We start from the raw sequence: 57671 nt of genomic DNA, 5'->3' as shown, positions 1-57671 counted from the left end.
CGAACGGCTCGACCCAGCCGCCGTCCGATCCCAGCCGCGGCCACGACGCACCCCCGAGCGCGAACACGACCACGTCGGCGGCGACGTCGGTCGAGACTCCGTCGGCATCGGAGAAGCGGAGCGAGCCGTCGTCGGCCCATCCGGTCCATCGCTGCCGTCGGTGCAGGGTCACGCCCAGTTCGCCGAGGCGGCCCAACCAGGCCCGGACCAGCGGCGTCGCACGGAAGGACTGCGGGAAGACCCGCCCGCTGGACCCGACGAACGTCGGCTCGCCGAGATCGGCGCACCATGCTCGCAATTCACTCGAGGTGAATACTGAGAGCGCCGGCGCGAGCCGGTCCGCCGACGACCCGTAGCGGGCGAGGAAGGGCGCGAGGTCCTCGCTGTGCGTGATGTTCATGCCGCCGTGGCCGGCCAGGAGGAACTTGCGCGGGACCGACGGCATGCGGTCGTAGACCGTCACCGTCACACCCGCCCGCGCGAGCACCTCGGCCGCGATCAGCCCGGCAGGCCCGCCACCGACGACAGTCGCCGTGCTCATCGGATTTGCTCGCGAGGCCCGGCGACATTCATCAGCATCGAGCGAACGTAACGGACGGTTGGCGAGTCGCGGAACCGGGCGACCTTTCCGTGATTGACCCGTGCATCAGTGCCACATACCGTGGATGCGCGGCGTGCACTAGCCCGTCGAAGTGAGCCCGGCAGCCCTCCGGACGGTGGGTGAGCCGGGCATCGCGCTGTCTACGACCGTGCAGTGTCGACCTCGCGCACCACCGTGCCCGCGACCGCCAGTCGCCACCGTCCTCCGCGGCGCCACGCCCAGGCCACCGCGTCGGGAATCCAGAGCAACGGATCGCCATGGCGGTGCTGGTGCTCGTACCGAACGCCCGCAGGGCCGAGCTCTTGGAAGAGCCAGCGGCGGTCGTGCACGAGCAGCGAGTCGTCCTGGTCGAAGACCATCAGGCGCGCATCAGCACGCCGCGCATCGCGAGCGGCGGCCCTGACGCAGACCTCACGAGCGCCCAGCTCGTCGCGCAGGATCGGCGCCCGGTACACGGTCGCGGCCACCTGTGAGCGAGTGATCGTGGCAATCACCGCTGCCCGGGTGATATCCGACTCCTTGGCGAAGTGGATGCTCCGCTGGCCGGACCGCAGGTGCGAACGCATCGCTCTGCGCAGTGCTGCGACATCGCGGGACAGCACCGATGCCGCGACCAGGAGGTAGTCGCGGCCTTTCGACTCGTCGAGAAAGACGTGGCTCGTCATGAGATCGCGTCCACCGCGCCAGCCTGGCATCTCGAGCCGCGTGACCACTCGAGCGATCCACAGCAGAGCCGATCACACCTCGAACACGTACCCCATCCCGGGCTGCGTGATGATGTGCCGCGGGTGCGCGGGGTCGGCCTCGAGCTTGCGGCGCAGCAGCGCGGAGTAGACCCGCAGGTAGTGCGTCTCGTCGGAGTACCCCGGTCCCCACACCTCCTGCAGCAGCTGGCGTCGGCCCACCAGGCGCCCGCGATTGCGCACGAGCACCTCGAGCATCGACCACTCGGTCGGGCTGAGCCGCACCTCGACGCCGTCGCGCAGGACCCGGCGGCGGGCCAGGTCCACGGAGAGGTCGCCGGCCTCGACGACGGCCTCGTCGACCTCGGCGGGGACGGCGGCGCGGCGGACGGCCGCGCGTAGGCGCGCGAGCAGCTCGTTCATCGCGAACGGCTTGGTCACGTAGTCGTCGGCGCCCGCGTCGAGCGCGTCGACCTTGTCCTCGCCGTGCTGCCGCGCGGACAGCACGACGATGGGCACGCGGGTCCAGCCGCGCAGGGCGGTGATGACGTCGAGGCCGCTCATGTCGGGCAGGCCCAGGTCGAGGAGCACGACGTCGGGCAGGCGGGACGCGGCCGACGAGAGCGCGGAGGCGCCGTCGGCCGCGGTCGCCACGTCCCACCCCGAGGCCCGCAACGTGATGGCCAGCGCGTGCGCGAGCCCGGGTTCGTCGTCGACCACGAGGATCCGGTTGCCGGGCACCCCCGTCATGACGCCGCCAGCGGGACGGTGACGAGCATGGTCAGGCCGCCGCCCGGGGTGTCCTCGGCCGCGACCTCGGCGCCGACGGCCGTCGCGAGGCCCTCCGCCACCGCGAGGCCGAGCCCGAGCCCGTTGCCCGTGGTGTCGCCGAGACGCTGGAACGCGTCGAACATGTGCCCCTTGAGCTCGTCCGGGATGCCGGGACCGTCGTCGACCACGCGCACGACGATCCCACGCCCGACGACCGCCGCGCTGACCACCACGGGACGCCCGGCCGGCGCGTGCCGCACGGCGTTGGACACGAGGTTGGCCAGGACCCGCTCGAGCAGGCCGGGGTCGGTCAGCACGAGCGGCAGGTCCTCCGGCACGTCGAGCACGACGAGCGGGTAGCCCTCCACCGCGAACGGCACGACCTCCTCGAGGCTCGTCGCGCGCAGCACGGGCCGGACGCTGCCGGTCTGCAGGCGGGACAGGTCGAGCAGGTTGTCGATGAGCCGCTCGAGCCGGGCGGTGGAGTCCGCGAGCGTGCCGACGAGCACGGCGCGGTCGGACTCCGAGAGGTCGAGGCCCAGCCCGTCGACCGACGCGCGGATCGTGGCCAGCGGCGTGCGCAGGTCGTGCGAGACCGCGGCGAGCAGGGCCGTGCGCGTCGCGTCGGCCTCGCCGAGGATGCGCGCCTGCTCGGCCTGTGCGCGCAGCCGGTCGTGCTCGAGCACCACGCCGAGCTGCGACGCGAAGGCCTCGAGCACGCGCCGATCGCTGGCGGGGAGCACCCGACCGGTCAGTGCGAGCACGCGGTCGTCGTCGACGACCAGCACGGCCTGCGCGCCGTCGGGCGTCACGGCGGGGTCGTTGCCGTCGGCCGCCAGGACGTCCCACGACGAGCCTCGTCGGGCCAGCAGGGCGACGGCCTCGAGCGTGAACGTCTCGCGCAGCCGCGCGACGAGCGCCGCGGCGGTGTCCTCGCCCGAGAGCACCGAGCGCGACGCGGCCGCGAGCGCGGAGGCCTCGGCGCGGGCCCGGAACGCCTCGGCCGTTCGTCGGGCGGCGAGGTCGACGACCGACGCGACGCCTGCCGCCACCAGGACGAACACCGTCAGGGCCAGCGCGTTCTCCGGCTCGGCGATGGTCAGGTGGCCCGTCGGGATCGTGAAGAACCAGTTGAGCAAGACGAACCCGATCACGGCGCTGACGATCGCGGGCCACAGCCCGCCGATGAGTGCGACCAGCACGGTCAGGGCGAGGAAGAGCATGAGCTCGGTCGGCAGGCTGACCACGTCGCGCATCGCGCTGAGCACGAGCGTCAGCAGCACGGGCCCGACGAGCGCCGCGACCCATCCGCCCAGGCGGCGCGGACCCGAGAGCGCCGAGCCGCGTCCCGGAAGCGCACGGCCCGACCGCGCCCGCTCGTGGGTGACGAGGTGGACGTCGATGACCCCCGCGAGCCGGGCGATCTCGGTGCCGTTGCTCTCGCGCAGCGCCTCGCGCCAGCGGCTGCGGCGGGACACCCCGACGACGATCATCGTGGCGTTGACCCCGCGCGCGAAGTCGACCACCCCGCTCGCGACGTCCTCCCCGACGACCGTGTGGAACGTCCCCCCGAGCGACTCGACGAGTCGGCGCTGCTCGGCGATCCGGGCAGGCGGCGCGCTCGGCAGCCCGTCGGTGGCCAGGACGTGCACCGCCACCAGCTCGGACCCGGCGGCCCGCTGCGCGATGCGGGCGCCGCGGCGCAGCAGGGTGTCGCCCTCGGGCCCGCCCGTGACGGCCACGACGACGCGCTCGCGGGCCGGCCACGGCGAGGAGATGCTGTGGTCGCGGCGGTAGCTCGCGAGCGCGTCGTCGACCCGGTCCGCGAGCCATAGCAGCGCGAGCTCGCGCAGCGCGGTGAGGTTCCCGACGCGGAAGTACTGCGTCAGCGAGGCGTCGATCTGCTCGGCCCGGTAGACGTTGCCGTGCGCGAGCCGGCGGCGCAGCGCCTCGGGCGGCAGGTCGACGAGCTGGATCTGGTCGGCGTCGCGCACCACGTGGTCCGGGACCGTCTCGCGCTGCTTGACGCCCGTGATGGCCTCGACGTCGTCGTTGAGCGACTCGAGGTGCTGGACGTTGACCGTGGTGACGACGTCGATGCCCGCATCGAGCAGGTCGTGCACGTCCTGCCAGCGCTTGGCGTGCCGGCTCCCGGGGACGTTGGTGTGCGCGAGCTCGTCGACCATCACGACCTGCGGCGACCGGGCCAGGACCGCCTCGACGTCGAGCTCGGTGAACTCGGAGTCGCGGTGCACGAGCACGCGCCGGGGCAGCACCTCGAGGCCCTCGAGCTGCGCGGCGGTGGCGAGCCGCCCGTGCGACTCGACGAGCCCCACCACCACGTCCGTTCCGCGGGACAGGCGGCGGTGGGCCTCGTCGAGCATCGCGTACGTCTTGCCGACGCCGGGCGCGGCACCGAGGTAGACCGTGAGGCGACCTCGGCGCGGGGTGCTCTCGTCGGGCGTCACGAGTCCAGTGTCTGCAGTGCGAGGTTCAGTCGCAGCACATCGACCCGCGGCTCGCCGAGGACACCGAGATCCCGGCCCAGCGTGAGGTTCTCGACGAGGGCCGCCACATCGAGGGCGGGGACCCCGCGCTCGCGGGCCACGCGCGCCACCTGCAGCTGCGCGTACGCGGGCGAGATGTCGGGGTCGAGCCCGGAGCCCGACGCGGTGACCGCGTCGACCGGTACCGCCGAGGGGTCCACGCCCTCGGCCGCGGCCACGTCCGCGCGCCGCTGCGTCACGGTCGCGAGCAGGTCCGCGTTGAGCGGGCCGAGGTTGGAGCCCGCCGATGCGAGCGTGTCGTAGCCGTCGCCCGCCGCGGACGGCCGCGGGTGGAACCACTGCGGCCCGTCGAACTGCTGCCCGATGAGCACCGACCCGATGGCCTCGTCGGCGCTCGTCACGCGCTCGCCGCTCGAGGAGACCAGCGAGCCGTTCGCCTGCCAGCGCATGGTCAGCTGGGCGACGCCCGTGACGGCCAGCGGGTAGACGACGCCGAGCAGGACGGTGAGCACGAGCAGCACGCGCAGCCCGGCCCAGGAGTGACGGGCGAAGGAGAGGGTGTCGGCACCGGGGGTGCGGCGGTCGGTCATCAGGAGATCCCTAGGGCAGTGACGATGAGGTCGATGAGCTTGATCCCGACGAACGGCGCGATCACGCCGCCCAGCCCGTAGACCAGCAGGTTGCGGCGCAGCAGGGCCGAGGCCGACGACGGCCGGTACCGGACCCCCCGCAGCGCCAGGGGCAGCAGCCCGACGATGACCAGCGCGTTGAAGACGACGGCCGAGAGGATCGCCGACTCGGGGCTGGTCAGGTGCATGACGTTGAGGACGCCCAGCTGCGGGAACGCCACGACGAACATGGCCGGCAGGATCGCGAAATACTTCGCGACGTCGTTCGCGACCGAGAAGGTGGTCAGCGCCCCGCGCGTGATGAGCAGCTGCTTGCCGATCTCGACGATCTCGAGCAGCTTCGTCGGGTTCGAGTCGAGGTCGACCATGTTGCCGGCCTCCTTCGCGGCCGTCGTCCCGGTGTTCATCGCGACGCCGACGTCCGCCTGCGCGAGCGCGGGCGCGTCGTTGGTGCCGTCGCCGGCCATCGCGACCAGCCGGCCGCCCTCCTGCTCGCGGCGGATCAGGGCGAGCTTGTCCTCGGGCGTGGCCTCGGCGAGCACGTCGTCGACCCCGGCCTCCGCGCCGATCGCGCGGGCCGTCAGGGGGTTGTCGCCCGTGACCATGACCGTGCGGATGCCCATCGCCCGCAGCGCGTCGAACCGCTCGCGCATGCCGTCCTTGACGACGTCCTTGAGGTGGATGACCCCCAGCACGCGGGCCGGCTCGTCGCCGAGCTGCTCGGCCACGACCAGCGGCGTGCCACCGGAGGCCGAGATCGCGTCGACCGTCGCGGCGACGTCGTCGCCCGCGTGGCCGCCGGTCGAGCGCACCCACTGGGTCACGGCCGCGGCCGCGCCCTTGCGCACGATCCTGGTGGGATGCCCACCGGGCGCCGGCAGGTCGACCCCGCTCATCCGCGTCCGGGCCGCGAACGGCACGAGCTCCGCGCCGACCAGGTCGTGCCGCTCGCGCAGCGCGAACCGCTCCTTGACGAGCACGAGCACCGACCGGCCCTCGGGCGTCTCGTCGGCCATCGAGGACAGCTGCGCGGCATCCGCGAGCGCCTCCGCGTCGACGCCGGCCGCGGGCAGCAGGTCGGCCGCCTGGCGGTTGCCGAGCGTGATCGTGCCCGTCTTGTCGAGCAGCAGCACGTCTACGTCGCCGGCGGCCTCGACCGCACGGCCGGACATCGCCAGGACGTTGCGCCGCACCAGGCGGTCCATGCCGGCGATGCCGATCGCAGACAGCAGCGCGTCGATCGTCGTCGGGATCAGGCACACCAGCAGCGCCACGAGCACGACCAGCGTCTGGGGCGCCCCGGAGTAGACCGCGAACGGCTGCAGGGTCACCACGGCCAGCAGGAACACGATGGTCAGCGACGTGAGCAGCACGTTCAGCGCGACCTCGTTGGGCGTCTTCTGCCGCTCGGACCCCTCGACGAGCGCGATCATCCGGTCGACGAACGTGTGCCCGGCCGGCGCGGTGATCCGCACGACGATCCGGTCGCTGAGCACGACCGTGCCGCCCGTGACCGCCGAGCGGTCGCCGCCGGACTCACGGATGACCGGCGCGGACTCGCCCGTGATCGCGGACTCGTCGACGCTCGCGACGCCCTCGATCACGTCGCCGTCGCCCGGGATGGTCTCCCCCGCGACGACGATGACGACGTCGCCGACGGCCAGCGTCGAGGATGCGACCTGCACGGTGTCGTCGCCGCCGACGACCTTGCGCGCGGTCGTCTCGCGCTGGGTCGCCCGCAGCGACGCGGCCTGCGCCTTGCCGCGGCCTTCGGCCACCGACTCGGCGAGCGTCGCGAACACGACGGTCAGCCACAGCCAGACGGTGATCGACCACGCGAAGGCGCTCGGAGCGGCGACCGCGAGGACCGTGGTGAACGCGGCCCCGACCTCGACGACGAACATGACGGGCGAGTCCCACAGCGCTCGCGGGTCGAGCCCGCGCAGCGCACCGGGCACAGCCGCGGCCAGCTGCCGGACGGACAGGGTGGTGGGTGCGGCCTCGACGACGTGCGGCTGGACGGCGGGCGGCTTGACGAGCGTGCTCATGACAGGGACTCCACGACGGGACCGAGGGACAGGACCGGCACGAAGGTGAGGCCGACGACCACGAGGGTCACGGTCACCAGCAGGCCGACGAACAGCGGGGTGTGGGTGGGCAGGGTGCCGGCACCCTCGGGCACGCGCTTCTGGCTCGCGAACCGGCCGGCCAGGGCCAGCACGAGCGCGATGGGGACGAACCGGCCGACGAGCATCGCCAGGCCGAGCAGCGTGTTGTAGAACGGCGTCCCCGAGGTCAGCCCGCCGAACGCGGAGCCGTTGTTGTTCCCCGCCGAGGCGAACGCGTAGACGATCTCGGTCAGGCCGTGCGGACCGCCCTGCAGCTGGCCGGCCAGGCCCGCGGGCGTGACGACGGCGATCGCCGAGCCGATCAGCACGACGGCCGGCATGGTCAGCACGGCGAGGGCGACGAGCGTGATCTCGCGCTGCCCGATCTTCTTGCCCAGGTACTCGGGAGTGCGCCCCACCATGAGCCCGGCGAGGAACACCGCGACGACGATCAGCACGACCATCCCGTACAGCCCGCTGCCGACGCCGCCGGGCGAGACCTCGCCGAGCAGCATCCCGACGAGAGCCACGCCGCCGCCCTGGGCGGTCAGCGAGTCGTGCATCGAGTTCACGGCCCCGGTCGAGGTCATCGTCGTCGACGCCGCGAACAGTGCCGACGCGGCCTCCCCGAACCGCACCTCCTTGCCCTCCATCGCGCCTCCCGCGGCCGTGGGGACCAGGCCCGGCCCGGCCATCTCGGCCCAGGTCAGCAGGCCGACGGCCGCGATCCACAGCGTCGACATCGCGGCGAGGATCGACCAGCCCTGGCGGCGGTCGCCGACCATCTGGCCGAACATGCGCGGCATGCTGAACGGGATCACCAGCAGCAGGACCACCTCGAGCGCGTTGGTCCACGGCGTCGGGTTCTCGAACGGGTGCGCGGAGTTCGCGTTGAAGAACCCGCCACCGTTGGTGCCGAGCTCCTTGATCGCCTCCTGCGAGGCCACCGGCCCGCCGAGGACCGACTGCGTCTGACCCGCGAGCGTGGTGATCTCGGTGTGCGCGTGCAGGTTCTGGATGACCCCACCGGCGACGAGCACGACGGCGACGACGAACGCGAGCGGCAGCAGCACGCGCACGGTCGAGCGGACCAGGTCCGCCCAGAAGTTGCCGACCCGACCATCGGTCCCGGACCGCGAGACCCCCCGGGCCAGCGCGGACACGACGGCGATCCCGACGGCCGCCGAGAGGAAGTTCTGCACCGCGAAGCCGGCCATCTGCAGCAGGTGGCCCGCGGCCGCCTCGCCGGAGAACCACTGCCAGTTGGTGTTCGTGACGAACGAGACGGCAGCGTTCCACGAGCCCGCGGGGTCCATGGGCGACATCCCGATGTCGAGCGGCAGCTTGTCCTGCAGCCGCGCGAGGCCGAACAGCACGAGCACCGACGCGAGCGAGAAGCCCAGCACCGAGAGCAGGTAGGTGCTCCAGCGCTGCTCGGCGTCGGGGTCGACGCGCATCGCCCGGTAGCCCAGGCGCTCGACGCGCAGGTGCTTCGTCGCGGTCATCGTCCGGAACAGGTGGTCACCCAGGGGCTTGTGCGCGGCGGCGAGGACCAGGACGACGATCCCGATCTGCCCCACCGCGATCCACGTCGCGCTCATCGGACCTTGTCCGAGCGCAGGAGCTGGGCCACGAGGTAGACGAGCAGCGCGCCGGCGATCACGAGGCCGGCCCAGTCGAAGCCGGTCATGAGCGGTCCGCCCGACGGGCGAGCAGCGCGAGGGCGGTGAAGAACACCACGGTCAGCGCGAGGAAGGCCAGATCGGCCATGAGGGTCACAGCGCTTTCGACGACGGGCGGGGCGGACCCCGGCGGCCGCTGAGCTCGTGGCCGCAGTCGCAGGTCTACGCCGCGGATCGGGCCGCTTTGGCCGCGTTGACGGGACCTTGACGGTGCCGCGGCCGGTCTTGCCGGAACCTTGTCGCTCCCGGGCGGGTACACGGCGCCGCGTCGCGGTGCTCCTGGCGGACCAGGTGTGCCCGGCGCTCAGCGCGTCGTCGACGTCGTCCCGCTCATCCACGTGACGACGTCGACGACGCGCAGATCGGTGACGAGCTCGGACAGGCCTGCCGCGGCCCGCAGTTCGGTCGCGCGATGCGCGAGTGCCCGGTCATCGGCCCGGAGCGCACCGCGCATCGCGTGCCAGTACCCGCGGGCATCCTTCAGCCCGAACTCCTTCTTCACCACGGAGTCGTAGATCGGGACGAGCCGAGGGCGCTTGCGCGCGATGAGCTTGCTCGCCTTCGTCGGCCCCATGCCGGGCAGCTCTCGCAGCAGGTTCCACAGCCTGACCGTGGCAGATCCAGGGCCGATCAGGTCGTCGTCAGCATCAACGAGGTCGCGTTCGGCGGGGATGTCGCTGAGAAGCGCACGAATCTCCGGCGCGAGCTCCCCGAGGATCGCGATCGAGGCCTTCGCGGGCACGTCGACCGAGAGCGTCGAGACGGCCACGATGTCCACGGCGTCGACCCTGTCGAGAGTCTCGGGCGTGCTCCACGGGCGCCCGAGGTCCTCGAACGACGCCCCGGTGTAGGGCGTCTCGAAGTACGTCGTGAGCAGCCCCACTGCCTCGACCTCGCGCCCCGGGCCGAGCACGGGAGGGAGCACCAGCACGGGGAGTCTCTTCGCCATGGTCGTCACGATCGCAGGCTGTGCCACGTCGCCGCGGCGAAACAGGGAGAGATCACCCGTGGTGCCACAACGCGAGCTCCAGGATGCTCGCGTCCGCCGGTGTCCGCAGCCGACCGACGACGAACGTCCCACCGTCCCGCAGGTTCACCACGATCGGCGAGAAGGACAGCGCAGCGATCTCGGCGCACCCCTCGCCGACGAGCACCGAGGGCTCTCCCTCGTGCAGCCGGGCGATCCGGGCGGTCGTGACGACGGCGAACAGGTCGCCCCGCGTCGTCTCGTCGGCCAGCATGGCGAGGCCCAAGACTTCCTCGCCGCCGGCCAGATGCGGCTCGCATGCATCGAGCAAGGACTGAACGCGCGCGAACTCGATCCCAGCGCCCACCGCAACCGGGGGAACACCGGAGGGTGGTGGCCACAGGTCCACAGCGGGCGCCGTCAGCGCGAGTCCTCGGATGCTGGCATCGAGGCGGTCCATGGCCCGACCTTTCCCTACGGCACCCACACCTCGGCGTTCGCGAGAATCACTACAGCAGGCGTTCGCTGATCAGCATGTTCAGCCCCCGCACGTCGACACCGGAGGCGAAGTTGAACTTGACCCGCCCGAGCCCGCTGAACCAGAGCTCGAGCTCGGAGTCGCGGTCCCAGGTTCCCGCCGTCTCGACCGAGAAGGCCTGGATCTTGGAGTACGGGAGCGAGCTGTAGTCCTTCTTCTTCCCGGTGAGGCCCTGCACGTTGAGGGCGACGATGCGCCGGGTCGTGAACGACACCGAGTCGCGGATGCCCTTGAAGGCGAGCAGCACCTGCTCGTCCGGGAGCAGGATGCCCGTCAGCTCGGTGTACGCCTCCTGGACGTCCCAGGGGGACAGCTTGGTGAACGAGGCGGTGTCGAAGTCGATCATGTGTTCCTCCGAGCGGTAGTCGTCGGGACGAGCCTGTCAGGCCGGCGAGGCACAAGCGACCTTCTGAGGCAGCGTTCAGACGGGTCGTGCGGCGGCATGCGCCAGACACGTCGTCGCGGTCGGACGCGCTTCGAGGCGTGCCTCGTCGATGGGCTCGCCCCCGACCGCGCAGATGCCGTACGTGCCCGCCGCGAGCCGCCCCTCGGCCGCGTCGATCTCGGCGAACCGCTTGGCGACGTCGGCCGCGAGCGCGTCGACCTGCGCGCGCTCGAACGCGATCGTGGCCCCCTCGGGGTCGTGCTCGTCGTCGACGTTGGAGTCGCGGGCCGCGTCGACGAGGTCAGTCTTGCTGGCCCGGAGCCCGGCCAACCGCTCCAGCGCCTCTGCGCGCAGCTCCCCGAGCCGCGCTCGCGGGTCCACGCTCAGCCGCGCGCGAGCGCGAGCACGGTCTCGATCGTGTCCGCCTCGGCCGCCGACTTGTCGTCGCGGTAGCGCAGCACGCGCGCGAACCGCAGGGCCACGCCGCCCGGATAGCGCGTCGAGCGCTGCAGCCCGTCGAACGCGACCTCCACCACCTGCTCTGGCCGCAGCCGCGCCTCCCACTCCGTGCGCGAGACCTCGAGCTCGAGGAACCGCTCGGTCTGCCACGCGAGCATCTCGTCGGTCATCCCCTTGAACGTCTTCCGGGCACCGCGATCACGAACGCTCGTCACGGTCGCGCCGCTTCCTCTACCAGGCGCAGGAGACCGATCGCATGGCTCAAGGCATGCCACGCAGGACCGGCGGAGTTCTCGATGAGAAAGCCTCGAGCCTCTGCAAGGTCGTCGCTGATCTGTCCGACCGTGAGGTCGCCCGGCTCTTGCGAGAGGTCGAATGACGCCTCGACCGGAAGGTGCCAGTAGTGGTCATGTTCGACCACCACGTCGGGTCCGTGCTCGGCTTCGAAAGCATCGAGGGCGAGTCCAAGCACTGCCCGAAGTTCTGCGATCCCTAGAGCGTCGTATGGCACCTGCCGAGCCTCGCAGGCCTCGTCACGTTCCGGCCGACAACGCGCGGACCGTGTCGATCGTGTCCGCCTGGGCCGCGGTCTTGTCGTCGCGGTAGCGCAGCACGCGCGCGAAGCGGAGTGCCACGCCGCCCGGGTAGCGCGAGGAGCGCTGCAGGCCGTCGAACGCGATCTCGACGACCTGCTCGGGGTGCAGCTGCACGACGTAGCCGTCGGTCGGCCCCGCGGCGAGTTCGGTGAACCGCTCGGTCTGCCACGCGAGCATCTCGTCGGTCATGCCCTTGAAGGTCTTGCCGAGCATCACGAAACCGTCGGCCGACCGCGCACCGAGGTGGATGTTCGACAAGAAGCCGCGCCGCCTCCCCGAGCCCCACTCGACCGCGAGGACGACCAGGTCGAGCGTGTGCCGGGGCTTGACCTTGACCCACGCGGCGCCGCGCCGCCCGGCCTCGTAGGGGGCGTCGACCGCCTTGACGACGACGCCCTCCTGGCCGGCGCCGACGACCTCGTCGAACCGGGCCCGCGCCGCGGTGGGGTCGGCCGTGACGAGCCGCTCGACGGCATAGGCTCCCGCGACGGCGTCGAGCGCCTCGAGCCGCTCGAGCAGGGGTGCGTCGAGCAGGTCGCGACCGTCGACGTGCAGGCAGTCGAAGAAGAACGGGGTCAGGACGACGGCCGCGTCGGCCTCGCGGGTCGCGGTCCGGGACGCCGTCTCCTGGAACGGTCGCGGCCGGCCGTCGGCGCCGACCGCGAGCGCCTCGCCGTCGAGCACCAGGTCGGTCGCGGCGAACCCGCGCGTGATCGCGACGATCTCCGGCACTCGCGCGGTGATGTCGTCGAGGCTGCGCGTGTAGACGTGCACGTCGTCGCCGCGGCGGTGGACCTGGATCCGGATGCCGTCGAGCTTGGTGTCGACGACGACCTGCCCGGAGCCGAGCTGCTCGAGCGCGGCGGGGACATCGGGGGCCGACGAGGCGAGCATCGGCCGCACCGGCCTCCCGACGACGAGGCCGAACCCCGCGAGCGCCTCGGCGGCGGCCTCGGGGGACGCCGCACCCAGCGCGGCCACAGCCACCGGCTCGGTCGCGCCCGCGAGCATCGCGGCCCGCCGCACCGCCGGCGCCGGCACGCCCGAGGCCTCGGCGACCGCGTCGAGCAGCAGCGCGTCGAGCGCCCCCTGCCGCAGCTCGCCGGTCACCAGTCCACGCAGCAGCTGCTGCTCGTCAGCGGTCGCTGCCGCGAACAGCGTGGCCGCCGCGGCGGACCGGGCCGTCGATGACCCCGGTCCCTCGAGGTCGGCCATGCGCTCGAACACGGCATCGACCTCCGCGACGGTGAGCGAGGCCTCGGCCGCGGGTGATGGCAGCGTGGCGAGCGACCGCCACCCCAGGCCGGTGCGCCGCTGCCTCAGCTCCCCACCGAGGTAGCGCGCGACGACCTCGACGTCAGCGGGATCGGTGCGGCGCAGCAGGTCGACGAGCAGCGCTCGCTTGGCCAGCCGCGACCTGGTGGCAGCGAGCGCGGTGGAGGTGGCGGCGACGTCGGCGAGGAGCACCCCCGCATCGTCGCGCGCCCCACCCACACGCGCCCGCCGGCGGATCGCTCACCGAGCGCGGGTAGCGCGGCGCGAGCGCGCGTCGCGTGCGGCCCGCGCCGGCGCCGCGCGACGCGCGCTCGGCGAGATGGGGTCGAGGCCGAGGGCGGTGAGGACGCGGTCCCGCGCATCCGCGCGGTCGCGCACGGCGAGGTCCAGCACGACGCGTCCCGGGCGCTCGCTCATCACCAGCACGCGGTCCGCGAGCAGCAGCGCCTCGTCCACGTCGTGCGTCACGAGGACCACGGCGCCCGACGGGCCCGCGAGTGCCAGCGACGCCAGCCAGGCGTTCATCCGCCGTCGGGTCAGCGCGTCGAGCGCCCCGAAGGGCTCGTCGAGCAGGAGCACGGGCCGCCCGGGCAGGCACGTGCGGGCCAGGGCGAGGCGCTGCCGCATCCCGCCGGACAGCTCGTGCGGCCACGCTCGCTCGAAGCCGCCGAGCCCGAACTCCTCGAGCAGTGCCCGAGCCCGGGCGTCAGAGGCGGCGCGGTCGAGCCCCGCGATCCGCGCGCCGACCAGCGCGTTCGGCAGCGCGCGCCGCCAGGGCAGCAGGCTGTCGCCCTGCGGCATCCAGGCGGTGGCCCGGCGCCCGTCGGGCCCGACCGGGACCCGGACCTCGTCGGCCGAGACCGCCGCCCCGGCGGGCACGAGGCCCGCCAGGACGCGCAGCAGGGTCGACTTCCCGCACCCGGACGGCCCGATGACCGCGACGAACGAGCCCGGTGCGACCGAGAAGGACACGTCCGCGAGCGCCGCGAGGGAACCGAACCGCACGCTCAGGGAGCGGACCGCGACCAGGTCAGGGGAGGTAGTCATCGGTCCACGCCGCGGCCACGTCGAGGTCGTCGTCGGCCAGGTCGTTGTCCTGCAGGAACGTCACGAAGTCCGTCCACACGGACGACGACTGATGACCCCACGCCTCGGGCGACGACGCGTAGCGCGTCGCGAGGTAGTCGGCGCTGCGGGTGAGCAGGTCGGTGTCGAGCTCGGGCGAGGCCGCGTGCAGCGCCTGGACGGCCGCGGAGGGGTCGGTCATCGCGTCGCGGTACCCGTGCGCGACCGCAGCGAGGAAGGCGCGCACCATCGCCGGGTCCTCGTCCAGGTGCGACCGCGAGGTCGCGATCAGCGGCGTATACCAGTCGGGGATGCAGTCCGTGTGGTCGATGAACGGGATCGTCGTGACGTCCAGCCCGTCCACGTCGCGCAGCCGGATCGTGTCCCACGCGTCGAACACCCACGCCGTGTCGAACTGGTGCTGGGTCAGCCCGATCCGGAAGTCGTCGCTCGCCAGCGGCGCGAACGTCACGGCGGACGGGTCGCCGCCGTCGCACGCGACGAGCTTCTTGATCAGGGCCTCCTCGAGCTCCGAGCCGTAGGTGCCGTAGCTGTGCCCGGCCAGGTCCCGCGGGCGCGTGATACCCGACGAGCGCATTGCGATGAGGCTCGAGGTGTTGTGCTCGATGACCGTGGCGACCGAGACGAGGTCGGCCCCCTGGTCACGCGCCGGGACGAGCGACTCGGCGACCGTGTAGGCGAAGTCCGCCTTGCCGGCCGCGACCAGCTGGCTGCCCGAGGTCTCGCCGGGCTCGACGATCGTCACGTCGAGCCCCGCATCGGCGAGGTAGCCGCGGGCCTGGGCGATGTAGAGGCCGGAGTGGTTGGCGTTCGGCGTCCAGTCGAGGACGACGTCGAGATGCTGCGTCTTCTCGTCGTCGGGCGAGGAGGACGACGAGGACGCCGTGGCGCTGCTGCACGAGGCGAGCAGCGCGACGACCGCGGACAGGGCGAGGACTCGGGTACGCATGGGTCTCCTAGGCGGTGCGACGCCACGGCGTGGCCAGCCGGCCGAGCGCGTCGACGACGAGGAACAGGACGCCGGTGAGGACGGCGATGACGACGACGGCCACGAGGATCTGGTCGACGTCGTAGGACTTGCGCGAGCGCTGGATGAAGACGCCCAGCCCGCTGGTGCCGGCGAGGTACTCCGCGACCACGGCAGCCCCGACGACGTACGTCGTCGCGACCCGCAGCCCGCCGAACACGCCCGGCACCGCGGCCGGCAGCCGCACCAGCGCGAACTGGTGCCACCGCCGACCGCCGAGCCCGGCGACCATGTCGACGTGCGCGCCGTCGACGTCGGACATCGCCGTCACCGCGCTGACCAGCACGGGGAAGAACACGGTGAGCCCGACGAGCAGCACCTTGGGCAGCAGCCCGAACCCCGCCCAGAGGATGAGCAGGGGCGCGAGCACCACGGTCGGCACGGTCTGCGTGACCGTGACCAGCGGGTAGACGGTGTCGGCCACGGCCGGGAACGCGGCGATCACGACCGCGAGCACCATCCCGACGACGGCCCCGAGGACGAGCCCGAGGGCGGCCTCCTGGAGCGTCGTCGCGACGTGCCCGACGAGCAGGGGCGCGACGCGCACCCCGGCCGCGGCGACCTCCGACGGCGCGGGCAGGACGAACGGCGGCAGGCCCGAGGCCCGCACACCGACCTCCCACGCGCCGACGAGGACGGCCGCCGCGACCAGCGGCGCGACGACTCGTCGGCGTGTCACGCCCGGAACTTGCCGACCAGGTCCTGGATGCCGGGACCGTCGTCGGCGCTCGTCTGCGCGACCTTGATCAGGGAGCTGACCCCGACCGCGCCGGCGGCGGTGGTGGCCTCGTGGACGGCGCGCAGGAGCGGCCAGAGCTGGTCGGGCGTGCCCTCGATGGTGGTGCCCATGGCGCCGACCTCGTAGGTCAGGCCGGAGCGCTGGATGACGGCGATGGCGGCATCGACGTAGGCGTAGCGGTCGTCGTCGGTCCCACTGGGACGAGGCGAGACCTGGATCTGTGCGAGCACGGTGTTCCTCCGGGTGGTCCGGGGTACACCAGTGGACGGCCGAGCACACGCAGCGAGGGACGGCGCCGGACGTCGACGACCGCCGACGCCGCGCACGATCGCGCTTCCCTCCGCTGGCATTACCCAGTTCAGGTTCTCGGGTCGACGCGCGCTGACACGTGTCGTGTCGCGGCGCGTCCTCTCAGCCCGGCTGTCCCGAGCTCCCCGGCGTTGGCAGGTGCGAACCTACACCTTCGGGCGCCGTAGACCGGAGCACACCGCTGCCTGAACTGGTATCCCGGGGCAAACGGGTGGAATCGCCTGGGCAACAGGATTCCGCCCGCTTCGCGCCGGTATCCTCCGTCCGTCGGTCGACCGACGACGGGGGCCGGCAAACCCGCCCCTGCCGAACTTTGCAGGGGGACCCCGTGCCACGACGCATCGCCCTATCCATCGCCGCACTCACGTGCCTGAGCCTCCTCCCGGCGGGCGCGGCTGCTGCGGCGCCGAATGTGCCGATGCCAGTACCGAGCGCGGCTACCGGTGCCACGGGAGATGCGACGACGACCGGCACACTCCACATCCGTGTCGCCGATGACTTCGATGGCGGCAAGCCGTTGACGACCGCACAGGTCAGCACCGATCACGGCGTGGTCGACGTTCCGTCCGCACTCGCGACCGGCATCGAGTCTGGCACCGCCGTCACACTGACGACGAGCGCTGCTGGCGAGGTTCAGGATGTCGCGCCAGCTGGTGACATGGGCGCCACTGACGACCCGCCGTCGACCGAAACGTCCTTCTCGGCGGCCACGGCATCGGGCATTGCGTCGACCCAGCACAACCTCACGTTCATTCCGGTGACCTGGAGCACCGCGGCAGCACCGGACACGTCGAAGATCCCGGCCACCGTCAGCCGTCTGGACGCGTACTACGACCAGGTCAGCAACGGGCGAATCCGGGCGACCACCCGATCGGTGCTTCCGCTGCAGCACCTGAAGTTCACTCCGACCGCGAAGGACGACGCCTGCGGTGCGTACAAGATCGACGCCGCGGTGGCGTCGCTCTACCAAGCACTGCCCAAGACGCGCTACGAGCACGTCGTCATCCTGGTTCCCGCCATCAGCGGCTGCTCGTACACGGGCTACGGATCGGTCGGCCCCGATGTCGATTCTCGAGAACACATCTGGCTCTTCGGCCCTGGCAGCTTTGCGAACTCGGTCGTCGCGCACGAGTTCGGGCACAACCTTGGACTGACGCACTCAGACGAACTCTCTGCGTCCTGCGCCCTCACCACCCCGAAGACCGCCGCCCCGTTCAGCCCGTGCCATCGTGAGTATGGCGACCCGTGGGACGTGATGGGGAACTCGACCTACGCCCCGGTCAACGACACGGCGACGGGGTTCATGTCCTCCGCGAATCTCGATCGGCTCGGCCTTCTCGCGGCGAATGAGAAGCAGGTCGTCTCGTCAGTGAGCACGACCGTCACGATCAAACCTGTGGCCGGGCGCTCTGGGAAGCGGTTGGTCACGATCCCGTGGGGCACCCGCACATTCACGCTCGAGTACCGCGCCGCGACAGGGCTCGACAGCTGGATCAACAGTGCGAACGGCTACGTCTTCCTCTCGACGGGCAAGCCGATTCCTGCAGCGGGCTCGGGCGTTGTCGTCAGGTTCCGCGACCGCGTCAGCAGTGCGAAGGACGCTGCGATCTTCTTCCAGCGCCCGACCGGCCAGGCCGCGCTCCCTGTCGGTCAGGACATCCCGGTGAGTGGTGATGGCGGGCTCAAGATCAAGGTCAACTCGATGTCGGCGGCGGCGGCGAACGTCACGATCACCCGGCGAGCGGACTCGACGGCACCCTCGATCGGCACGCAGGGCCTGGCAACGGGATACAAGGAGTACGCCAACGGCACGGATGTCATCAAGTCCAGCACCCTCAGCGTGGCCTGGGGAGTGGACGATGCCGACTCTGCCGTCAGGTCAGTCGCCCTTCAGGTCGACGGAAAGAACCGTGCGACGTACGCGGCACCTGCGCCTTACGCACCTCTGCGCGCCGGCGGATTGAAGTACGGTCGCCACACCTGGCGCCTCGTGGTCACGGATATCTGGGGAAATACCAAGACGAGTGAGGCGAGCGTCATCCTCCTCGATTCAGGAGCCAAGCCGAAGATCACCGTGAAGCCGTACACGTATCTCACGGTCGGCACCGTCAGCACAAAGTCCGCGCCTGCGAGGGTGACCTGGGCCGCGAAGGACGAGTGCGGGATCACTCAAAGCCAGATTGCCTCGAACCGGGGCCTCCGCAAGCTCGCCGCGAGCCCGCCGAAGTCCATCGGCCTCCGCCTCGGCGTTGGCAAGTCGACATACTTCCAGGCTCAGGCAATGGACTGCTGGGGCACGTTCACGCCTGTCGTAACGAGCAAGAGCACGAGGGCCACGCTCGACAAGCAGTCCAAGCGCAAGGGTTACCACGGCACCTGGACCGCGACGAAGGCGAAGAAGGCCCTCGGCGGGACCGAGCAGGTCACCAAGAAGAAGAAGGCGTACGTCACCTACAAGGTCAAGGCCCGCAGCATCGGCTGGGTCGCGACCAAGGGCAAGGACCGCGGCAAGGCGGCGGTCTACGTCGACGGCAAGAAGGTCGCCGTCGTGAACCTGTCCGCGAAGAAGACCACCTACGCGCAGCAGGTCTTCACCAAGACGTGGAGCAAGGCCGGCACGCACACGATCAAGATCGTGAACCTCACCTCGAAGAAGGTCGGCGTCGACGCGTTCACGCGCCTGTCGTAGTCCTCGCACATCCACACAGGCCCACGCCGCATCCACTGCGGCGTGGGCCTGTGTCGTTGCCGCCCTCAGTCGACCGGGTACTGCTCCACGCAGCCGGCCAGCGCGTCGAGGTAGTCCTGCGCCCGGGAGGGCGCGACCTCCACGGTCCAGCCGTCGCCCGTCGCGTCGACCTCCCAGCCCACCTGCGCGAGGCACGGGCGCATGAACCCGGCCCACTTCTCGGCGGGGTAGGTCCCCGAGGCGTTCGGGATCGACGACTCCTCGGTCCCCGGGCGGATCGCCGCGAGGAACGGCGTCGACGAGGGCACCCCCGACTGGACGACGAGGACCGGGTCCGCGCCGAGCGACCCATCGGCGACCGCGGTGGCGAGCTCGGGTGCCGTCAGGCTTGCGCTGCCCCCGGCAGCCGCACCGTCCGCGGCAGCGGTCGGCATGGGCGCGCCCGCATCGCTCGCACTGTCCGCCGAGCTCGCGCCTCCGAGTCCCCCCAGCAGACTCGGAATCGCGGCCACGGCGACCACCACCACCCCGCACGCCGCCACGAGCGCTCCCCCGCCCACGGCCACGCCGCGCACGGCGCGCCGACGACGCCCGCGGCGCAGCGCGAGCGGCACGTCGACGGGCACGGGCGGTGCGACGTCCGCGCTGCGCGAGCGCAGCGCGTCGATCCAGGCCTCGTCGTCCATCGGCTCAGTCACCGGACTCTCCCGGCAGCTCGCCCAGCGACGCGCGCAGGCGGTGCAGCCCGCGCGAGGCCTGGGTCTTGACGGTGCCGGCACTGACCCCGAGATCGTCGGCTACCTCACGTTCCGAGAGCCCGACGAGGTAGCGCAGCACGACGACGCGGCGCTGCTGCGGGCTGAGCTCGGCGAGCGCGCGGACGAGCTCGTCGCGGTGCTCGACGGTCGCACCGGCGTCCGCGGTCGCCTGGTGCGGCACGTCGTCGGGCGCGACGAGCACCTCACGGCGGCGACGACGCCACAGGTCGATCCGGGCGTTGGCCAGCACCCGGCGGGCGTAGGCGAGCGGATCACCGGCACGCGCCCGTGGCCAGGCGGTATAGGTGCGCACGAGAGCCGTCTGGACGAGCTCGGCGGCGAGGTGGACGTCGCCCGTCAGGAGCCAGGCCATGCGCCCCAGCTCGGCCTGCGCGGTCGTCGCGAAGGCCGTGAACTCGGCGTCGCGGTCGCCAAGGGCCCGCGGATCGAGGGGGACGGCGGGGTCGTCGACGGGCGCCTCGGCGGCATGCGCCTGCCCGTCGAGCTCTCCCATGAGGACCGTCATACCTGATGACACGTCCCAGAACGTGGATTGGTTGACAGGAAAGGGGAGACTTTCGCACCTGTTGTGCCGTACCGTAGGGCACCGTAGTCGCAGTGCATCGATTGTCATGACCGCCGCGCTCACCCTGGTGGGCGTGGCACCAACGTTCTCGAGCTCGCTCGGGACGGACGACGACCACCGTGATCACCGGTCCCCGGCCAGTTTGTCGGGGGTTGTCCGACCGTACGACAGAGAAGAGAACGACATGGCCACCGGCACCGTGAAGTGGTTCAACGCCGAGAAGGGCTTCGGCTTCATCGCGCCCGAGGACGGCGGAACCGACGTCTTCGTGCACTACTCCGCGATCACCTCCAGCGGCTACCGCACGCTCGAGGAGAACCAGAAGGTCGAGTTCGAGACGACCCAGGGCCCCAAGGGTCCCCAGGCCTCGAACGTTTCGCCCCTCTGATCCTCGCGATCAGCTGAGCAAAGCCCCCGACCGGGTCTCCGGTCGGGGGCTTTGCTGCACCTGGGAACTGGTCGAACTCGCCGCTCGTTCCTTCCACGCATCGTCGGACCAGAAGCCGCTCCCCTCGGCATCGCCCCCGCCCGCCATGCCCACCGACGGACAGACAGGACGGACGCCATGTCGACAGACACCTCTATGCGGCCGCGCGAGCGCGCGGTCAGCGACTTCACCGAGCTGACGAAGGCCGTGCAGGCCGCGGGCCTCATGCGCCGCCGTCCCGGCCACTACACCGCCCGCATCGCCGGCGCCGTCGTCGCGATGGGCGCGCTCATCACGACGATCGTCCTGGTCGGCGACTCCTGGTGGCAGCTGCTCGTCGCCGCAGGCGCCGCAGTGGTGCTGACCCAGATCGCGTTCCTCGGCCACGACGCCGCGCACCGCCAGATCTGGAACTCCGGCAAGGCGAACACCTGGACGTCGCTGGTCCTCGCGGACCTGTTCGTCGGCCTCTCCTACGGCTGGTGGCAGCACAAGCACACGCGCCACCACGCCAAGCCCAACCAGATCGGCGCGGACCCGGACATCGAGCTCGAGGCTCTGTCCCTGACGCCCGAGAAGGCCGCCGCGCGCACGTCACCGATCGGCCGCTGGTACCTGGCCCACCAGGGCTGGTTCTTCTTCCCCCTGCTGCTGCTCGAGGGCCTGGACCTGCACGTCTCGGCGATCAAGCGCCTGATCAACAAGGACCCGCTCGAGCACCGCGCCGTCGAGGCCACCATGATCGGCGTCCGCCTCATCGGCGCGCTCGCGCTCGTCTTCGCCGTGATGTCGCCGGCCAAGGGCCTGGCGTTCTTCGCGATCCAGCTCGGGATGTTCGGCTTCTACATGGGCGCCTCGTTCGCGCCCAACCACAAGGGCATGCCGCTGCTGCCCAAGGACGCGCGCGTCGACTTCCTGCGCCGCCAGGTGCTCACCAGCCGCAACATTCGCGGTGGCCGCTGGGTCGACGTCCTCATGGGCGGGCTCAACCACCAGGTCGAGCACCACCTGTTCCCGTCGATGCCGCGCGTGACGTTGCGCCGCGCGCAGCCGATCGTCAAGGCCTACTGCGAGAAGCACAACATCCCGTACATGGCCGTCTCGCTGCCGAAGTCCTACGCGATCATCGTGCGGCACCTCAACACCGTCGGGCACCCGGACCGCGACCTGTTCTCCTGCCCCATCACCGCGCTCTACCGGGCCTGACCCGACGCGCGCGCGGGGGTTTCAGCCTCCCCGCGCGTATCACCCGAACGGGTGATGACCTCCTCCACCACGGGACGCAGTCCGCGCCCTGTGGTGACGACACGAGGAGGCAACGATGGCGTTGACGACGACGGCGATCTACCTGATCGGCCGCATGCACCCGGAGATCTTCGAGCTCCTGGGCAACCCTTACGGTCCCTACAAGTTCAAGGGCCGACTCGCGGCGGCGGAGCTCAACCCGCAGCCGCTCCCACCCGCCGCCATCAGCACCGGGTTCGCCGCCGCCGGCGAGCTCGTGCGCGGCGCGCTGATCGCCGAGCGCTCCGGCAGCCGGTACTCGATCGACGTCGACGACTGGTGCGGCACCCCGCCCAAGCGTCCGCCGTTCACCTGGCCGCCCGCACCGTGGCCGCCGATCCGTGGCGGCTACGCCGACGACTTCTGGGGCGACTACAACCTCGGGTTCGCCGTCGGGCTCGAGGCGAGCGCGGGCATCTGGGCCGGAGCCGGCTTCGCCGACGAGCTCACCGGGCTGCACGACGCGGCCCTCGAGCTCGCGGCCAAGGGCGGCGCGAACACCCGGCTCGGGTGAATCCCACAGCACTCGCGGCCGGGCACGAGCCGGACCTGGGCCCGCCCGGCCGCGAGTGCACCTAGACTCACCCCCGTGATCTTCAAGGCGGTGGGCGAGGGCAGGCCCTACCCGGACCACGGGCTCGAGACAGCCAAGCAGTGGGCCGAGGTTCCGCCGCGCCAGGTGCGGCTCGACGAGCTCGTCACCACCAAGCGCAATCTCGACCTCGGGGCGCTGCTCGCCGACGACTCGACGTTCTACGGCGACCTGTTCGCCCACGTCGTGCAGTACAAGGGTGTGATGTACCTCGAGGACGGCCTGCACCGCGCCGTCCGGGCCGCCCTGCACCAGCGCCCCATCCTCCACGCACGCGTCCTGGTGATCGAGTGAGCACGGATCCCGACCGCGCCAGAGCCCTGCGCCGGCGCCACATGCAGGAGCGCCAGGCGGTCATCTTCGGCATCCTGCTCGCGGCGCTCGCCGTGATCGGGCTCGGCGCCGCCGCCGTCTACACCAACAGCATCGACCTGCCGTTCTTCAAGGAGCAGTTCGCCGCCGCTCCCACGCCGACGCCGACGCTCGACCCCGTGCCGTGCCCGCCCGAGGGCGCGCTGCCGGTCAAGTACAGCAAGGTCAAGGTCAACATCTACAACGGCACCTCGACCGCGGGGCTCGCGGGCCGGACGGCCGACGACGTCGAGGGGCGCGGTTTCAAGGTCGCGGAGACGACGAACGCGCCGGTCACCTACGCGGGCGTGGCGCGCATCAACTTCGGCACCAAGGGCGTCGCCGCGGCCTACACGCTCGCGGCCCACGTGCCGGGCGCGGAGCTCCAGATGGACGCGCGCAAGAACGCCACGGTGGACCTCACGCTCGGCTCGGACTTCACCACGCTGCTGGAGCTGGACAAGGTGACGCTCGACCCCGAGAAGCCTCTCGTCGCGCCGGCGAGCTGCACGCCCGTCGAGGACCTCGCCAAGGCCCAGGCCAGCGCCAAGGCTTCCGCGAGCCCGAAGGCGACCGCCAAGAAGTAGCGCGAACGCGCGGCCGATGTCATGTTGGGGTGGTCAGCCAGATCCCCCGACGCCGGGAGGCGATCCTCATGACCACGTCCGACGACGACGCCCGACCTTTCCCTGACCACGTCACCGAGGGCGGGGTTCCCGATCCCGTGGTGGCCACCGCTCCTGTCGCCGATGCTGCCCCGGACGACGAGAGCGCGGCCGACCGATTCCTGGACGGTGAGGGCAAGGGCGTCTTCCCCGTAGCCGGGCCGGGCGCCGGCACCGTGCCCCCGGTCGCACCGAGGTAGACCGGGTCGCGGGCCCGGGGTGGGCACACAGCGCGAGCCGCTAGCCTGATCGTCCCGCCCCGGGCCGCACGGCCCCCGTCGACGGAGGCCGTCCTGCGCCGCCTGCTGCACTCCTACGTCGCCGTCTGGGTGGCGTTCGTCCTGGTGCACGGCTGGCTCATGCTCCTGGGCGTGGTGCTGATCCCCGCGCGCGCGTTCTGGGACCTCGACCTGTACCGCTGGTGGATGTGGCAGGGGCTGCACCAGGGGTTCTGGCAGGGCATCGACGGCGCGTGGGTCTACCCGCCCGGTGCGCTGCTGCCGATGCTGGCCGCCGCGCTCGGAGGGACCGTCGGCACCGCCGGGTACGCGGCCGCATGGAGCCTGGGCATCACCGCGCTCGACGCGATCGCCGTGTTCGCACTCCTGCACACCCCCGCGTGGGCGGGTACCCGCACCACCCGCCACCGGACCACGGTCGGCGCCTGGTGGTGGATCGCCTTCCTCGCGCTGCTCGGCCCCGTCGCGATGGGACGGCTGGACGCAGCGATCGCCCCGGTCGTCGTCGTGGCGCTCGTCGTCGGCCTGCGCCACCCGTGGCTCTCGTCGGCCCTGCTGACCGCCGCCGCCTGGATCAAGGTGGCCCCCGGCGCGCTGCTGGCTCCCCTGTTCCTGGCCGCCCGCCGCCCGTGGCGCGACGTCGTGGCGCCGGCCGCCGCCGTGAGCGTGGCCGTGGTCGCGATCGTCGCCTCGCTCGGCGGGCTGCCCTACTTGACGTCCTTCCTCACCGAGCAGGACCAGCGCGGCCTGCAGCTCGAGGCCGTCGGCGCCACGCCGTGGCTCGTGACCAGCCTGTGGTCGGACCAGGTGCTCGTGCACCTCAACGAGCCGCTCGTGACGTGGGAGCTGATCGGGCCCGGCACGCAGGTGGCCGCGGACACCCTGGGCGGGCTGTTCTTCCTCGCGCTCGCCGCCGCGTCGGTGTTCCTGTGGTGGCGCCGGCACGAGCTCGACGGCCGGCTGTGGCGCTCGCCGCGCGTGGGCGCCGAGCTGCTGGTCCGGGGCGCGATGCTCATGTCCGTCGTGCTCATCGTCTTCAACAAGGTCGGCTCGCCGCAGTACATCGGCTGGCTCGCGCCGCCCGTCGCGGTGGCCCTCGCGCTCCGGCTGCCGCGCTGGCGCACGACGGCGCTGCTGGTAGCAGCCATCGCCGGCGCGACCCAGGTGGTCTTCCCCTGGGGCTACGACGGCATCGTCGCGGGCCACCCCGCCAACACGCTGGTGCTGGTGGCCCGCAACGTCGCCCTCGTGGTGCTGCTCGTGCACACGGTGCGCGAGCTCCTGCGTCAGCCCGACGAGCCTGCGGACGCCGCCGATGCGGACGCGGACGCCACGAACGCCAGCAGCGCCGAGCGCGAGGTGCCGTCGTCGATCGCCGTGGCCGGCAACGACTCGAGCTCCGTCCAGGCCTTCGACGCGTCGTCCGGACCCGCGAGCGCCAGGTAGCCCAGCAGGTCGCCGCCGAACATCACGTCGTACCCGTCCGGCGCCGCCTCCGCGACCGACGCCCGGATCTTCTCGGGCGTGACGCCCAGGCCCGCCGAGAGCTGGGCCGGGCCGAGCGGGAGCAGCTGGATGCCGAGCATGGCGCTGGGCTCGGGGCTGAACCACGTGGCCCAGTCGCGCTTGCCGCCCCAGTTGAGCGCCACGACCTCGTGCGTGAAGCCGGCGGGGAGCGTGGGGTCCGTCCAGTAGTCGCGTGCGGTGGCGGCCTCGGTCGACAGCAGCCAGATGGCCTGCGTCTCGAGCGCCTTCTGCCCGGACGCGGCGGCCCACAGGCCGAGCCCGTTCCAGGCGTTGACCGCCTCCGAGCTCGACTCCTGGTTGTTGCCGTCCGCGAACGGTGACGTGCCCGACGCCCACGAGTGGCCGGCGTACGGGTCGAACGTCCGCAGCTCGGGGAACTCGTCGGACGGCGTCGCGGCCGCGATGTCCTCGCCGAGCAGGTCCATCACGTCCTCGACGTCGGCCACGAGCGTCGGGTCGTCGGCCGCCATCATCCCGGCCGCCGCGAGCAGGTAGCCGTAGTGGAAGTGGTGGTCGTTGAGCTCGTCGGACCCGAACGAGGCCGTGAGCCCGATGATCGAGCGCGCCTTCTCGTCGTACACGACGCAACGCGCGTCGCGCTGCTCGCACCCGGTCGGCTGCCCCCACTCGCGCAGGGTCGCCAGCGTCGTCTTCGTCAGCTCGGTCGCGTCGACGTCGAGCTGCTTGGCCAGGCCGATCAGCGTCGCCGCGCGCAGGAGCGACTTGCCGCCGAAGTACGTGTCGGAGGGGAACGCGGGCGTCACCGCGATTTCCTCCTTCAGGCTCTTCACCAGGGTCGCGCGCTGGTCGTCGGTCAGGCTGTCGACGTCGAACGCCCCGGCGGGACGCTGCACGGGGACGGTCGAGACGAGGGTCGAACCGGCGCACAGGCGCAGGTCGCCGTACACGCTCGGGTAGGTGCCGAGGTCGCACGCCTCCCCCACCGTGTGGTGTGGCATGAGCACGTGGGCGCTCGCGCCGTCGTCGGCCGTCCGGTAGGTCAGCGTGGTGCTCGCCTCGTCGGCGTCCACCCCGTAGGCGACGTCGACTCCCGTGACCGGGTGGGTCGCGGACTCGGCGAGGGTCGCGGCCGCCGCGGGGGCGGGCGCGTCGGGCAGCGCGTACCAGGTCGCGGTCTCGCCGTCGGTCAGCGCGGTCGCCCCGGAGTCGAAGGACGGGCCGACGAAGGCCCAGCGCTCGCCGGCCGCGGTGGCCGGACCGTCCGGGGTGGCGGTCAGTGCGCCGTCGGTGCGGACGCTGACGTCCTTCGCGGCCGTGAAGGCCACGAAGGGCGAGCCCTCGGCGATCACGACGCGGCCGAGCACCGCGCCCGAGCCGTCGAGCATCTCGACCGTCACGCTCACCGGGTCGGCCGCGCTGATCCGGGCCGAGGCCGCCCCCACGTCGACGGTCACCGCGGGCACGTGCGGCGCCGCGATGGTCTTGTCCGTGACGGTCGGTGTGGGGAGCCCGATGGTGAAGCCGGACTCCGTGAGCCCGAACGAGAGGGGCTCGGCGAACACCGGCTGCGGCTGGTCGCCGAACACGAGGCCCGAGTACCAGCGGTTGGTGGGCGGCACGACGCCGTCGGCCAGCCGGACCGGGTCGATCTTGGCGACCGCGCGGTGCGGCACCGACGCGACGAGCCCCGCCGCGTCGACCGTCGGCGGGGCCGCCACCGGCACGGAGGACGTCGCGGTCGCCGACGGACCGGAGCTCGCCTCGTCGGACCACGGCGCACTCACCGCCACGAGAGCACCAGCGACGCCGAGGACTGCGACGACGGACCCGGCGACGACCCACTGGCGCGAGCTCATCCGACCACGTCCTTGACGTAACCCTTGACGGCGTCGGAGACGGTCGTGACCACTCCGTCGTTGCGCAGGTGCAGCAGGGCAGCAACGGGCGTCCCGGCCGTGACCAGTCCGTCCTTGTCGCCCTGGACGAGCTCGTCGCTCGCGACGGTGATGACCGCCTGGGCCTTGCCGTCGACCGTCTCCACCTGGACGCGGTCCACGTGGCCGGACAGCGTCTGCTGGTTCGGGAGCTCGATCGTCACGGCGGCGTCGTCGGGCACCCGTGCGTACTCCTTGGCCGAGAGCGTGTACTCGGCCTGGACGTACAGGGTGTCCTTGCGCTGGATCGTGGCCAGGTCGGCGGCCGACTGCACGAACGTGCCGCGCGTACCGTCTACCGCTGTCACCACGCCGGCGCCGCTGGCCGTGACGACCAGCCTGCCCTCCTCGTCCAGGTGCGTCGTCTCGGGCACCACCGGCTCCTTGCCGTCCAGCGGGTGGAGGTTGGCGGCGTCGATGACGAACAAGGTCTCGCCCTCGCTCACCTCGTCGCCGACCTCGACGGCCTGGGTGACGACCAGTCCCGCGTAGGGGGTACCGACGCTGTAGGTCTTGCCCAGGATCTGCGCCGAGGCGCTCGTCGCGATCCCGCGGCTCTCGTTGAGCTTGTAGGTGGCCAGGCCGGCCACCACGACCACCAGCAGCAGGCCCAGGAGCAGGCGGAAGCGTCCGCCCCAGGTCATGCCGCACCTGCCGTGGTCAGGGCGGCGACGCGTTTGCCGCGGGGCTTGCGGAGCGCTCGGCGTGCGGAGCGGCCCTCTCTCCAGGCTGTGACCACGAATCCTCCAAGAATGATGGTGTTGGTCGCGTTCCAGGCCAGCGCGAGGCTCGGGTACCCGTTGCTCAGGTCCTTCCACGCGCCGACGACGGTCGTCAGCGCGAGGAAGACGAAGACGAGGACCTGCGGCTGGATGAACGCGAACGGGGAGCGGTACGCGCCCTTGGAGCCGGTGACGTGCCAGGCCTGCTCCCGCTTGAACACGGCGTTGAGCAGGGCGCGGACGTAGATCGGGAACGAGACGGCCGCCATGAGCAGCGTCTGCCAGCGGAACGACCCGAGGGTGTAGAAGGCGACCAGCACCTGCATGACGTAGAAGCCCGCGTAGTAGAGCAACCACGTGGCCGGCGTGATCGTCAGGTTCATCGGCGTGAGGTTGAAGAAGATCTGCAGCGGCGGAACCATGATCAGCAGCAGCGGCGCGATGCCCGTGAGGTAGAACGTGGCCGTCACGGTGTACTGGAGCCGCTGGTCGATCGTGAGCTTGCGCTTCGGGGACATCGGGTTGTGCGTGAGCATGATCTCGAAGCCGCCCGTCGCCCAGCGCAGCTGCTGCTTCGTGTACGCCTCGACGGTCTCGGGGGTGTCCCCGACCGCGAGCTCCTTCGGGATGTAGACCGTCCGCCAGCCCTTCTCGTGCAGCATGAGCGAGGTCCACACGTCCTCCGACTTCGAGTCGGAGTAGATCCCGCCCACGTCGACGATCGCCGCGCGCCGGAAGATCACGTTGGTCCCCACGCAGAACGCGGCGTTGAACCGGTTCCGCCCGGGCTGGATGAAGCGGTAGAAAACGGCCTGCATGTAGCCCGCGCCCTTGCTGACGACGGTCTCCAGGTTGCCGTAGGCCTGCGGGGTCTGGACGAACGCGACGTCCTTCGAGGCGAAGAACGGGACCGTCTCGTAGAGGAACTCGGGCTTGGGCACGAAGTCCGCGTCGAAGACGACGAACAGCTCGCCGCGCGTGATGGACAGCGCGTGGTTGATGTTCCCGGCCTTGGCGCCGTTGCTGGACAGGCGCCGGATGTAGCGGGCCCCGAGCTCAGCGGCGAGCGCCGCGACCTCGTCGGACCGCCCGTCGTCGAGCACCCAGGTCTCGTGCGCTCCGTGCATCGCGACCGCCGCGGTGACGGTGCGGCGGATCGTGCCCAGGTCCTCGCCGTAGGTGGTGATGAAGACGTCGATCGTGACCGAGCGGCCGTCCAGGGACATCGTCCAGTCCTGCGGGCGGGACTCGGTGTGCAGCTGGAGGATCTCCTCGAGGCCGTACAGCCGGTCCTGCGCGTGGTGGAAGGCGAAGCCGCGCGGGTCGTAGCCCGACGCGAGCACGGTCCACATCGCCAGCAGCGCGTGGAACACCAGCACCGACTCGGCGGCGATGACCATCACGTAGGGCAGCCAGTCGCCGCGGTTGCCCGGGTTGAGCAGGAAGATCGCGTAGACCACGATCCCTGCGCTGGCGAGCAGGACGAGCAGAACCATCGAGGGGCTCTGCGCCGTCTCGGTCTCCCGGGTGCGCGCCGGCCGCGACTGCGGATGGTCGGTCCTGCGGGGCTCGATGAAGAGCCGATCAAAGGTCGTGCTCATGCGGGTCCCCCGTCGCTTGGGCGGACCCGGGGGCCCACCTCTGCCGTGACGACGGCCGCAATGGCGCCACCCCTCGACCTACGCCCGGATCGGCGTCGTCGTGGGGGTTGTCACCGACGGTACGGAGGCATTTCGGGCATGTCCACAGGGCGGCGTGTGCACCAGGTCACATGCCGGTGAACACTCCGGTAACGCCCGAAGACGGTTGCTCAGGCGAGCTGTGGGGCGATCTCGTTCGCGACGAACTCCAGGTGGTCGAGGTCGTGCAGGTCCAGGACCTGCAGGTATGCACGCTTCACGCCCTTCTCCTGCAACGCGCCCAGGCGGTCGACGACCTCGCTCGCAGTGCCACCGAAACCGTCGGTGCGCATCTGCTCGGGGTCGCGACCGATGGTGGCCGCGCGGCGATTCACCCCCTGCTCATCGGCAGCGGTGCACAGCACGTGAGCGATCGAGAGCGTCAGGGTGCTCGGGTCGCGGCCTGCCTCGTCGAGCGCGGTGCGGATCGCCGTGAGGCGACCGTCGACCGCGTCGGCGTCGGGGAAGACGAGGTTGAACTCGTCCGCGAACCGGGCCGCGAGGGCCGGGGTCCGGCGCGGGCCGGAGCCGCCGATCACGATCGGGATCTTCGGCTGGACCGGCTTGGGCAGCGCCGGGGAGTCGACCAGCGAGTAGTGCTCGCCGGCGTGGCTGAACGTCTCGCCCAGGGGCGTCTCCCACAGCCCGGTGACGATCTCGAGCTGCTCCTCGAGCATCCCGAACCGCTTGGCCGGGAACGGGATCCCGTACGCCGCGTGCTCGCGCTCGAATCACCCCGTGCCGAGCCCGAGCTCGACGCGGCCGCCGGACATCTGGTCCACCTGCGCGACCTGGATCGCGAGGATGCCCGGGTGCCGGTAGGTGACCGACGAGACGAGGGTGCCGAGGCGGATGCGGCTCGTCTCGCGCGCGAGGCCCGCGAGCGTCGTCCACGCGTCGGTCGGGCCCGGGAGGCCGTCGCCGTCACCCATCGACAGGTAGTGGTCGGAGCGGAAGAAGGCGTCGAAGCCCAGGTCCTCGGTGGCCTTCGCGACCGCCAGGAGGTCGTCGTACGTCGCGCCCTGCTGGGGCTCGGTGAAGATGCGCAGTTCCATGGGTTCACCCTCGCACGGCGGGCGTGGGCGGCCGTGCGTAGCGTGGCCTGCGTGGACACCCCCGTGCTGGACCTGACCTCGCTCGACTACGCGCTCGCCGTCGCGGACTGGCGGCTGCGGGTCGCGCGCATCTACGCGGACGTGCGCGCGTCGTCCGACCCCGCCGAGGCGCACGCCGGGTGGGTCGCCTCGCGCGACGAGCTGTTCGCCACGCACCCCGCGTCGCCGATCCTCGACGCCGCCGCCTTCCGCGGGCTCGACGTCGCGCCCTACGACCCCGCGCTGCGGTTCGTCGTCCCCGTGCTGCCCGACGAGCCGCGACGCATGGACGTGCCGACCGGGACCGACGGCGTGGTGCCGTTCGAGCGCCTCGGCCGCGTGGAGCTCCCCGGCGTCGGCTCGCTCGCGGTGTGGGCGCTGCGCTCCTACGGCGGCGGTCTGTTCGTCCCGGTCAAGGACGCGCGCGCGGGCCGACCCGGCGGGACCTACGGCGGCGGCCGGTACCTGCTCGACACGAACAAGGGCGCGCACCTCGGGGCGTCCGACGAGGGCCTCGTCGTCGACCTGAACTTCGCCTACAACCCGTCCTGCGCGTACGACCCCGCGTGGGCGTGCCCCCTCGCGCAGGCGGAGAACACCGTGCCGGTCGGGCTGGACGTCGGCGAGCGGGCGGCGGTGCGGACCGCATGAGCGCGATCACGTCGATGTGGGCCTGGGACAACCCCGTGCCCGCCTCGGTCGACGCGCGCGGCCGGGGCTACGCGCCCGCCGCGCCCGACGAGCTCGTCGCCTTCGCGCGCGACCGCGGCCTGACCCGGGTGATGCTCTCCGCGCCGTGGGCGGCCGACAAGGGACCGGTGGGGACCTGGTTCACCGAGGCCGTCGGCGCGCTGACCGCCGCGGGCGCGACCGTCGCGGCGCTGGGTGGCGACCCGGGCTGGCTCGGCTCACCGCAGCTCGCCGTGCAGTGGTCCCGCGCCGCCCGTGCCGCGGGCGCCGAGGCGATCCAGCTCGACGTCGAGCCGTGGGTGCTGCCCGCGTGGCAGTCGGACCAGGCCGGGTCGGTGCGGCGCTGGCTCGCCCTGCTCGACGCCGTGCGCCTCGACCTCGCAGGCGCCGAGCTCGGGATCGACTGCCCGTGGTGGCTCGCCTCGACCGCGTACGGAGACGGCACCGTGCTCGACGCCGTCCTGCCGCGCGCGGACCGCATCGGCGTCGTCGCGTTCGCCGACCGCGCCGCCGGGCCGGACGGGATCGTCGCCCTGGCGTCGCCCGCCGCGCTCGCGTGCGGGATGCCGTTCACGATCGGCGTCGAGACCGACACCCCGGAGATCGCCGGGGGTGCCCAGTTCACGTTCTACGACGAGGGTCCCGACGTGCTCGAGCGCGAGGCCGCCCTGGTCCGCGACGCGTTCGCCGGGGTGCCCGGGTACGAGGGCGTGACGGTCGAGCACCACCGCGCGTGGCGGTCGCTGCTGGGGATCTAGCGCTGGCAGGACGGGCAGAAGTAGAGCTTGCGGGTCGCCATCTCCTCGACCACGACGCTCGTGCCGCACACCCGGCACGGCAGGCCGTCGCGCTTGTAGACCCAGTGCCGCTCGCCCGGGTCCGCTAGGGCCGCGGCCCGCCCTGCGTCGTCGAGGTCCTCGCGGGTGATCATCGCGCCGTCGCGGATGCCGTCCGCGAGCAGGGCCGCCCAGTCGCGCCACAGCGCGCGCAGCACGTCGCGAGGGACCGCACGGCCCGGCGTGTGCGGGTCGAGGCGGGCGCGGAAGAGCAGCTCGGCCCGGTAGATGTTGCCGATCCCGGCCACGACCGTCTGGTCCATGAGCATCTGGCCGACCGCGACGCCGCGAGCGCGGATCCGCTCGACGACGACCTCGCCGGCCGTGTCCAGGTCGTCGGTGCTCGCCGGGTCAGGTCCGAGGCGGTCGACCACGGCCTGCGCCTCGTCGGGCGCCAGCACCTCGCACGCGGAAGGCCCGCGCAGGTCCGCGACCGACTCGGCGGTCGCGAGCCGCACGCGCACCTGCCCGACCGGATCGGGCGGGAATTGGGCCAGCAGCCCGCCCTCGTCGGCCGGGGACTCGCGCTCGTCCTCGCCCATCCGCACCGCGCGCCGCAGCCGCGGCGCCCCCATGCTCCCGACCGCCGCCTGGCCCGCGACGATCGGCGTGATCTGGCCGTAGAAGTCCCACGCGCCGTAGAGCCCGAGGTGCACGCGCAGGACGTCGCCGGAGTCGAACGTGCAGAACAGCTGCTTACCCACGGCATGGGCCTCGACCATCGTCTGCCCGTCGAGCCGCGCCGCGCCGGCGGCGAACCGGCCCTGGGGCGAGCTCACGGCGATCGGGTGCCCGACGAAGTCGGCGCCGACCTGGCGAGCGATGCGGTGGACGGTATGACCTTCGGGCACCCGGTCACGCTACCTGTCAGGCGACGTGCAGCACCTTGGCCAGCGGGGTGCCGGTCGGCGGCGTCACCGGCGCAGGGGCCGGGGTCTGCGCCGCGGCCTCCAGCACGTCGGTGATCTCCGGCCCGATCAGCTCGTACCTCTCGAGCAGCGCGTCCCGCAGTGCCTCGACGAGGTGCCGGTTGCGGCTCAGGAGCCGGCGCACGTGGCTGCGGGCGTCGTCGAGCACCGTCTCGAGGCTCTCCCGGGCGCTCGAGTCGGCGAGCACGGCCGAGACCAGGTCGTGCGGCGTCGCGGCGAACGAGACGAGCGAGCCGGTCATGCCCGCGGCGCCGACCATCTGCGCCGCGGTCCGGGTCGCCGAGGCGAGGTCCCCGGCCGGACCGGTGGAGGTCTGGCCGAAGAACAGCTCCTCGGCGACCCATCCGCCCATGGCGATCTGGACCAGCGAGTTGAGGTCGTAGTGCGAGTGGGTCCAGACCTCCTCGCAGTCGTCGTGCGCGAGCAGGCCCAGAGCGTCGCCGCGGCGCACGATCGTCAGCACCTCGAGCGTGCGGTTCGGCGCGACGAGCCAGGCGACGGTCGCGTGCCCGGCCTCGTGGGTGGCGATGAGCTCCTGCTCGGCGGCCGTGTACCGCACGGGCTGGCCGATGCCCACCATCTCCGTGATGCGCGCCTGCTCGACGTCGTGGAACGACATCGTCAGCGAGCCGCGGCGCAGCGCGTTGACGAGCGCCTCGTCGAGCAGGTGCTCGATCATCACCGGGGTCCAGCCGTTCGTCGCCGCAGCCACGCGGTCGCGCATCGTCGGCTCGTCGAGCTCGGCGTCGTGCGCGCGCCGGGCCAGGAAGTGGTCGACGAGGTCGCGGCGCCCCAGGGCGTCGGGCGTCGAGAACGTCAGGTGCCGGTCGAACCGGCCCGGACGCAGGAGCGCGGGGTCGAGCGAGTCGGCGCGGTTGGTCGCGGCGATGAGCAGGATCGGCGCGCGGCCCGGCTTGCGCTGCTGGATCTGGCGGTGCGCCGGCAGGAACAGGTTCACGCGGGCGACCAGGCGGTTGTACATCTTGTCGCCGCCGGTGGGCTCGTCGAACGACTGCATCTGGACCAGCAGCTCGTTGACGACGCCGCCGGTCCCCTCGGAGACCACCTGGTTGGTGACCAGGCCGCGGTGGAAGCCCTGCATGGGGGAGGCAGTCATGGCCGAGGCCATCCCGCCGCGGCGCATCGCGATCGCGTCGATCTCCTCGATGAAGCCGATCGCCCCACCCTCGGCGCGCGCGGCCTTGCGCAGCGCCTTGAAGTAGGACCGGATCTTCTTGGCCGTGGCGCCGTAGTACATCGACTGGAACGAGGTCGCCGAGACGAACAGGAACGGCACGCCGGCCTCGGCAGCCATGGCCTTGGCGGTCATCGTCTTGCCCGTGCCCGGCAGCCCCTCGAACAGCAGGCCGCGGCGCGGGGAGCCGCCCATCTGGTCGGCGAACCGGCGGTGGGTCTGGAACAGGTCGATCGAGCGGCGCACGTCCTCCTTGACCGGGTCGATGCCGACCACGTCGTCGAGGCCGACGTCGATCTGCTCGGGCCGGTACGTCAGGTGCGGCGAGCGCCCGCCGCCCATCTGCGTGCCCACGACGACCAGCAGCATGAGCCCGAAGAACAGGATGATCGTCAGCAGGAACGGGTCCACGTGCGGCAGCGGCGGGATGATCGACCAGCCGGCGAAGGCCCCGCCGATGACGTACGCCTCGACGAGCAGCACCACCACGGCGAGCCGGTAGAACCGTCGGCGGCGCATGCGCTCCCGGTCGAGCGCGATGTCGTGCGCTCCCTGGCGGATGGGCGAGACGAGCTCTTCGGCCACGAGGTGTGTCCTTTCGTGCTGGTCAGGACGGACACCTCATCGTCAGGGTGACACCGAGAACCGGCAAGATCGGACATATCGGACCACTCGAACGGGCTAACCGGCGCGCAGCGTCCTGCCGAGCGTCTCGACCTCGACGTCGGTGAGCCCGAGGCCGTCGCGCAGGTAGGCGTCGAACGAGCCGTAGGAGGCGTCGATCTGGTCGAACGCGGCCTGCAGGTAGTCGGCCCGCACCTCGAGGAACGGGGCGAGCGCGGCGGGGTCGCCGCCGGACGCCGCGAACTGCGCGAGCAGGGGCGCGTAGGCCGCACGCACCGCGGGGTTCACGGCGAGGTACTCGTCGGCCACCTCCTCGCGCGTGACGCCCGCGGCGAGCAGCAGGATCGTCGCCGCCCAGCCCGTCCGGTCCTTGCCCGCCGTGCAGTGGAACAGCACCGGGACGCGCGCAGGGTCGATCACGACGCGCACGAGCCCCGCGTAGGCCTGACGCGCGGCCGCGCTGGTGACGAAGCTCCGGTAGGTCGACCGCATCTGGTCGACGACGTCGTGCCCCTCGATGCGGCCGCCGTGCTCCTCGAAGAGCGTGGCGACCTGGGCGGCCGCGCCCGTGGGCAGGTCGGCGAGGACGTCGAGCTCGACGAGCTGCGCACCCGCCGGGACGCGGTCCGGCCGCGCCTCGCGCTCGGCCCCCGTCCGCAGGTCGACGATCGTCCGCAGGCCGAGGGCCGCGAGCTCCGGGTCGCCGGCGATGGCCTCGTCGGCCAGCTCCGCCGAGCGGAACACGACGCCGGTGGCGACCAGCGCGCCGTCCCTCGTCGGGCGACCCCCGAGGTCCCGGAGGTTGCCGAGGTGGACGTTCGCGATGCGGTGCAGGTCCGTCATGTCCCGAGCCTAGGCATCACGCGCTGACGGCGAGCGCCTCCCGCGCGGTCAGGCCCAGGGTCTCGCGCAGCGTCGTGCCCGGGTAGGAGTCGCGGAACAGGCCCGCGGCACGCAGCGCCGGGACCGTGTGCTCGACGAGCTCGGTCAGGTCGGTCCGCAGCGACGCGGGGCGGACGGTGAAGCCGTCGCCGGCGCCGGTCCCGACCCAGTCGCCGACGAGGTCCGCCAGGCCGGTCGCAGTCCCGGCGTAGACCAGCGAGCCCGAATCCCCCGCGACACCCTCGAGCTCGGCCAGCAGCTCGAGGCGCGCCTCTGCGCTGGCCTCGTCACCCGCCAGCACGACGAACGCGTCGACGAGCACGCGCACGTCCCGCGGGTCGCGTCCGGCACCCGACACCGCGTCGAGCACCTGCGCAGTCAGGCGCTGCGCCTCCTCGCGGTTCGTCGCCCGGATCCGCACCACGTCGGCGAACCGCGCGGCCACCTCGAGCGTCCCGGCGTCCCCGAGCCGCACGACCACCGGCGGGCGCCCCTGCGGGGGCGGCGGCGTGGTGGTGCGGGCGCTCGCCGCGAAGTGGATGCCCTCGACGTCGACGTACCGACCGCGACCGGGATCGACCGGCTGCGGCGCGGCGCCCTCCCAGCGGTCCCAGGCCCGCTGCACCTGCTCGGCGGCGACGTCGATCCGGTGGCCGGGCGTCGCCCCGCCGCCGACCTGCCACGCGGCACGCCCGCCGGACGCCCGGTCGATCGACGCGACCGCCTGGGCCACGTCGCGCGGGTCGGTGTGCTGCGTGCCGACGCTCGCCACCAGGCCGACCCGGCGCGTGCGTGGCCCGAGCCGGGCGGCGATCAGGGCCGGGTCGAGCCGGCCGCGCAGGGTCGTGTTGCGCGACGCCTGCAGCGTGAAGTCGTCGTCGAACAGGACGAAGTCGAGCGTCCCGCGCTCGGCGAGATCGACCAGCTCGACGAGGTGCGCGCCGTCGAACGGACGGGCGGCGGTCGAGCCGACGTCCTTCCAGGACGCGGCGCGGGCTCGGGTCTCCGTGAGGTCGAGGCCGAGGTGGGCGAGGGTGTGGGTGGAGAAGGTCATGGCGGATCCAGTTCGTCGCAAGAGGGCGCGCACGCGCTCGCTCAGCGGCGAGGGGCGCGGGGGGTCGTCGGGTCAGCGACAACAGCGACAACAGGCGAGGGGCATGGAGACGGCAATCACGGCACATCCCCTTCCTCGTTAATCCCGACTAGATCAGTACGAAATCTAGCCACGTGCCCGAGGCAAAGTCAACGCATGTCCACGCCCCCTGCGTCCTGGTATGCCGAGTGCGCCCCCAAACGCTTGAGTGCGCCCGTGGTTTGAGGCGCACTCGGGCGGTCAGGCGGGCACTCGGCAAGGGGTCAGGTGGCCAGGCGGCGGGTGACCGGGAGGTGCGAACGGGTGAGGAGGAAGGATCCCCCGACGGCCAGCAACGGGATGCCGACCGCGATCGCAAGAACCTGCGGGCCCGGGATCGCCACGGCGAGATCAGGTTCGTCGGCTCGGGCCGCGAGCACCAGTACCCAACCGAGCGCGAGTCCCGTCAGCGTGCCGAGTCCGACGCCGAGCACGACGACCACGGCGCTCTGGGCCGCGGCAACCCGCCGCCGCATGCGTGGGCTCGCCCCGATAGCCGCAAGCGTCGCGAGGTCGGGGCGGAACTCCGCAGCCGCGAGCGCCATCGCAAGCCCGGTCGCACCTAGACCGATCGCCAGCGCGGCCGCGACCAGAACCCACAGGTAGATGGGCGTGTCGTCGCTATAGCCGCGCTCGACGAAGACCTCCGCGCGGCCGAAGACCGCGCTCCGCGCTCGAGCCAGTTCCGCATCCGTCGGGGCTGCCGCCGTCGTGACGACCGCGCCGACGGTGTCGACCTCGAGCCCGAGCCGATCGGCGACCGCAGTCGGCAAGACCGTGCCGAACTGGCCGAGACGCTTGACAGCCGCTGCGGGCACGACGACAGGTGCCGGCAGCGGGATGGAGCCATCGTTGATCTGGAGGTGCGCAGTGCCGTCGGGCCACAGAGCACGTGGGTCGACAAGCACCTTCCCGGCACGCAGCGCCGCGGCAGCCGCGTCTGCGCCAGGTAGTCCGATCGCCTCCACCGTGTCGCCTTCGTCGACCAGCTCCGTGGGCGAATACTGGCCATCTCGTACGGGGTTGAAGCTGATCTGCAGCGACTCCAGGTTGTTGCACCGCGGGTCTCTCGCCGAGGAATCTGCGGGGCACTCCTGATCCGGCGGACGCAGGGACGCGAGCCAGCCACCATTGACCGGCTGTGCTGCACGGACAACCGCGACGCCGACGCCATCTACGGCCTGCCGTACCGACTCTGCGCCTCGTCGAACCTCGGCGTCGCCCGCCATGTGCACCTGGTCACCCCACTCGTCGACCATCGAGCTGGCCACGAGCACCGTGCCGGCGCCAGCAGTCGGCACGTACTGCGACTCGCCGAACGCTTCCTTCGAGTGCAGGTACGTGCCGGTGGCGACGACACCCGCGACCGCCGCGATCACGGCTGCGACCGCTGGCGCGGTCCGTCCTCGCTGGCGGCTCGCGTCCCGCAGCGCCACCCGACCTGCGACTCCGACCCGCGGTGCAAGCCGTCCGACGAGGGTCACGAGCCCGCCCGACGCAGCGACGACACCGATCTGCAGTGCGACGACCCCCATGACCAGGAGCGCCGAGCGACTGGTGACGGCGCCCACCACAGCGGCTGCGACACCGATCGTGACCGCGAGGACGCCGAAGATCGGTACACGACGGCTCGGGCTCGCCTCGGCGCGGCGTCGACCCAGCGCTGCGACGACGTCGATCCGTCCGGATCGTCGCGAAGGCAGCCACGCGGCCGCGACGGCGACGAAGAAGCCGACGAGCGCCATGGCGACCACGATGAGCCACGGGATGCGGGGGTCGGGGAATCCCGTCGAGCCGCGTGCGACAGCGATCGCTCGGACCGCAACAGCGCCGACGATCCCGAGAGCGGCCCCAGCGATCGCGGCCACCGACCCGATGACGACGCCGCCGAGGAGCACGATCCTGCGCAGCGTCACGGTGTCTGCGCCAATCGCCGCGATCAGGGCAAGCTGGCGAATCGAACGGCGCGCGCCGATGGCGAACGCAGGCCCCACGATCAGGACCGCCTCCAGCAGACCGATGGTCGCCGCGGCCAGGACGAGCCCCACGGTCGCGACCGACCATGGCTTTCCCCCCGGAGAACCAACCGCCGGCACGGCCGGCGGTTCCAGCACAACCGCCCTGCTCGTCACGACCAGCCCCGACTGGTTCATCGCAGTAACGACGTCCCACGAGACAGGCACTTTCCCAACCACGAACCACCCCACCGGGGTGTTGGCGACCGGGATCGAACCAAGCGGAACAGTGATTCCCGCGGCGCCAGGCTCCGCACCCTGCGGGGCTCCGACACCGACGACCTCGAGCACGGACGGGCTGTCGCCCGTCCGGGTTGCCACCGAGATCGTGGCGCCCACACCCACGCCGAGCTCCGATGCTGTCGACGTGGTCAAGAACGCCTGGCCAGCCGTCGTTGGCCAGACACCCTCGACGAGGTCGGCACGTGCAGCACGTGGGAGGTCAGCTGGAGAGAGCGACTTCACGCCGACCATCACCACCCCGGCGTCTGAGGACACCGCCCCGGGAGTCAGGTACTTCGCCACCAGGTCGTCGCCAGCGGGGAGCGATGCTCGGATCGCGGTCTCCGCGGAACCCGGTCCAGACGCGTCGACGCCCTCGACGACCTTCGACGCCAAACCGTAGGCGTCCTGAACCACTGGCGAGTCGTACGGGTGCACGATCCACGCCTGTGTCGAGTCGCCGAGCTGCTCAAGCGCCTGGCGCTCGCTCGTCGGGATCGACGACTGCACCAGCACCGCCCCGCCCGACGCCACGAGCACCGGCAGCCCCACCATCGCCACCACCAACGCCGTCCGGCCCCTGCTCCGGACGGCATCACGGCGGGCGATGCGAGCCGTGGCCCGCATCGCGACGAACCAGCGGCGCATCAGATCGAACCCGCGGCCTGCAACGACCAGGGCTCCAGGCGACGGCCGGTCCCGTCCACCACCACGCCGTCCCGCAGGAACACGGTCCGGTCGGCCCACGCGGCGAACCGCGGCTCGTGCGTGACGAGCAGGCCCGCCGCTCCCGCGTCGATGCGGGCGCGCAGCACCCGCATGACGTCCTCGCCCGTGGTGGAGTCGAGCGCGCCCGTGGGCTCGTCGGCCAGGACGAGGCGGCGCGGGCCGACGAGGGCCCGGGCGATCGCGACCCGCTGCTGCTGGCCGCCCGACATCTCGTCGGGGAACCGGTCGGCGAGGTGGTCCACGCCGACCTCGCGCAGCGCGGCGCGGGCCTCGGCGCGCGCGGTGCGGCCGCCGATGCCGTCGAGCTCGCGCGGCAGCGAGACGTTCTCCGCCGCGGTGAGCGCGGGGATGAGGTTGAAGTCCTGGAACACGTAGCCGACCGCGCGGCGGCGCAGGCGGGCGCGGGCTCGCGCGTCGAGCGCGCTGAGCTCGTCGCCGGCGAGGGTGACCGAGCCCGTCGTCGGGGTGTCGAGGCCGCCGACGATGTTGAGCAGCGTCGACTTGCCCGAGCCCGAGGCGCCCATGACCGCGACGAGCTCGCCGAGCCGGATGTCGAGGTCGACCCCGTCGAGGGCCCGCACGGCTGTGGCACCCTCGCCGTGGACGCGCGTCACGCCGCGAGCCGTCAGCAGCACCGGGCCGAGCTGGCGGCCGGTCATCGGGTCACCCGCGTGGGCTCGTCGGCGGCGACGGCCGGACGGATCGGCTGGGTGGCGGCGCGCGCGACGCGGGCCTCGACGTGGTCGAGCCAGCGGACCTCGGCCTCCGCGGCGAACACGAGGTTGTCGAGCACGAGCGACCACGCGAGGTCGTCGGACGCGGGGCCGGCCGCGGGCAGGTCGGCCTTGAGGCGGGTCAGGTCGGTCAGGGCGCGCATCGTCTCCGTGCGCTGCGCCTGGACGATCGCCGTGACGTCCACGTCGGGCGCCGTGACCGCGAGCGCGAGCTTGATGCTCAGCTCGTCGCGCTGCGGGGCGCTGCGGACGACGGGCGTCGACCACCACTCGCGCATCGCGGCCCGGCCGGCATCGGTGAGTGCGTAGGCCGGGGGCTCGGTGCCGTCGACCGGCTCGACGAGCCCGTCGCGCACCAGGCGGTCGAGCGTGGTCGAGACCTGGCCCATGTTGAGCGGCCAGGTCCCGCCCGTGCGGGCCTCGAACTGCTGGCGCAGCTGGTACGCGTGCATCGGCTCCTGCGCGAGCAGCGCGAGCATCCCCTGCCGGACGGACATCGTTCCCCCTGTGTGGTTACGCGGTAACTCTGAGCCGGAAGTTACGCAGTAACCTCTTTCGCGTCAAGCACCACGCCGCGTCTCGTGTCGCGAAGTTCGGGACCGCGCAGCCCGCGGGCGCTAGCGTGGCGACCAGGCACGGGAGCAGGGGGAAGAACGTGACCATGATCGACACCGCCGTCGCGCCGGTCGCGGCGCCACCACGGCGACGGCACCGCGGCCGCTGGGTTGCCGCCGCCACGGTCGCCGTCCTCGCCGTCGCCGGAGTCACGGCCTGGCTCGTCGTCGGGCTGACGCCGCGACTGGGGAACGGCTCGACGGCCGCGACCGATCCCGAGGCGATCGCCAAGCCTGACGTCTTCGTCTACGGGCCCGACGAGCAGGTCGTGGTCGACCCTGCGGACGGCAGCCTCGACGGCGAGTGGTCGTTCCGCAACGACGGGCCGGCGACGATCGTCGTCAGCGCGGCGCCCCAGGCCCAGGCGTACGTCACGTACGACATCCAGCTCCGCCTCATCCCACCGCACGGCGGCTCCTCGATCGCCGACGCGGACGTGGTCACCGTCGGGCCCGGTGAGGAGTTCGGCGTCAGGTACTCGTGGGCGCCGGGGTGCGCGTCGTTCGGCCCGGGGACGGGCGAGAGCACCGACTCGGTGCGGCTGCGCGTCGACACGCTCGGGATCACCCGGACGGTCGACGTGGTGACGGACCACCCGCTGACCTACTGGACCGAGACGGGCTACACGCCACCCGCCAGCTGCGCGAGCTGACCGTTCGCCGCGCGCGCCGACCCGCGCGCACATAATCTCCGGGGATGCGAACGGCCCGGATCCCCTGGCGCGCCCTGCTGCGCGCGGGCGGCCTGGCCCTCGGCGTCGGCCTGCCGGTCGCGGCACTGGCCTACGTCGTCCGCTCGGACGTCGGCCCGATCGTCCGCTGGGACCAGCACGCGATCGTCGAGGCGACCGACTTCACCCGCGCGCACCCCGCGTTCCACGATGCGCTGATCGTGTGGCAGGAGGTCTTCCAGCCGCGCTGGGTCTACCTCGCCGGATCGCTCGTGTGCCTGTGGGTCTGGCGACGCCACCACCAGCCGGGCCGCGCCCTGTGGGGGTTCGGGACGCTCATGGCGTCCTGGCTGATCGCCAACTTCTCCAAGGAGCTGGTCCGCCGCGCACGCCCCGTCGTCGAGGACGCGTTGGTCCACGCCGGTGGCACGAGCTTCCCCTCGGGCCACGCGTTCGCGATCGCAGCGACCGGCACCACCGTGACCCTGCTGCTGTGGCCGATGCTCGGCGCGCGCGGCCGCGTCGCCGTGACGACCACGGCGGCCGTCCTCACGCTGGCCACGGGCGCCGACCGCGTCCTGCTTGGTGCGCACTACCCGTCCGACGTCGTCGGCGGCATCCTGCTCGGCGCGACCGTCTCGGGCGCGTCCTACATCGGGTATCGCGGCTGGACCGCGCTGCGCGACGACACCCCCGACCCGGAGGTCTGAGTGAGCACGTTCGTCCACCGCTACGAGCTGGACACCAGCCGCCCGCCGGCCCGCGAGTTCTGGCGTGACATCGCGCTGCGGGCGCTCGTCCCCGCAGCCGCGGTGTGGGTCGTCATCGTCGGCCTCGGGTTCCTGATCACCGGGCCGCTCGACAACCTGCCCGGCGAGAAGGGCGTGAGCGAGTGGTTCGTCTCGATCCGCACGCCCGCCCTGAACGACATCACGGCGGTCATCTCCCAGATCGGCAACACCCCGATCGTCGTGGCGATCGCGATCGTCGTGATGCTCCTGCTGCTCTGGCGGACGAAGCAGTGGTGGTTCGCGCTCGTGCCGGGACTGGCGATCGGGCTGCAGGCCGCGGTGTTCCTCACGTCCTCGCTCGTCGTGGGCCGCGAGCGCCCGGACGTCGACCACCTCGACGACGCGCCGCCCACCTCGAGCTACCCGAGCGGGCACACCGGCGCCTCGACCGCGCTGTACGTGACGCTCGCGCTGGTCGCGCAGCGGATCGAGAACCGGGCCCTGCGGGTCGTCGTGACGGTCCTGCTGCTGCTCTGCCCGCTCGCGATGGGGTCGGCGCGGCTCTACCGCGGCATGCACTCGCTGACCGACGTGCTCGTCGGGCTGGCCAACGGGATCGTCTGCGCGTTCATCGCGTGGAACTACCTGCGCCGGGACACGTCGCGAAACAATGGCTGAAATGTACAGGTGTATTTCACCGGGGCGATAAGCAACTCGGTATTTCACTCCAATTCAATAGGCTTTCTTTATGGAAAGCAGCCGGAAGTGCCGTCGCATCGCAGCCGTCCTGGCGGCCGTTCTCGTGCTCACCGGGCTGGCGGCTGCGGCGCCGGCCCAGGCGGCCGACGGAGCCACCCGCGTGGTGGTCACCGCGACAGTCGCGCGTGCGAGGCCCGCCACGTCGTCGACCGTGAAGAAGCGGCTCAAGCGCATGGACCGCGTCGTGGTCACCTCGACCCGCGGCAGCTGGGCGAGGACCTCGACCGGCTGGGTCCCCGCGAAGACGCTCGCGCGGGCGAACCACTACGCCGACACCGTCGCCGCGCAGCACGGGCTGCGGATCGTCTACACGAACAAGCAGGCGTGCGGCACCCGGGCGAGCGTCAGCACGGCGACCGCCTTCCAGGCGGGCGGCTGCTACGTCGCCGGCAGCAACGACCTGCAGCTGACGAAGTCGGCCGCGTACGACGGCAAGGCGACCTGGAAGCGGACCGCGATCCGCAACCTGGTCCTGCACGAGAGCGCGCACGCCCTGATCTGGCGCGCGGTGGGCTCGGCCCATCCCGCGCTGGCGGGCAGTCGCTCGGAGCAGGTCACCGACGCGTACGCGTGGAAGTACCTCGGAGCGACCTCGCGCACGGCGGGTGGGTACGGGTTCTCGGCCAAGGACCTGGCCGCCGCGAAGGCGATCCGGGCGAAGGGCTGATCAGGACGATGGTCCCGGATCGGTGGTTCGCCGACGGGAGACACTGAGCACGCAGGGGACTCGAGCACACGAGGTCCGCCATGCCTATCCCCACCGCCATCCCGCCACCCCGCCCCGAGCCGGTCCGCGAGGTCTGCTACCAGACCCTGCTGAGTCGGATCATCGACGGCACCTACCCCGCGGGAACCCGCTTGGACGACGACGTCCTCGCTGCCGAGTTCGGCCTCTCTCGCGGGCCACTGCGCGAGGCGTTGAACGGCCTGGCGTCCTTCCACATGGTCGAGATCCTTCCTCGACGCGCGACGATCGTGTCGGCGATCGACCAGCGCAGCCTGCGTGAGGCGACGACCGTCCTCTACGTCCTGGTCGCCGACGCCATGCGCCTGACCGTGGGACGCCTGACGGCCGCCGACCGTGCGGCCCTGGTCGCCTATCGGGACACCGCGCTCACGTCGGACGCCGTCGTACGACAGACAGTTCGCTGCTGCCGGGTGTGGACGGACTTCTACGCGGTGATCGTCAACCGCCTCGGCAATCCGGAGTACGACCGCGTGATCCGCTGGATCGGCCCGTACGCCCGCCGGTTCAACTGGCAGATTGCGGACCTGATCGACCCGACGACCGAGGCCGCTTTCGAGCTCGCGGAGATCGAGGCGCTGCTCGCGGGCGACGTGGACGCGCTGATGACCATCTGGCACGAGCACACCGCCGTCTACATCCCGGGTCTCGTCGACGGCGTCCAGGATCACGGGGGCCCGCTCGAGCCAGAGGTCACGGGCGACACCTGTGCCGGACGAGCCACGGCCCAGATCCGGGAGGCGATCGCCGACGGGACCCTGCTGCCCGGAGAGACGCTGGTCGAGGCGGACCTGATCGCGTGGCTCGGGGTGTCGCGGACCCCGGTCCGCGACGCTCTTCGCCGGCTCTCGCGGCAGGCCCTCGTCGAGCTCGAACCAGGTCGGCCCACCCGGGTCGCGGTGATCGAGGAGGCCGACCTGCGCAACCTCGCCGACGTCGCGCACGTCCTTCGTCGAACGGTCGCCCAGCTCGCGCTCCGCGACCGGCCCGAGCACCTCGCCGCTCAGCTGCGCGAGGGGCTCGCCGACGTCACGGCCGCTGCACCCGGCATGGCTACGACGCTCGCCGTCGGGGACCTGTTCCATCGCCTCGACACCGCGCTGGGACGCGGCGTCTACGGTCAGATCCTCGAGCCGATCCACGTCCGCGGGCGGTTCTTCGCGGTGCGACACCCCGAAGCCGCCTCCGACATGACGCTCGACCTCGCTCAGCAGCTCGTCGACGCGGTCGAGACTCGTGATGCCGGCGCGCTCGACGAGGCGCTGCACCGCTACTTCTCCTTCGGAGGCGAGCGCCGATCCGTCGGGCGCGGCCGTCGAGACCGAGCCGCCTGAGGCTGACCGCAGGACGACGACCCGAATCGGCCCGGACCTGCACAAACGCACCTCGCAGCCCCTAGGGTATGGCCATCACCACCGTGGCCGCCCCGCTCCTTGGTCGCGCCGACGAGCTGCGGCGTCTCGGCGCGACGATCACGGCTGCCCGCAACGGCACGAGCGGGACGCTGCTCGTGCGCGGGGACCCCGGCATGGGCAAGTCGGCGCTGCTGGCCGCCGCGACGCACGACCTGCCCGACGTCCGCATCCTGCGCTCCGACGGCTACGAGGCCGAGTCGACGATGGCCTTCGCGGGGGTGCACCGGCTGGTCCTGCAGCTGGCCGACGAGCAGGCGGCGCTCCCGGACCGGCAGCGCGCCGCGCTCGCGGTGGCGACGGGCACCTCCGACGGCGACCCACCCGACCGGTTCCTCGTCGGCCTCGGCCTGCTCGGGCTGCTCGCGGCAGCGGCCCGACGCCAGACGCTCGTCTGCGTGGTCGACGACGCGCACTGGCTCGACCTCGAGTCGCGCGAGGTCCTGGCGTTCGTCGCCCGCCGGCTCCAGGCCGAGCGCGTCGCGCTCCTGCTCGCGGCGCGCGGCGCGGCCGACCTCCCCGGGCTGCCCGACCTCGAGCTCGCCGGACTCGACGCGGTCGCGGCCGCCGCGCTCGCCGACCGCTCGGTCGAGGGCGGCGTCGTCGACCCGCGCGTGGCCAGCAGCATCGCGGCGGCCACCGGCGGCAACCCCCTGGCCCTGATCGACCTGTCCCCCGAGCTGGCCGCCGGCGGCGTCGTCGGCGCCGAGCCCTACCCCGTCCCGATCGGGTCCCGGCTCGAGGCCCACTACCTCGCGCAGGTCCGCGGGCTGCCCGGCCCGACGCGCGCGTGGCTCGCCGTCGCCGCCGCGGAGTCGTCGGGCGAGCCGTCCCTCGTCGCACAGGCCTGTGCCGCGCTCGACATCGCGGCACACGCGGGCGAACCCGCCGAGACCGCCGGGCTCGTCGTCGCCGGGCGGACGATCGAGTTCCGCCACCCGCTCGTCCGCGCGGCCGTGTACGGGGCGCTGCCTGGTCCGCGTCGGCGCGAGATCCACGCGGCCCTGGCCGGGGCGTCGGCCGCCGAGGGAGCGCACGAGCTCGAGGTGTGGCACGCGGCCGCGGCGGTCGTCGGGACCGACGAGGCGGTCGCGGCACGCCTGGGCGCGGCGGCCGACCGCGCAGGGATGCGCGGCGGGCTGGCCTCACGCGCGCGCCTGCTCGAACGCGCCGCCGAGCTCAGCCCGCCCGGTCCCGGCCGGGACGCCCGGCTCCTCGACGCCGCCGAGGCCGCCGCCGCCGTGGGCGCCGCGCACCACAGCATCGCGCTGCTCGACCGGCTCGACCCCGACCAGCTCGACCGCGTGGGACGGGGCCGGGCCATCGCCACGCGCGCGCTGCTCGCGACGTTCATGGCCGACCCGGCCGGCATCGTCGCGGGGACCGCGAACCTGCTGCGCGCCGCCGGCGCGTTCCACGGCGTCGACCCCGCGCGCGAGCAGCGCACCCTCATCCGCGCGTTCGAGGTCGCCCTGCCCGCGGAGTGGCTGATGCAGGGCGTGACCCTCGACGAGCTGGGGCACCGGCTCGCGGCCGGGGCGGACGTCGCACCCGGGCCGCGCGCGTCCGCCCTGCGCGGCCTGAGTGCCCACATCCTGCTGCCCTACGAGCAGGCGGTCCCCGCGATGCGTGCCGCTCTCGCGACGATCGCCGAGATCCCCGACGCGGAGCTCCTCGACGTCGGGTACTTCGGCATCGCGCTGTCGATGGCGCTGTGGGACGAGAGGTCCTGCATCGACGACCTCGAGCGGGCCGCCCGCGTCGCGCGGGAGGCAGGCTCGCTGCAGATGCTCGACGCGTCGCTGTGGCTGCTGAGCCTCGTCGAGCTCGTGCGCGGCGACCCGGCAGCGGCCGGGCGGTACGTCGAGCAGGTCCGCGAGCTGCGCCGGGCGATGGGATATCCCGCCGAGCAGGTCGTCAACGTCGCCTACCTCGCCTGGGCGGGCGCGCCGCGCGAGCAGATCCAGGCGATCGCCGACGCCCTCGTGCCGATGGGGTTCGGCGGCGCGTGGACCGTGGCGATGACCGGGCTGAGCGTGCGGGACATCGCCGAGGGCCACTACCGGGACGCGTACGAGCGACTGCGGCCGATGATCGAGCGCCCGTTCCTGCAGGTCACCTACGGGCAGCTGCCCGACTACGTGGAGGCCGCGGTCCGCAGCGGTCACGTCGCCGCCGCGCGGGAGACTGCCGATCAGCTCGACGCGTTCGCGCGCGCGAGCGGCACGCCGTGGATCCGCGGCCTCGCGGCCCGCAGCGCCGCGCTGCTCGCCCCGCCCGACGAGGCCGAGGCGCTGTACCTCGCCGCGATCGGCTGGCTCGGACGGTCGGCGACCCCCGCGGACCTGGCGCGCGCCCACCTCGTGTACGGCGAGTGGCTGCGCCGCGAGAAGCGCCGGGTCGACGCGCGCGAGCACCTTCGCGTCGCCGTGGCCGCGTTCGAGCGGATCGAGGCCCCGGCATTCGCCCGACGAGCCGCCACCGAGCTCGCCGCCACGGGCGAGCACGTCCCGCCCCGCGGCGACGGCGCTTCCGTCGACCTGACCCCCCGTGAGGCGACCATCGCGCGCCGGGCCGCAGCTGGCGAGACCAACGCCGAGATCGGGGCGGCACTGTTCATCAGCGCGAACACGGTCGACTACCACCTGCGCAAGGTGTTCCGGAAGCTCGGCGTCACCTCGCGCCGCCAGCTCGCCCAGGTGCTGCCGCGGCCCTGACTACGTGCCGCACGTGGTGCGGCCGTGCGTCGTCGGCGGACACGCTCGGGGAACCCCGACGAACGACGACGGAGAGGTCCCGACGATGCCCCACGTGACGACCGAGGACGGCGCGCAGATCTTCTACAAGGACTGGGGCACCGACGGCACGCCCGTCGTCCTGAGCCACGGCTGGCCGCTCAACGCCGACGCGTGGGAGGCGGCCGCCCTGTTCCTCGCCGAGCACGGGCACCGGGCGATCGCGCACGACCGTCGCGGGCACGGTCGCTCGAGCCAGACCTGGCACGGCAACGAGATGGACACCTACGCGGACGACCTCGCGTGCCTCGTCGAGCACCTCGACCTGCAAGACGCGACCCTCGTCGGGCACTCCACGGGCGGCGGCGAGATCGTCCACTACGTCGGGCGGCACGGCACCGCCCGCGTCGCGGGCCTCGTCCTGGTCTCGGCCGTGCCACCGCTCATGCTCGCGGCCGACGACAACCCCGGCGGCCTGCCCCTGGCGGTCTTCGACCAGATCCGCGCCGGCGAGGCGACCGACCGCTCCCAGCTCTACCGCGACCTCGCGGACGGCCCGTTCTTCGGGCACAACCGCAACAACGACATCTCCCAGGGCGTGCGCGACGCGTTCTGGCTGCAGAGCATGGCGTGCGGGCACCGCGCCGCCTACGAGTGCATCGCCGCGTTCTCGGCCACCGACTTCCGCCCCGACCTCGCCGCGATCGACGTCCCGACGCTGGTCATCCACGGCGACGACGACCAGGTCGTGCCCTTCGCGGTCGGCGGCGAGCGCTCCGTCACGCTCATCGCCGACGCCCGGCTCACCGTCTACGCCGACGGCGCGCACGGCCTGCCGGACACCGCGCGCGACCGGCTGCACGCCGACCTGCTCGCGTTCGTCGACTCCCTGCCGCACTGAGAACACCGAGAACACCCGCCCTGCACCGACCGGAAGGAACGCTCATGCCTGACACGAACGCCCCGGACACCATCGTGCTCGTGCACGGACTGTGGATGACCCCGCGCAGCTGGGAGGGTTGGGTCGCGCACTTCGAGGCGAAGGGCTTCCGGGTGCTCGCGCCCGCCTACCCGGGGTTCGAGATCGAGGTCGAGGCGCTGCGGGAGAACCCCGACGTCATCGCGAGGCTCACCGTCCCCGAGACGGTCGACCACCTCGCTCGGCAGATCGAGGCCCTCGACGCGCCGCCGATCATCATCGGCCACTCGTTCGGCGGCACCCTGACCCAGCTCCTGCTCGCGCGCGGCCTGGGCGCCGCGGCGGTCGTCGTCGACTCGGCCCCGACCGAGGGCGTGCGGGTCACGCCGCTGTCGCAGGCCAGGTCGCTGTTCCCGGCGCTGAAGAACCCGGCCAACTACCACCGGGCCGTCGGGTTCACGGCCGAGGAGTTCCACTACGCGTTCGCCAACACCCTGTCCCGCGAGGAGTCGGACGCCGTGTGGGAGAAGTACGCGATCGCCGCGCCCGGCAACTGGGTGTGGGCGTACGGGCTCATCGCCAACTTCAAGCCCGGCCACCAGGAGACGTGGGTCGACTACGCCGCCGACCGCGCCCCGCTGCTGTTCATCGGCGGCAGCGAGGACCACATCATGCCGCCGTCCGTGAACAAGTCGAACGCCAAGCACTACCGCCACTCCCCGGCGATCACCGAGTACGTGGAGTTCCCCGGCCGCTCGCACTGGATCTGCGCCGAGCCCGGCTGGGAAGAGGTGGCCGACCACGCGCTCGAGTGGGCGCTGACCCACGCTCGGGCGACGCAGGCGTCCTGAGCCGACGAGGGCCCCGCCGATGCGTTCGGCGGGGCCCTCGTCGTCCGGTCAGAGCGGCAGCCAGAGCGCCAGCACGTTCGGCGGCTCCCAGCCGGTCAGCGACGTGTGCGCCTGGCGGCAGCGGTACTGCTTGCCGCCGTAGGTCACCACGTCACCGACCGCATACGCGTGGTTCGCGGTCCACGTGCCGGTGGCCGGGGTCGTGGGGGTGGGCGTCGGCGTGGGCGTCGGGGTCGGCGTCGCTGTGGGCGTCGGGGTGACCGTCGGCTTGGGCGTGGTCGTCGGCGTCGGGGTGGGGGTCGGCGTGGGGTTCGTGCCGCCGAACAGCGCCTTCGCGTTGTCGCCGAACGTCCAGCCCTTCGACCCGTCCCAGTTGATCGACCAGGTCATCAGGCCCTTGGGCGCTCCACCGAGCTGCGACCACGCCTGCGCGACGAGCGCGGGCGTCATGTACCCGCCGCCGGCTCCGGGCTGGGCGGGCAGGCCGGGGACCTGCTTGTCGTACGGCACCCGGATGGTCGTGCCCTGCACGGTCAGGCCGGCGTCGAGGCACCGGGTCTGGGCGACGAATCCCGCGACCGTGCCCGCCGCGTACGAGCCCCCCGAGCAGTCGTGCATCGACCCGTTGTAGTACTGCATGTTCAGCCACCACAGCCGGCCGTTGTCGGCGTACTTCTTGATGATCGGGAGGTACGAGCCCCAGATCGAGCCGTACACGACCGACCCTCCGGTGACGTAGGCGGTCTCGGGGGCCATCGTCAGGCCGAAGCCCGCGGGCATCGCGGCGAGGATCCCGTCGATGATCCGGATCAGGTTGGACTGCGAGGTGGACAGAGTCCCGATGCTGCCGGACCCGGTCAGGCCCGCCTCGATGTCGATGTCGATGCCGTCGAAGTTGTTGGCCTTGAGGATCGGGACGATCGTCGCGACGAACTTGTCCGCCACGGCGCTCGACGACAGGTCGATGCTCGCGTTCGCCCCGCCGATCGACAGCAGGACCGTGTGGCCCTGGGCCTTGGCGGCGCACACCTGCGCGGGCGTCGGGACGTCGACGCCGGTGTCCATGCCGTCCTGCCACTTGACCGTCCCGTCGGGCAGGATCACGGGGAACGCGGCCATCAGCACGTTGTAGCCGTGCTGCGCCTGGCGGGCGTCGTCGATGGGGATGTAGCCCAGGCCCGGGTGGACCGAGGAGTTGTCCCAGCTCTCCCAGTAGCCCTGCAGGACCTTGCCCGCGGGCCTCGACTTCTGGCCGCAGGTGTCGGCGGCGCCCGCCGAGGACAGGCCGATCGTGAGGCCGAGGCTCGCGACCATGGCGGTGGCTGCGAGGGCCGCGACGACGCGGGCGCTCGAGCGGTTGGGACGGAAGATGCGACGCATGCGGGACCTCCGGGGGAAGGGCGGGGCTGGCAGCGGACCGACGGATCGGGCCGCCACGACGTCGGGGCGGCCCTCTCCGACGAGGGTGCGTTTTGACCGTAGTGCCCGATCTGGGGCCAGTGGAAGAGTTCCTTACAAAAAAGTCCTAACAAATCTGCGGCCGCCTCGAGGCCGGGCCCGCGCCCGGCGCAGCTCGACGTACGTCGGCGGGGCGACCGCGAAGGGCGCGCGCGCGACGATCCACCTGCAGGTGAAGTCGTACACGCTGACGTGAAGCACTCCGGGAGCACGACGGTCGCGGCGGCGTCCGCGAAGGCGAAGCTGGTCGTGCTGCCGAAGAAGTAGCCGGACGCAGCGAAGCGGCCCTGACCTGCTGGTCAGGGCCGCTTCGATCGGCGGTAGCGGTGGGATTTGAACCCACGGTGGACTTTCACCCACACACGCTTTCGAGGCGTGCTCCTTAGGCCGCTCGGACACGCTACCTCGCCGAGAAGGGTACCCGGTCGAGGGCCGTGCTCCGAATCCGGCCCCGACGTACGGTGGAGCGGTGAGCTTCGATGATGTCCTGGCGGTCCTGACGGGCCGCCGGCTGACCGTCCTGACGGGCGCCGGCGTATCCACCGACTCAGGGATCCCGGACTACCGCGGGCCGGACTCGCCGCCCCGCACGCCGATGACGTTCCAGCAGTTCACCAGCGACGACGCGTTCCGCCGACACTACTGGGCGCGCAACCACGTGGGCTGGCGGCACGTGCGCCGGACGCAGCCCAACGAGGGGCACCGGGCGCTCGCGCGACTCGAGGACGAGGGCGTCGTGGTGGGGATCATCACGCAGAACGTCGACCTGCTGCACGAGGCCGCGGGCTCGCGCAACGTCATCGACCTGCACGGCCGCTACGACCGCGTGGTGTGCCTGAGCTGCGGCACGGTGATGAGCCGGCGCGAGCTGGCCGACCTGCTCGACGCGCTCAATCCGCACTTCGCCCCCGAGGCCGTGGCGGACATCGAGATCGCTCCCGACGCGGACGCCGTCATCGAGCAGACCGCCGACTTCGTCGTCGCGGACTGCCCGGTGTGCGGCGGGATGCTCAAGCCGGACATCGTCTACTTCGGCGAGAACGTGCCGCGACCGCGGGTGGATGCGGCCTACGCGATGGTCGACGAGGGCGACGCCCTGCTCGTCGCGGGCTCGTCGCTCACGGTGCAGTCGGGGCTGCGGTTCGTCCGGCACGCCGCGGCCGCCGAGAAGCCGATCGTCATCGTCAACCGGGGCGCCACGCGCGGCGACCGGCACGCCACGCTCACCTACCACGCGGGGACGTCAGAGACCCTGAGCGCCCTCGCCCGGCTCCTGCCGGTGGCCCTCGAAGAAGCGCCGCAGCAGCTCTGAGGACTCCGCGGCCCGCACGCCGCCGACGACCTCGACGCGGTGGTTGAGCCGCCGGTCGCGCACCACGTCCCACTGCGACCCGCACGCGCCAGCCTTGGGGTCCCACGCGCCCAGCACCAGCCGCGGCACGCGGGCCAGCACCGTCGCCCCGGCGCACATGAGGCACGGCTCGAGGGTCACGACCAGGGTGCAGTCGTCGAGCCGCCACCGGCCCAGCGCCGCGGCGGCGGACCGCAGCGCGACGACCTCGGCGTGGCCCGCGGGGTCCGCGGCGGCCTCGCGCACGTTGTGCCCGCGCCCGACGACCTCTCCGCCCGGACCCAGCACCACGGCGCCGACCGGCACGTCGCCGGTCGCGAGCGCCAGCACGGCCTCGTCGAGCGCCTCGCCCATCGCCAACGCGTCGGCGGCCGCCTCGGGTCGGGTGCTCATGCCGCCATGATCCCCCAGCGGCGAGGTGGCGGACGACCTTGGTGCATCCCAGCACGTGGGACACCCGGTAAGTTGCTCCCATGCGCCTGCACGTCGCGAACCACCCGCTGGTCGACCACAAGCTCGCCGTCCTGCGTGACGTCGAGACCCACTCGGCGACCTTCCGCCTCCTCGTCGACGAGCTGGTCACCCTGCTCGCGTACGAGGCGACCCGGGACGTGCACACCCGCGAGGTCGAGATCACCACGCCGGTCACCACGACCACCGCGCGCAAGCTGGCCACGCCGCGCCCGATCGTCGTCCCGATCCTGCGCGCCGGGCTCGGCATGCTCGACGGCATGACGCGCCTGCTCCCGACCGCCGAGGTCGGCTTCCTGGGCATGCAGCGCGACGAGGAGACCCTCGAGGCGATCACGTACGCCAACCGCCTGCCCGACGACCTGTCCGGCCGGCAGTGCTTCCTGCTCGACCCCATGCTCGCCACCGGCGGGACGCTGGTCGCGGCCATCGACTACCTGCTGCAGCGCGGCGCGCGCGACGTCACCGCGGTCTGCCTGCTGGCCGCGCCGGAGGGCCTCAAGGTCGTCGAGGACTTCGTGGGCGACCGGGCCGACGTGTCGATCGTCGTCGCCGCGGTCGACGAGCGCCTCAACGAGAAGGCGTACATCGTGCCGGGCCTCGGGGACGCGGGAGACCGCCTCTACGGCGTCGTCTGAGCATCCACCGGGTGAGACCACCCGGGTAACTCCTTGGGCACGGCCGACGAGCCGTGCGATGCTCGCACCGTGATCCGACCCACGCACTACGCCACGGCGGCGTCCGCCGTGCGCGTATCTGCGATGCGCTGTCCGGCCTGACGTCGCCCCTCAGGCCCGACCCTCCCGCCCCACCGGCGGACCGCACACCCGGAGAACCCCATGGCACTTCCTGCTCCCTTGCCCCCGCCGCCACGCGCCGGCTTCGTCCTGTACGTCTCGGTGCCCGAGTCGACCACGGCGACCGCCCTGGCCGACGTCGCCGCGACCCTGCACGAGCTTGCGGTCGACGCGCTGCCCGGCGCCGAGACCGTGACGGCGCTCTCGCTGGTCCCCGGCGGGTCGGACGACGTCCGGCGGATCGGTGAGCGGCTCACCGACCTGCGGCTCATCTCGGGTCAGCAGTAGCCGCAGGCTCGGGCGGCTGCGTCCGCAGCGTGATGGCGCCGACGAGGTACTGGTCGCCGACCGTCGACGCGGTCAGCGAGCTCACGTCGCAGCCCAGCAGGACCGGCCGGAACGCCTTGGCGTCCGTACCGAGCGAGTTCGCCGCGCGCCAGCCGGTCGCGGTCGAGTCGAACGCGTTGGACGACGAGCCCGCCGAGCCGTCCCAGCGCACGGGCGTCAGCGCGACCGGCGCGGCGTCGCACAGCGGGCTCGTCAGCCGTAGCTGGTCGCCGCTGCCCTGGTAGTCGCCCTCCCAGGCGACGACCCCGACGCGCGCCAGCGTGCCCGCGGGCGCCGCGAACGAGAACACGGGCGGCTGCGCGCCGCTGCCCACCCACGCGCCGCTGTCGTACACCGTCACGGCGGCGTCGCTGCCGTCGGAGTAGACGACGACGAGCGACCAGCCGGCGAAGTAGGTCGGGTCCTTGTCCGAGCGGCCCGCGCTCACGGCGATGTCCGCCACGGACCAGGTCCCGCTGCCCCCGGCGGCCACCTGGTCGGTCACGTCGGCGAACGACTGGTAGTACCGGCGGTTGGCGTTGTCCTTCCGGTCGGCGATGACCGTGCCCGTCACGGCCTTGTAGTCGCCCTGGGGTCCGCGCAGGCGGGCGTCGGTCAGCGCCTTGCTCCACGTGTCGGAGCCCGCGGCGTTGCCGGACCAGTAGAGGCCGGCGAACTCGACGGCGGCACCCTTCGGGATCACGAGCTGGGCCTTGGAGGAGACGGCGACGCTCGCGCGCTGACCGGCGAACGGCGCCTCGTCGAGCGGGATCATCGCCAGCCCGTTGTTGTCCGCGGTGCCCTTCTCGAGCGCGTTGCGGCACGCGGCGAGGTAGGTGTTGCAGGACAGCAGCGGCGCTCCGACCTGCGTCACGGCGCCGGTCCCGGTGTAGCGCTCGGCGAGCCCGGCCGACGTGGCAGGCAGGGTGATCTGGACCGGGTCGCTGGTCGCGCCCGTGGCGCGCGCGGTGACCGTGACCCGGCTGCGCTCGCTCCACATGAGGTGCCCCGAGACGAGCACGGCCGCGGAGCCGCCCGAGGCGATGTCACCGAGCGGGCACTCGACGACGCGCGGGTCCTCGGTTGCGGCGCACCCGGCGGTCTGGCTGCCGTCGGGGTTCGGCACGACGTTGCGCGGCAGCGCGACGCGTGCCACGACGCCACCGGCGTCGGAGCCCTCGCCGACGTCGACGGCGAACGAGACCTGCACGCCCTCGTCGCCCTGCAGGAGCACGGGTGACGTCTCGGTCCGCACGACGAGCGACGGCGCGCGGCCCACGACCGGCACGCTGACCTCCACACCATCGGCGCCGGGCGCCCTCGCCGCGACGGTCAGGTCGCCGAGCGTGCCCGTGGCGCCCACGTCACCGACGAGGCTGAGGGCGAGCGGCTCCTGCGCGCCGGCCTTCACCGCGTCACGCGTGCACGTGGCGAGCGAGCCGTCGAGGCCGCAGTCCCAGCCGTCGGGAGTCGCGTCGGCCCACCGGGTGCCCTCGGGCGCGGTGGCTTCTACCACGACGTCCGAGGCGTCCAGGTCGCCCTCGTCGCCGATCAAGAGCTTGACCGGCACCGCGTGCCCGCCCAGCACCTCGAGTCCTTCGGCCGCATCCACCGACAGGCGCGCGGGGCGCTCGATGGTGAACGGGACGGAGATCGGGGTGGGCGTGGCACGGCCGGACGGGCTGAGCGTCACCGTGATCGGGTCGTCCCCCACGTCGTCCGGCTCTCCGGCCGTCAGCGCGAGGGCCAACGGTGCCGAGCCCCGTGCGGGGATCGTCGCCATGGTGCAGTCGACGACGTTCGCGGCCGCTCGCGCCGCCTGCGGCAGCAGGCAGCTCCAGTCGCCGCCGACCTGCTGCCAGCTGATCCCCGCGGGGAGCGCGACCTGAACCACGGCGGCGGTCGCGGCCGTTCCGCCGGCGTTGCGCAGCGGCAGGGTGAGCGTCGTCGGCCGCTGGCTGAGCAGCTCGAGCGTCGCGGGCGCGGACGGCAGTGCCAGGCGGGCCGGGGCGGGTGCCACGCGCACGGGGATCGGCGGCGCCTCGTAGTCGAGGCCAGCGCCCTTCACGTGCAGCGCGATCTCGCCGTCGGACCGGTCGTAGGACTCGTCGACCGCGACGTGCAGGACGAGGCGCGCGGTCGTGCTGGGCGCGAGCACGTCGAGGGTGCAGCGCGCCGTCGGGGACTGCTCGCCCCCGGTGCACACCCAGCCGGGGTCGGAGGCCGCGGCGAAGCGGCCGAACACGCCGGGCGTTGTCACCGTCAGCACATCGTCGATCGTCACGCCGTCGGGCAGGACGACGTCGGCCGCGAGGTCGGCGGCCGCGGTGCCGCCCGTGTTCGCCACCTCGATCGCGAGCTCCTGGTCGGTCGCGCCCGCGGACAGGGACAGGCCGGTGTCGGGCAGGACGACGGAGAGCGCCGCGGGGGCCGGCGGAGGGTCGGTCGGGGGATCCGTGGGCGGGTCGGTCGGCGGGTCCGTCGGGGGATCTGTCGGCGGGTCCGTGGGCGGCTCGGTCGGGTCGCTCGTCGGCTGCGCGGTGGGCTGGGACGTGGGCTGCGACGTCGGCTGGGCGGTGGGCTGGCTCGTCGGGGCGGACGTCGGGTTCGTCGCGGGCGCCGTCGGATCCGTACCCGGGACGACGGGCGGCGCGGTGGGCCCCTGCGACGCAGCGGTGCTCGGGTCCGGCGTCGCACCCGGCGACGCGGGTGCGGTGGGCTGGTCGTTCGTCGAGGAGGCGCTCGAGGTCGGCACGGGGAGCGTCGCCTCGTCGTCGGGCCCGGACAGCAGGTTCACGACGAGGGCCGTCGCGATCCCGGCGACCACGAGCACGCCCGCCGCCACCGCCACGGCGGCCGCGGGGATCGACGCGATGAACGCCGCGATCCCGCCCGCGGCACTCGCGCCCGCGGTCGCGCCTGCGCCGCCGCCCGCGGCGACCGCGGCAGCGCCACCCGTGCCCGCGGTCGCC

52 protein-coding genes, 1 tRNA gene and 4 pseudogenes (1 of these 57 running past the window's edge) are annotated in these 57671 nt (G+C 72.5%); 21 read left to right on the top strand and 36 right to left on the bottom strand.

Annotated features, from left to right (window positions below; all coding sequences use genetic code 11):
• The 19 genes and pseudogenes from D1825_RS13805 to D1825_RS13715 all read right to left on the bottom strand — a co-directional run.
• On the bottom strand, positions 1–541 hold part of the coding region annotated (locus D1825_RS13805; protein ID WP_118767985.1) for a TIGR03862 family flavoprotein (this coding region is incomplete at its 3' end). 280 nt of the annotated region lie to the left of the window's left edge; 541 of 821 annotated nt are visible.
• Between the two features lie 200 nt (positions 542–741).
• Entirely contained in the window at positions 742–1266 is a 525-nt protein-coding gene (locus tag D1825_RS13800; protein ID WP_138067683.1) for a hypothetical protein, read from the bottom strand.
• Positions 1267–1338: 72 nt separating this feature from the next.
• Positions 1339–2034 carry a response regulator gene (locus D1825_RS13795; protein WP_118767983.1) on the bottom strand — a complete coding sequence of 232 codons (696 nt, stop codon included), beginning with the start codon at positions 2032–2034 and terminating at the stop codon, positions 1339–1341.
• The gene (locus tag D1825_RS13790; RefSeq protein WP_118767982.1) at positions 2031–4523 is read right to left on the bottom strand and encodes a DUF4118 domain-containing protein; all 2493 of its coding nucleotides are present in this window, start codon (positions 4521–4523) and stop codon (positions 2031–2033) included. The genes D1825_RS13795 and D1825_RS13790 overlap by 4 nt, the downstream gene beginning before the upstream one ends.
• Complete coding sequence (gene kdpC, locus D1825_RS13785; RefSeq protein WP_118767981.1) at positions 4520–5152, bottom strand: potassium-transporting ATPase subunit KdpC; 633 nt, start codon at positions 5150–5152, stop codon at positions 4520–4522. The genes D1825_RS13790 and kdpC overlap by 4 nt, the downstream gene beginning before the upstream one ends.
• Positions 5152–7239: a potassium-transporting ATPase subunit KdpB gene (gene kdpB, locus D1825_RS13780; RefSeq protein ID WP_118767980.1), complete on the bottom strand. Its 2088-nt coding sequence runs from the start codon at positions 7237–7239 to the stop codon at positions 5152–5154. The genes kdpC and kdpB overlap by 1 nt, the downstream gene beginning before the upstream one ends.
• The gene (gene kdpA / locus D1825_RS13775; protein ID WP_118767979.1) at positions 7236–8900 is read right to left on the bottom strand and encodes a potassium-transporting ATPase subunit KdpA; all 1665 of its coding nucleotides are present in this window, start codon (positions 8898–8900) and stop codon (positions 7236–7238) included. Before kdpA ends, kdpB begins: the two co-directional genes overlap by 4 nt.
• Positions 8897–8989, bottom strand: a complete 93-nt coding sequence (locus tag D1825_RS13770) for a potassium-transporting ATPase subunit F (RefSeq protein WP_118767978.1) — start codon at positions 8987–8989, stop codon at positions 8897–8899. Before D1825_RS13770 ends, kdpA begins: the two co-directional genes overlap by 4 nt.
• 296 nt (positions 8990–9285) lie before the next feature.
• Entirely contained in the window at positions 9286–9930 is a 645-nt protein-coding gene (locus tag D1825_RS13765; RefSeq protein ID WP_138067682.1) for a DUF6308 family protein, read from the bottom strand.
• Positions 9931–9982: 52 nt separating this feature from the next.
• Positions 9983–10408: a hypothetical protein gene (locus D1825_RS18675; RefSeq protein ID WP_138067681.1), complete on the bottom strand. Its 426-nt coding sequence runs from the start codon at positions 10406–10408 to the stop codon at positions 9983–9985.
• A gap of 49 nt (positions 10409–10457) precedes the next feature.
• On the bottom strand, positions 10458–10832 hold the full coding sequence (locus tag D1825_RS13755; RefSeq protein WP_118767975.1) for a PH domain-containing protein: 375 nt from the start codon (positions 10830–10832) through the stop codon (positions 10458–10460).
• Positions 10833–10907: 75 nt separating this feature from the next.
• Positions 10908–11252: a TraR/DksA family transcriptional regulator gene (locus D1825_RS13750; RefSeq protein WP_233549905.1), complete on the bottom strand. Its 345-nt coding sequence runs from the start codon at positions 11250–11252 to the stop codon at positions 10908–10910.
• A gap of 2 nt (positions 11253–11254) precedes the next feature.
• Positions 11255–11515: pseudogene (locus D1825_RS13745) on the bottom strand (ATP dependent DNA ligase); the annotation flags it as partial.
• 26 nt (positions 11516–11541) lie between these two features.
• Entirely contained in the window at positions 11542–11841 is a 300-nt protein-coding gene (locus D1825_RS13740) for a hypothetical protein (protein WP_138067680.1), read from the bottom strand.
• Between the two features lie 22 nt (positions 11842–11863).
• A complete protein-coding gene (locus tag D1825_RS13735; RefSeq protein ID WP_118767973.1) occupies positions 11864–13393 on the bottom strand; it encodes an ATP-dependent DNA ligase in 1530 nt (509 codons plus the stop codon).
• A 48-nt stretch (positions 13394–13441) separates the two neighbouring features.
• Positions 13442–14248, bottom strand: coding sequence for an ABC transporter ATP-binding protein (locus D1825_RS13730; RefSeq protein WP_118767972.1), 807 nt, complete (start codon positions 14246–14248; stop codon positions 13442–13444).
• Positions 14232–15236, bottom strand: a complete 1005-nt coding sequence (locus D1825_RS13725; RefSeq protein ID WP_118767971.1) for an ABC transporter substrate-binding protein — start codon at positions 15234–15236, stop codon at positions 14232–14234. Before D1825_RS13725 ends, D1825_RS13730 begins: the two co-directional genes overlap by 17 nt.
• A 7-nt stretch (positions 15237–15243) precedes the next feature.
• Positions 15244–15993: an ABC transporter permease gene (locus tag D1825_RS13720; protein ID WP_118767970.1), complete on the bottom strand. Its 750-nt coding sequence runs from the start codon at positions 15991–15993 to the stop codon at positions 15244–15246.
• The gene (locus D1825_RS13715) at positions 15990–16283 is read right to left on the bottom strand and encodes a thiamine-binding protein (protein WP_118767969.1); all 294 of its coding nucleotides are present in this window, start codon (positions 16281–16283) and stop codon (positions 15990–15992) included. The genes D1825_RS13720 and D1825_RS13715 overlap by 4 nt, the downstream gene beginning before the upstream one ends.
• Before the next feature lie 407 nt (positions 16284–16690).
• On the opposite strand from D1825_RS13715, the gene D1825_RS13710 reads away from it, so the two are divergent.
• Positions 16691–19051: a zinc-dependent metalloprotease family protein gene (locus D1825_RS13710; protein WP_138067679.1), complete on the top strand. Its 2361-nt coding sequence runs from the start codon at positions 16691–16693 to the stop codon at positions 19049–19051.
• 65 nt (positions 19052–19116) lie between these two features.
• Here the strand turns inward: D1825_RS13710 and D1825_RS13705 are convergent, their stop codons facing one another.
• A complete protein-coding gene (locus D1825_RS13705) occupies positions 19117–19749 on the bottom strand; it encodes a hypothetical protein (protein ID WP_138067678.1) in 633 nt (210 codons plus the stop codon).
• A complete protein-coding gene (locus D1825_RS13700) occupies positions 19742–20323 on the bottom strand; it encodes a SigE family RNA polymerase sigma factor (protein ID WP_118767989.1) in 582 nt (193 codons plus the stop codon). The genes D1825_RS13705 and D1825_RS13700 overlap by 8 nt, the downstream gene beginning before the upstream one ends.
• Before the next feature lie 256 nt (positions 20324–20579).
• Here D1825_RS13700 and cspE point away from each other — a divergent pair, with 256 nt between their 5' ends.
• From cspE to D1825_RS18835, 7 genes are all read left to right on the top strand, one after another.
• On the top strand, positions 20580–20783 hold the full coding sequence (cspE, locus tag D1825_RS13695; protein ID WP_118767966.1) for a transcription antiterminator/RNA stability regulator CspE: 204 nt from the start codon (positions 20580–20582) through the stop codon (positions 20781–20783).
• A 177-nt stretch (positions 20784–20960) separates the two neighbouring features.
• On the top strand, positions 20961–22028 hold the full coding sequence (locus D1825_RS13690) for a fatty acid desaturase family protein (RefSeq protein ID WP_118767965.1): 1068 nt from the start codon (positions 20961–20963) through the stop codon (positions 22026–22028).
• Positions 22029–22143: 115 nt separating this feature from the next.
• Positions 22144–22620, top strand: coding sequence for a hypothetical protein (locus D1825_RS13685; protein WP_118767964.1), 477 nt, complete (start codon positions 22144–22146; stop codon positions 22618–22620).
• Positions 22621–22695: 75 nt separating this feature from the next.
• A complete protein-coding gene (locus D1825_RS13680; RefSeq protein WP_118767963.1) occupies positions 22696–22992 on the top strand; it encodes a type II toxin-antitoxin system VapB family antitoxin in 297 nt (98 codons plus the stop codon).
• Positions 22989–23636, top strand: a complete 648-nt coding sequence (locus D1825_RS13675) for a LytR C-terminal domain-containing protein (protein ID WP_233549904.1) — start codon at positions 22989–22991, stop codon at positions 23634–23636. The genes D1825_RS13680 and D1825_RS13675 overlap by 4 nt, the downstream gene beginning before the upstream one ends.
• A gap of 29 nt (positions 23637–23665) precedes the next feature.
• Positions 23666–23914, top strand: coding sequence for a hypothetical protein (locus D1825_RS13670; protein ID WP_118767961.1), 249 nt, complete (start codon positions 23666–23668; stop codon positions 23912–23914).
• A 129-nt stretch (positions 23915–24043) separates the two neighbouring features.
• Positions 24044–25399: a glycosyltransferase 87 family protein gene (locus tag D1825_RS18835; protein WP_407643334.1), complete on the top strand. Its 1356-nt coding sequence runs from the start codon at positions 24044–24046 to the stop codon at positions 25397–25399.
• Here the strand turns inward: D1825_RS18835 and D1825_RS18830 are convergent.
• The 4 genes and pseudogenes from D1825_RS18830 to D1825_RS13645 form a co-directional block, all read right to left on the bottom strand.
• A pseudogene (locus tag D1825_RS18830) lies at positions 25363–26439 on the bottom strand (glycosyl hydrolase); the annotation flags it as partial. The gene D1825_RS18835 and the pseudogene D1825_RS18830 overlap by 37 nt on opposite strands.
• An 854-nt stretch (positions 26440–27293) precedes the next feature.
• Entirely contained in the window at positions 27294–28019 is a 726-nt protein-coding gene (locus D1825_RS13655; RefSeq protein WP_118767959.1) for an HlyD family efflux transporter periplasmic adaptor subunit, read from the bottom strand.
• Positions 28016–29593: a glycosyltransferase family 2 protein gene (locus D1825_RS13650; RefSeq protein ID WP_233549903.1), complete on the bottom strand. Its 1578-nt coding sequence runs from the start codon at positions 29591–29593 to the stop codon at positions 28016–28018. The genes D1825_RS13655 and D1825_RS13650 overlap by 4 nt, the downstream gene beginning before the upstream one ends.
• 314 nt (positions 29594–29907) lie before the next feature.
• Positions 29908–30831: pseudogene (locus D1825_RS13645) on the bottom strand (LLM class F420-dependent oxidoreductase).
• 51 nt (positions 30832–30882) lie between these two features.
• Between D1825_RS13645 and D1825_RS13640 the strand changes: the two are divergent.
• Together D1825_RS13640 and D1825_RS13635 are read left to right on the top strand one after the other, a co-directional pair.
• Entirely contained in the window at positions 30883–31521 is a 639-nt protein-coding gene (locus D1825_RS13640; RefSeq protein WP_233549902.1) for a DUF1684 domain-containing protein, read from the top strand.
• Complete coding sequence (locus D1825_RS13635) at positions 31518–32318, top strand: hypothetical protein (RefSeq protein ID WP_118767957.1); 801 nt, start codon at positions 31518–31520, stop codon at positions 32316–32318. Before D1825_RS13640 ends, D1825_RS13635 begins: the two co-directional genes overlap by 4 nt.
• On the opposite strand, the gene D1825_RS13630 is transcribed toward D1825_RS13635, so the two are convergent.
• The 7 genes from D1825_RS13630 to D1825_RS13600 all read right to left on the bottom strand — a co-directional run bounded on the left by D1825_RS13630 (position 32315) and on the right by D1825_RS13600 (position 41355).
• Positions 32315–33247, bottom strand: a complete 933-nt coding sequence (locus D1825_RS13630) for an Fpg/Nei family DNA glycosylase (protein WP_118767956.1) — start codon at positions 33245–33247, stop codon at positions 32315–32317. The genes D1825_RS13635 and D1825_RS13630 overlap by 4 nt on opposite strands.
• 16 nt (positions 33248–33263) lie before the next feature.
• Positions 33264–35105, bottom strand: coding sequence for an AAA family ATPase (locus D1825_RS13625; protein WP_118767955.1), 1842 nt, complete (start codon positions 35103–35105; stop codon positions 33264–33266).
• A 96-nt stretch (positions 35106–35201) separates the two neighbouring features.
• On the bottom strand, positions 35202–35987 hold the full coding sequence (locus D1825_RS13620) for a tyrosine-protein phosphatase (protein WP_118767954.1): 786 nt from the start codon (positions 35985–35987) through the stop codon (positions 35202–35204).
• A 16-nt stretch (positions 35988–36003) separates the two neighbouring features.
• On the bottom strand, positions 36004–37080 hold the full coding sequence (locus D1825_RS13615) for an LLM class flavin-dependent oxidoreductase (protein ID WP_118767953.1): 1077 nt from the start codon (positions 37078–37080) through the stop codon (positions 36004–36006).
• 302 nt (positions 37081–37382) lie between these two features.
• Positions 37383–40043, bottom strand: a complete 2661-nt coding sequence (locus D1825_RS13610) for an FtsX-like permease family protein (RefSeq protein WP_118767952.1) — start codon at positions 40041–40043, stop codon at positions 37383–37385.
• On the bottom strand, positions 40043–40783 hold the full coding sequence (locus D1825_RS13605) for an ABC transporter ATP-binding protein (RefSeq protein ID WP_118767951.1): 741 nt from the start codon (positions 40781–40783) through the stop codon (positions 40043–40045). Before D1825_RS13605 ends, D1825_RS13610 begins: the two co-directional genes overlap by 1 nt.
• Positions 40780–41355, bottom strand: a complete 576-nt coding sequence (locus D1825_RS13600; protein WP_118767950.1) for a PadR family transcriptional regulator — start codon at positions 41353–41355, stop codon at positions 40780–40782. Before D1825_RS13600 ends, D1825_RS13605 begins: the two co-directional genes overlap by 4 nt.
• Before the next feature lie 164 nt (positions 41356–41519).
• Here D1825_RS13600 and D1825_RS13595 point away from each other — a divergent pair, with 164 nt between their 5' ends.
• The 8 genes from D1825_RS13595 (at position 41520) to D1825_RS13560 (ending at position 50295) form a co-directional block, all read left to right on the top strand.
• Complete coding sequence (locus tag D1825_RS13595; protein WP_118767949.1) at positions 41520–42125, top strand: hypothetical protein; 606 nt, start codon at positions 41520–41522, stop codon at positions 42123–42125.
• Positions 42126–42169: 44 nt separating this feature from the next.
• A complete protein-coding gene (locus tag D1825_RS13590; RefSeq protein WP_118767948.1) occupies positions 42170–42853 on the top strand; it encodes a phosphatase PAP2 family protein in 684 nt (227 codons plus the stop codon).
• Positions 42854–43552 carry a phosphatase PAP2 family protein gene (locus D1825_RS13585; RefSeq protein WP_118767947.1) on the top strand — a complete coding sequence of 233 codons (699 nt, stop codon included), beginning with the start codon at positions 42854–42856 and terminating at the stop codon, positions 43550–43552.
• Between the two features lie 70 nt (positions 43553–43622).
• Positions 43623–44300 carry an SH3 domain-containing protein gene (locus D1825_RS13580; protein ID WP_138067675.1) on the top strand — a complete coding sequence of 226 codons (678 nt, stop codon included), beginning with the start codon at positions 43623–43625 and terminating at the stop codon, positions 44298–44300.
• Positions 44301–44380: 80 nt separating this feature from the next.
• The gene (locus D1825_RS18740) at positions 44381–45712 is read left to right on the top strand and encodes a GntR family transcriptional regulator (RefSeq protein ID WP_118767945.1); all 1332 of its coding nucleotides are present in this window, start codon (positions 44381–44383) and stop codon (positions 45710–45712) included.
• Positions 45713–45780: 68 nt separating this feature from the next.
• Positions 45781–48507 (top strand): AAA family ATPase, encoded by a 2727-nt coding sequence (locus D1825_RS13570; protein WP_233549901.1) that lies wholly within the window; start codon positions 45781–45783, stop codon positions 48505–48507.
• A gap of 85 nt (positions 48508–48592) precedes the next feature.
• Positions 48593–49426 (top strand): alpha/beta fold hydrolase, encoded by an 834-nt coding sequence (locus D1825_RS13565; RefSeq protein WP_118767944.1) that lies wholly within the window; start codon positions 48593–48595, stop codon positions 49424–49426.
• Between the two features lie 44 nt (positions 49427–49470).
• Positions 49471–50295, top strand: coding sequence for an alpha/beta hydrolase (locus tag D1825_RS13560; protein ID WP_118767943.1), 825 nt, complete (start codon positions 49471–49473; stop codon positions 50293–50295).
• Between the two features lie 48 nt (positions 50296–50343).
• Here the strand turns inward: D1825_RS13560 and D1825_RS13555 are convergent, their stop codons facing one another.
• A complete protein-coding gene (locus D1825_RS13555; RefSeq protein WP_199721599.1) occupies positions 50344–51675 on the bottom strand; it encodes a carbohydrate-binding protein in 1332 nt (443 codons plus the stop codon).
• A 396-nt stretch (positions 51676–52071) separates the two neighbouring features.
• Positions 52072–52158 (bottom strand) — tRNA-Ser (locus D1825_RS13550).
• 64 nt (positions 52159–52222) lie between these two features.
• On the opposite strand from D1825_RS13550, the gene D1825_RS13545 reads away from it, so the two are divergent.
• A complete protein-coding gene (locus D1825_RS13545; RefSeq protein WP_118767942.1) occupies positions 52223–53065 on the top strand; it encodes an NAD-dependent protein deacetylase in 843 nt (280 codons plus the stop codon).
• Here the strand turns inward: D1825_RS13545 and D1825_RS13540 are convergent.
• Complete coding sequence (locus D1825_RS13540; protein WP_407643333.1) at positions 52997–53497, bottom strand: nucleoside deaminase; 501 nt, start codon at positions 53495–53497, stop codon at positions 52997–52999. The genes D1825_RS13545 and D1825_RS13540 overlap by 69 nt on opposite strands.
• Before the next feature lie 80 nt (positions 53498–53577).
• Here D1825_RS13540 and upp point away from each other — a divergent pair, with 80 nt between their 5' ends.
• Both upp and D1825_RS13530 read left to right on the top strand, forming a co-directional pair.
• On the top strand, positions 53578–54213 hold the full coding sequence (gene upp / locus D1825_RS13535; protein ID WP_118767941.1) for a uracil phosphoribosyltransferase: 636 nt from the start codon (positions 53578–53580) through the stop codon (positions 54211–54213).
• A 201-nt stretch (positions 54214–54414) separates the two neighbouring features.
• A complete protein-coding gene (locus tag D1825_RS13530; RefSeq protein WP_138067674.1) occupies positions 54415–54660 on the top strand; it encodes a hypothetical protein in 246 nt (81 codons plus the stop codon).
• Here D1825_RS13530 and D1825_RS18280 read toward each other — a convergent pair.
• Positions 54641–57671: pseudogene (locus D1825_RS18280) on the bottom strand (PT domain-containing protein); the annotation flags it as partial. The gene D1825_RS13530 and the pseudogene D1825_RS18280 overlap by 20 nt on opposite strands.

The sequence above is a fragment of the Cellulomonas rhizosphaerae genome (assembly GCF_003470205.1).
GTDB classification, from domain to species: domain Bacteria; phylum Actinomycetota; class Actinomycetes; order Actinomycetales; family Cellulomonadaceae; genus Cellulomonas; species Cellulomonas rhizosphaerae.
The sequence above is the reverse complement of the archived record's forward strand: the minus strand, read 5'-3'. Positions and strand labels throughout refer to the sequence as shown.

Coding starts and splice junctions, on each gene's coding strand:
- kdpA (WP_118767979.1), bottom strand. CDS start 8,900: ATGAGCGCGACGTGGATCGCGGTGGGGCAGATCGGGATCGTCGTCCTG.
- D1825_RS13610 (WP_118767952.1), bottom strand. CDS start 40,043: ATGCGCCGCTGGTTCGTCGCGATGCGGGCCACGGCTCGCATCGCCCGC.
- D1825_RS13600 (WP_118767950.1), bottom strand. CDS start 41,355: ATGTCCGTCCGGCAGGGGATGCTCGCGCTGCTCGCGCAGGAGCCGATG.
- D1825_RS13615 (WP_118767953.1), bottom strand. CDS start 37,080: ATGACCTTCTCCACCCACACCCTCGCCCACCTCGGCCTCGACCTCACG.
- D1825_RS13635 (WP_118767957.1), top strand. CDS start 31,518: ATGAGCGCGATCACGTCGATGTGGGCCTGGGACAACCCCGTGCCCGCC.
- D1825_RS13690 (WP_118767965.1), top strand. CDS start 20,961: ATGTCGACAGACACCTCTATGCGGCCGCGCGAGCGCGCGGTCAGCGAC.
- D1825_RS13560 (WP_118767943.1), top strand. CDS start 49,471: ATGCCTGACACGAACGCCCCGGACACCATCGTGCTCGTGCACGGACTG.
- D1825_RS13795 (WP_118767983.1), bottom strand. CDS start 2,034: ATGACGGGGGTGCCCGGCAACCGGATCCTCGTGGTCGACGACGAACCC.
- D1825_RS13700 (WP_118767989.1), bottom strand. CDS start 20,323: ATGGGAGAGCTCGACGGGCAGGCGCATGCCGCCGAGGCGCCCGTCGAC.
- D1825_RS13565 (WP_118767944.1), top strand. CDS start 48,593: ATGCCCCACGTGACGACCGAGGACGGCGCGCAGATCTTCTACAAGGAC.
- D1825_RS13755 (WP_118767975.1), bottom strand. CDS start 10,832: ATGATCGACTTCGACACCGCCTCGTTCACCAAGCTGTCCCCCTGGGAC.
- D1825_RS13725 (WP_118767971.1), bottom strand. CDS start 15,236: ATGCGTACCCGAGTCCTCGCCCTGTCCGCGGTCGTCGCGCTGCTCGCC.
- cspE (WP_118767966.1), top strand. CDS start 20,580: ATGGCCACCGGCACCGTGAAGTGGTTCAACGCCGAGAAGGGCTTCGGC.
- D1825_RS13650 (WP_233549903.1), bottom strand. CDS start 29,593: ATGGTTCTGCTCGTCCTGCTCGCCAGCGCAGGGATCGTGGTCTACGCG.
- D1825_RS18740 (WP_118767945.1), top strand. CDS start 44,381: ATGCCTATCCCCACCGCCATCCCGCCACCCCGCCCCGAGCCGGTCCGC.
- D1825_RS18675 (WP_138067681.1), bottom strand. CDS start 10,408: ATGGACCGCCTCGATGCCAGCATCCGAGGACTCGCGCTGACGGCGCCC.
- D1825_RS13570 (WP_233549901.1), top strand. CDS start 45,781: ATGGCCATCACCACCGTGGCCGCCCCGCTCCTTGGTCGCGCCGACGAG.
- D1825_RS13655 (WP_118767959.1), bottom strand. CDS start 28,019: ATGACCTGGGGCGGACGCTTCCGCCTGCTCCTGGGCCTGCTGCTGGTG.
- D1825_RS13530 (WP_138067674.1), top strand. CDS start 54,415: ATGGCACTTCCTGCTCCCTTGCCCCCGCCGCCACGCGCCGGCTTCGTC.
- D1825_RS13605 (WP_118767951.1), bottom strand. CDS start 40,783: ATGACCGGCCGCCAGCTCGGCCCGGTGCTGCTGACGGCTCGCGGCGTG.
- D1825_RS13540 (WP_407643333.1), bottom strand. CDS start 53,497: ATGAGCACCCGACCCGAGGCGGCCGCCGACGCGTTGGCGATGGGCGAG.
- D1825_RS13555 (WP_199721599.1), bottom strand. CDS start 51,675: ATGCGTCGCATCTTCCGTCCCAACCGCTCGAGCGCCCGCGTCGTCGCG.
- D1825_RS13620 (WP_118767954.1), bottom strand. CDS start 35,987: ATGACGGACCTGCACCGCATCGCGAACGTCCACCTCGGCAACCTCCGG.
- D1825_RS13595 (WP_118767949.1), top strand. CDS start 41,520: ATGATCGACACCGCCGTCGCGCCGGTCGCGGCGCCACCACGGCGACGG.
- D1825_RS13685 (WP_118767964.1), top strand. CDS start 22,144: ATGGCGTTGACGACGACGGCGATCTACCTGATCGGCCGCATGCACCCG.
- upp (WP_118767941.1), top strand. CDS start 53,578: ATGCGCCTGCACGTCGCGAACCACCCGCTGGTCGACCACAAGCTCGCC.
- kdpC (WP_118767981.1), bottom strand. CDS start 5,152: ATGACCGACCGCCGCACCCCCGGTGCCGACACCCTCTCCTTCGCCCGT.
- D1825_RS13770 (WP_118767978.1), bottom strand. CDS start 8,989: ATGACCGGCTTCGACTGGGCCGGCCTCGTGATCGCCGGCGCGCTGCTC.
- D1825_RS13765 (WP_138067682.1), bottom strand. CDS start 9,930: ATGGCGAAGAGACTCCCCGTGCTGGTGCTCCCTCCCGTGCTCGGCCCG.
- kdpB (WP_118767980.1), bottom strand. CDS start 7,239: ATGAGCACGCTCGTCAAGCCGCCCGCCGTCCAGCCGCACGTCGTCGAG.
- D1825_RS13590 (WP_118767948.1), top strand. CDS start 42,170: ATGCGAACGGCCCGGATCCCCTGGCGCGCCCTGCTGCGCGCGGGCGGC.
- D1825_RS13580 (WP_138067675.1), top strand. CDS start 43,623: ATGGAAAGCAGCCGGAAGTGCCGTCGCATCGCAGCCGTCCTGGCGGCC.
- D1825_RS13730 (WP_118767972.1), bottom strand. CDS start 14,248: ATGACTACCTCCCCTGACCTGGTCGCGGTCCGCTCCCTGAGCGTGCGG.
- D1825_RS13800 (WP_138067683.1), bottom strand. CDS start 1,266: ATGACGAGCCACGTCTTTCTCGACGAGTCGAAAGGCCGCGACTACCTC.